The organism is Streptomyces sp. NPDC042336, from assembly GCF_055581985.1.
Window position 1 is genome coordinate 176,078 of record NZ_JBVJEA010000013.1, and the last position, 55,717, is coordinate 231,794.

The 55,717-nt window shown below is 73.2% G+C and carries 53 protein-coding genes, 1 pseudogene and 2 riboswitches (1 of these 56 only partly in view); of the genes and pseudogenes, 23 read left to right on the forward strand and 31 right to left on the reverse strand.

From position 1 onward, the window contains the following. Window positions 1–457: 457 nt before the first annotated feature. The 3 genes from ACZ6IM_RS26745 to ACZ6IM_RS26755 all read right to left on the reverse strand — a co-directional run bounded on the left by ACZ6IM_RS26745 (window position 458) and on the right by ACZ6IM_RS26755 (window position 2,706). Window positions 458–865 (reverse strand): spore wall synthesis complex protein, encoded by a 408-nt coding sequence (locus ACZ6IM_RS26745; protein ID WP_052841604.1) that lies wholly within the window; start codon window positions 863–865, stop codon window positions 458–460. A gap of 277 nt (window positions 866–1,142) precedes the next feature. Then, window positions 1,143–1,970 (reverse strand): methyltransferase, encoded by an 828-nt coding sequence (locus ACZ6IM_RS26750; RefSeq protein ID WP_052841461.1) that lies wholly within the window; start codon window positions 1,968–1,970, stop codon window positions 1,143–1,145. 148 nt (window positions 1,971–2,118) lie between these two features. Next, a complete protein-coding gene (locus ACZ6IM_RS26755) occupies window positions 2,119–2,706 on the reverse strand; it encodes an SAV_6107 family HEPN domain-containing protein (RefSeq protein WP_469559689.1) in 588 nt (195 codons plus the stop codon). A 184-nt stretch (window positions 2,707–2,890) separates the two neighbouring features. Here ACZ6IM_RS26755 and ACZ6IM_RS26760 point away from each other — a divergent pair, with 184 nt between their 5' ends. Together ACZ6IM_RS26760 and ACZ6IM_RS26765 are read left to right on the forward strand one after the other, a co-directional pair. Then, window positions 2,891–3,520, forward strand: coding sequence for a TetR/AcrR family transcriptional regulator (locus ACZ6IM_RS26760; RefSeq protein WP_052841459.1), 630 nt, complete (start codon window positions 2,891–2,893; stop codon window positions 3,518–3,520). 432 nt (window positions 3,521–3,952) lie between these two features. Continuing rightward, window positions 3,953–5,473: a phytoene desaturase family protein gene (locus ACZ6IM_RS26765; RefSeq protein ID WP_469559691.1), complete on the forward strand. Its 1,521-nt coding sequence runs from the start codon at window positions 3,953–3,955 to the stop codon at window positions 5,471–5,473. An 18-nt stretch (window positions 5,474–5,491) separates the two neighbouring features. Here the strand turns inward: ACZ6IM_RS26765 and ACZ6IM_RS26770 are convergent, their stop codons facing one another. The 5 genes from ACZ6IM_RS26770 to ACZ6IM_RS26790 all read right to left on the reverse strand — a co-directional run bounded on the left by ACZ6IM_RS26770 (window position 5,492) and on the right by ACZ6IM_RS26790 (window position 10,091). Then, the gene (locus ACZ6IM_RS26770) at window positions 5,492–6,469 is read right to left on the reverse strand and encodes an SCO2102 family sporulation regulator (RefSeq protein WP_052841457.1); all 978 of its coding nucleotides are present in this window, start codon (window positions 6,467–6,469) and stop codon (window positions 5,492–5,494) included. Window positions 6,470–6,525: 56 nt separating this feature from the next. Next, window positions 6,526–7,449 carry a methylenetetrahydrofolate reductase [NAD(P)H] gene (metF, locus tag ACZ6IM_RS26775; RefSeq protein ID WP_052841456.1) on the reverse strand — a complete coding sequence of 308 codons (924 nt, stop codon included), beginning with the start codon at window positions 7,447–7,449 and terminating at the stop codon, window positions 6,526–6,528. Window positions 7,450–7,603: 154 nt separating this feature from the next. Continuing rightward, window positions 7,604–8,275: a thiamine phosphate synthase gene (thiE, locus tag ACZ6IM_RS26780; protein ID WP_052841455.1), complete on the reverse strand. Its 672-nt coding sequence runs from the start codon at window positions 8,273–8,275 to the stop codon at window positions 7,604–7,606. A 128-nt stretch (window positions 8,276–8,403) separates the two neighbouring features. Continuing rightward, window positions 8,404–8,769 carry an Rv2175c family DNA-binding protein gene (locus ACZ6IM_RS26785; RefSeq protein WP_052841454.1) on the reverse strand — a complete coding sequence of 122 codons (366 nt, stop codon included), beginning with the start codon at window positions 8,767–8,769 and terminating at the stop codon, window positions 8,404–8,406. Between the two features lie 41 nt (window positions 8,770–8,810). Then, entirely contained in the window at window positions 8,811–10,091 is a 1,281-nt protein-coding gene (locus ACZ6IM_RS26790; RefSeq protein WP_469559695.1) for an NAD(P)/FAD-dependent oxidoreductase, read from the reverse strand. Between the two features lie 132 nt (window positions 10,092–10,223). Next, window positions 10,224–10,335: riboswitch (TPP riboswitch) on the forward strand. Between ACZ6IM_RS26790 and thiO the strand changes: the two genes are divergently transcribed. The 6 genes from thiO to ACZ6IM_RS26820 all read left to right on the forward strand — a co-directional run bounded on the left by thiO (window position 10,333) and on the right by ACZ6IM_RS26820 (window position 15,892). After that, window positions 10,333–11,544, forward strand: coding sequence for a glycine oxidase ThiO (gene thiO, locus ACZ6IM_RS26795; RefSeq protein ID WP_469559698.1), 1,212 nt, complete (start codon window positions 10,333–10,335; stop codon window positions 11,542–11,544). Its footprint overlaps the riboswitch before it by 3 nt. Beyond that, window positions 11,541–11,741, forward strand: a complete 201-nt coding sequence (thiS, locus tag ACZ6IM_RS26800; RefSeq protein ID WP_052841451.1) for a sulfur carrier protein ThiS — start codon at window positions 11,541–11,543, stop codon at window positions 11,739–11,741. The genes thiO and thiS overlap by 4 nt, the downstream gene beginning before the upstream one ends. A 2-nt stretch (window positions 11,742–11,743) precedes the next feature. Then, window positions 11,744–12,538: a thiazole synthase gene (locus tag ACZ6IM_RS26805; RefSeq protein WP_052841450.1), complete on the forward strand. Its 795-nt coding sequence runs from the start codon at window positions 11,744–11,746 to the stop codon at window positions 12,536–12,538. Window positions 12,539–12,663: 125 nt separating this feature from the next. Then, entirely contained in the window at window positions 12,664–14,619 is a 1,956-nt protein-coding gene (gene pknB, locus ACZ6IM_RS26810) for a Stk1 family PASTA domain-containing Ser/Thr kinase (RefSeq protein ID WP_469559702.1), read from the forward strand. A gap of 96 nt (window positions 14,620–14,715) precedes the next feature. Continuing rightward, window positions 14,716–14,913 carry a hypothetical protein gene (locus tag ACZ6IM_RS26815; protein WP_469559705.1) on the forward strand — a complete coding sequence of 66 codons (198 nt, stop codon included), beginning with the start codon at window positions 14,716–14,718 and terminating at the stop codon, window positions 14,911–14,913. Window positions 14,914–15,010: 97 nt separating this feature from the next. After that, window positions 15,011–15,892 (forward strand): deoxyribonuclease IV, encoded by an 882-nt coding sequence (locus ACZ6IM_RS26820; protein WP_052841447.1) that lies wholly within the window; start codon window positions 15,011–15,013, stop codon window positions 15,890–15,892. Window positions 15,893–15,913: 21 nt separating this feature from the next. On the opposite strand, the gene ACZ6IM_RS26825 is transcribed toward ACZ6IM_RS26820, so the two are convergent. After that, window positions 15,914–16,561, reverse strand: coding sequence for a sulfite oxidase-like oxidoreductase (locus tag ACZ6IM_RS26825; protein ID WP_052841446.1), 648 nt, complete (start codon window positions 16,559–16,561; stop codon window positions 15,914–15,916). 191 nt (window positions 16,562–16,752) lie between these two features. Here ACZ6IM_RS26825 and bfr point away from each other — a divergent pair, with 191 nt between their 5' ends. Then, window positions 16,753–17,256, forward strand: a complete 504-nt coding sequence (gene bfr, locus ACZ6IM_RS26830; RefSeq protein ID WP_007448529.1) for a bacterioferritin — start codon at window positions 16,753–16,755, stop codon at window positions 17,254–17,256. 13 nt (window positions 17,257–17,269) lie between these two features. Here bfr and ACZ6IM_RS26835 read toward each other — a convergent pair whose 3' ends face one another. Then, complete coding sequence (locus ACZ6IM_RS26835; protein ID WP_030869393.1) at window positions 17,270–17,503, reverse strand: (2Fe-2S)-binding protein; 234 nt, start codon at window positions 17,501–17,503, stop codon at window positions 17,270–17,272. Window positions 17,504–17,668: 165 nt separating this feature from the next. Continuing rightward, window positions 17,669–19,021, reverse strand: a complete 1,353-nt coding sequence (locus ACZ6IM_RS26840) for a class II 3-deoxy-7-phosphoheptulonate synthase (RefSeq protein WP_052841445.1) — start codon at window positions 19,019–19,021, stop codon at window positions 17,669–17,671. 162 nt (window positions 19,022–19,183) lie between these two features. On the opposite strand from ACZ6IM_RS26840, the gene ACZ6IM_RS26845 reads away from it, so the two are divergent. The 3 genes from ACZ6IM_RS26845 to ACZ6IM_RS26855 all read left to right on the forward strand — a co-directional run bounded on the left by ACZ6IM_RS26845 (window position 19,184) and on the right by ACZ6IM_RS26855 (window position 24,132). Next, complete coding sequence (locus ACZ6IM_RS26845; protein WP_469559709.1) at window positions 19,184–22,012, forward strand: N-acetylmuramoyl-L-alanine amidase; 2,829 nt, start codon at window positions 19,184–19,186, stop codon at window positions 22,010–22,012. Between the two features lie 44 nt (window positions 22,013–22,056). Next, on the forward strand, window positions 22,057–22,122 hold the full coding sequence (locus ACZ6IM_RS26850) for a trp operon leader peptide (RefSeq protein WP_469559770.1): 66 nt from the start codon (window positions 22,057–22,059) through the stop codon (window positions 22,120–22,122). A 102-nt stretch (window positions 22,123–22,224) separates the two neighbouring features. Further along, window positions 22,225–24,132 carry an anthranilate synthase family protein gene (locus tag ACZ6IM_RS26855; RefSeq protein ID WP_052841443.1) on the forward strand — a complete coding sequence of 636 codons (1,908 nt, stop codon included), beginning with the start codon at window positions 22,225–22,227 and terminating at the stop codon, window positions 24,130–24,132. Here the strand turns inward: ACZ6IM_RS26855 and ACZ6IM_RS26860 are convergent. The 5 genes and pseudogenes from ACZ6IM_RS26860 to ACZ6IM_RS26880 form a co-directional block, all read right to left on the reverse strand. After that, window positions 24,084–25,079: a 2-hydroxyacid dehydrogenase gene (locus ACZ6IM_RS26860; protein ID WP_052841442.1), complete on the reverse strand. Its 996-nt coding sequence runs from the start codon at window positions 25,077–25,079 to the stop codon at window positions 24,084–24,086. The genes ACZ6IM_RS26855 and ACZ6IM_RS26860 overlap by 49 nt on opposite strands. An 84-nt stretch (window positions 25,080–25,163) precedes the next feature. Beyond that, window positions 25,164–26,224: pseudogene (locus tag ACZ6IM_RS26865) on the reverse strand (6-phosphofructokinase). Window positions 26,225–26,281: 57 nt separating this feature from the next. Next, window positions 26,282–27,004 (reverse strand): response regulator, encoded by a 723-nt coding sequence (locus ACZ6IM_RS26870; protein ID WP_469559714.1) that lies wholly within the window; start codon window positions 27,002–27,004, stop codon window positions 26,282–26,284. Then, window positions 26,997–28,238 (reverse strand): MacS family sensor histidine kinase, encoded by a 1,242-nt coding sequence (macS, locus tag ACZ6IM_RS26875; protein ID WP_052841440.1) that lies wholly within the window; start codon window positions 28,236–28,238, stop codon window positions 26,997–26,999. Before macS ends, ACZ6IM_RS26870 begins: the two co-directional genes overlap by 8 nt. A 35-nt stretch (window positions 28,239–28,273) precedes the next feature. After that, window positions 28,274–29,020, reverse strand: coding sequence for a lysophospholipid acyltransferase family protein (locus ACZ6IM_RS26880; RefSeq protein WP_052841439.1), 747 nt, complete (start codon window positions 29,018–29,020; stop codon window positions 28,274–28,276). A gap of 159 nt (window positions 29,021–29,179) precedes the next feature. Between ACZ6IM_RS26880 and ACZ6IM_RS26885 the strand changes: the two genes are divergently transcribed. Together ACZ6IM_RS26885 and ACZ6IM_RS26890 are read left to right on the forward strand one after the other, a co-directional pair. Continuing rightward, window positions 29,180–29,983, forward strand: coding sequence for an alpha/beta hydrolase (locus ACZ6IM_RS26885; protein ID WP_469559718.1), 804 nt, complete (start codon window positions 29,180–29,182; stop codon window positions 29,981–29,983). Next, window positions 29,976–30,602 carry a hypothetical protein gene (locus tag ACZ6IM_RS26890; RefSeq protein ID WP_469559721.1) on the forward strand — a complete coding sequence of 209 codons (627 nt, stop codon included), beginning with the start codon at window positions 29,976–29,978 and terminating at the stop codon, window positions 30,600–30,602. Before ACZ6IM_RS26885 ends, ACZ6IM_RS26890 begins: the two co-directional genes overlap by 8 nt. Before the next feature lie 25 nt (window positions 30,603–30,627). On the opposite strand, the gene ACZ6IM_RS26895 is transcribed toward ACZ6IM_RS26890, so the two are convergent. The 6 genes from ACZ6IM_RS26895 to ACZ6IM_RS26920 all read right to left on the reverse strand — a co-directional run bounded on the left by ACZ6IM_RS26895 (window position 30,628) and on the right by ACZ6IM_RS26920 (window position 35,746). Then, complete coding sequence (locus ACZ6IM_RS26895; RefSeq protein ID WP_052841603.1) at window positions 30,628–31,377, reverse strand: endonuclease/exonuclease/phosphatase family protein; 750 nt, start codon at window positions 31,375–31,377, stop codon at window positions 30,628–30,630. Window positions 31,378–31,490: 113 nt separating this feature from the next. Next, window positions 31,491–32,444, reverse strand: coding sequence for an ROK family glucokinase (locus ACZ6IM_RS26900; protein ID WP_052841436.1), 954 nt, complete (start codon window positions 32,442–32,444; stop codon window positions 31,491–31,493). Window positions 32,445–32,498: 54 nt separating this feature from the next. Further along, the gene (locus ACZ6IM_RS26905) at window positions 32,499–33,041 is read right to left on the reverse strand and encodes a DUF5304 domain-containing protein (RefSeq protein ID WP_052841435.1); all 543 of its coding nucleotides are present in this window, start codon (window positions 33,039–33,041) and stop codon (window positions 32,499–32,501) included. 72 nt (window positions 33,042–33,113) lie between these two features. Further along, complete coding sequence (locus ACZ6IM_RS26910; protein ID WP_052841434.1) at window positions 33,114–34,286, reverse strand: ArsA family ATPase; 1,173 nt, start codon at window positions 34,284–34,286, stop codon at window positions 33,114–33,116. 90 nt (window positions 34,287–34,376) lie between these two features. Then, window positions 34,377–34,811 carry an SRPBCC family protein gene (locus ACZ6IM_RS26915; RefSeq protein WP_052841433.1) on the reverse strand — a complete coding sequence of 145 codons (435 nt, stop codon included), beginning with the start codon at window positions 34,809–34,811 and terminating at the stop codon, window positions 34,377–34,379. A 137-nt stretch (window positions 34,812–34,948) separates the two neighbouring features. Further along, a complete protein-coding gene (locus ACZ6IM_RS26920; protein WP_469559726.1) occupies window positions 34,949–35,746 on the reverse strand; it encodes a metallophosphoesterase family protein in 798 nt (265 codons plus the stop codon). Window positions 35,747–36,056: 310 nt separating this feature from the next. On the opposite strand from ACZ6IM_RS26920, the gene ACZ6IM_RS26925 reads away from it, so the two are divergent. Next, window positions 36,057–37,853 carry an AMP-dependent synthetase/ligase gene (locus ACZ6IM_RS26925; RefSeq protein ID WP_052841431.1) on the forward strand — a complete coding sequence of 599 codons (1,797 nt, stop codon included), beginning with the start codon at window positions 36,057–36,059 and terminating at the stop codon, window positions 37,851–37,853. Between the two features lie 101 nt (window positions 37,854–37,954). Here ACZ6IM_RS26925 and ACZ6IM_RS26930 read toward each other — a convergent pair whose 3' ends face one another. Continuing rightward, window positions 37,955–39,097 carry a glycosyltransferase family 4 protein gene (locus tag ACZ6IM_RS26930; protein WP_469559729.1) on the reverse strand — a complete coding sequence of 381 codons (1,143 nt, stop codon included), beginning with the start codon at window positions 39,095–39,097 and terminating at the stop codon, window positions 37,955–37,957. 157 nt (window positions 39,098–39,254) lie between these two features. Here ACZ6IM_RS26930 and ACZ6IM_RS26935 point away from each other — a divergent pair, with 157 nt between their 5' ends. Beyond that, the gene (locus ACZ6IM_RS26935) at window positions 39,255–40,520 is read left to right on the forward strand and encodes a glycosyltransferase 87 family protein (RefSeq protein ID WP_052841429.1); all 1,266 of its coding nucleotides are present in this window, start codon (window positions 39,255–39,257) and stop codon (window positions 40,518–40,520) included. A 65-nt stretch (window positions 40,521–40,585) separates the two neighbouring features. Here the strand turns inward: ACZ6IM_RS26935 and ACZ6IM_RS26940 are convergent, their stop codons facing one another. The 5 genes from ACZ6IM_RS26940 to ACZ6IM_RS26960 form a co-directional block, all read right to left on the reverse strand. Further along, window positions 40,586–41,779: a hypothetical protein gene (locus ACZ6IM_RS26940; RefSeq protein ID WP_469559733.1), complete on the reverse strand. Its 1,194-nt coding sequence runs from the start codon at window positions 41,777–41,779 to the stop codon at window positions 40,586–40,588. Window positions 41,780–41,855: 76 nt separating this feature from the next. Continuing rightward, on the reverse strand, window positions 41,856–42,872 hold the full coding sequence (locus ACZ6IM_RS26945) for a C40 family peptidase (protein WP_469559736.1): 1,017 nt from the start codon (window positions 42,870–42,872) through the stop codon (window positions 41,856–41,858). Between the two features lie 235 nt (window positions 42,873–43,107). Then, window positions 43,108–44,151: a C40 family peptidase gene (locus ACZ6IM_RS26950; protein ID WP_469559772.1), complete on the reverse strand. Its 1,044-nt coding sequence runs from the start codon at window positions 44,149–44,151 to the stop codon at window positions 43,108–43,110. A 251-nt stretch (window positions 44,152–44,402) separates the two neighbouring features. Continuing rightward, the gene (locus ACZ6IM_RS26955) at window positions 44,403–45,746 is read right to left on the reverse strand and encodes an NYN domain-containing protein (RefSeq protein ID WP_469559739.1); all 1,344 of its coding nucleotides are present in this window, start codon (window positions 45,744–45,746) and stop codon (window positions 44,403–44,405) included. 62 nt (window positions 45,747–45,808) lie between these two features. Further along, complete coding sequence (locus ACZ6IM_RS26960) at window positions 45,809–46,048, reverse strand: hypothetical protein (protein WP_052841425.1); 240 nt, start codon at window positions 46,046–46,048, stop codon at window positions 45,809–45,811. Between the two features lie 156 nt (window positions 46,049–46,204). Between ACZ6IM_RS26960 and ACZ6IM_RS26965 the strand changes: the two genes are divergently transcribed. From ACZ6IM_RS26965 to ACZ6IM_RS26995, 7 genes are all read left to right on the forward strand, one after another. Beyond that, a complete protein-coding gene (locus tag ACZ6IM_RS26965) occupies window positions 46,205–46,975 on the forward strand; it encodes a rhomboid family intramembrane serine protease (RefSeq protein ID WP_052841424.1) in 771 nt (256 codons plus the stop codon). Next, entirely contained in the window at window positions 46,972–47,253 is a 282-nt protein-coding gene (locus ACZ6IM_RS26970; protein WP_031035777.1) for an Lrp/AsnC family transcriptional regulator, read from the forward strand. Before ACZ6IM_RS26965 ends, ACZ6IM_RS26970 begins: the two co-directional genes overlap by 4 nt. 154 nt (window positions 47,254–47,407) lie before the next feature. Beyond that, entirely contained in the window at window positions 47,408–47,692 is a 285-nt protein-coding gene (locus ACZ6IM_RS26975; RefSeq protein WP_052841423.1) for a hypothetical protein, read from the forward strand. Continuing rightward, window positions 47,643–49,103, forward strand: a complete 1,461-nt coding sequence (locus ACZ6IM_RS26980; RefSeq protein WP_469559744.1) for a sensor histidine kinase — start codon at window positions 47,643–47,645, stop codon at window positions 49,101–49,103. Before ACZ6IM_RS26975 ends, ACZ6IM_RS26980 begins: the two co-directional genes overlap by 50 nt. Before the next feature lie 38 nt (window positions 49,104–49,141). Then, a complete protein-coding gene (locus ACZ6IM_RS26985; protein WP_398912840.1) occupies window positions 49,142–49,807 on the forward strand; it encodes a response regulator transcription factor in 666 nt (221 codons plus the stop codon). Window positions 49,808–49,890: 83 nt separating this feature from the next. Next, on the forward strand, window positions 49,891–51,306 hold the full coding sequence (locus tag ACZ6IM_RS26990) for an SLC13 family permease (RefSeq protein ID WP_469559747.1): 1,416 nt from the start codon (window positions 49,891–49,893) through the stop codon (window positions 51,304–51,306). Window positions 51,307–51,335: 29 nt separating this feature from the next. After that, window positions 51,336–52,565 carry a glycerate kinase gene (locus ACZ6IM_RS26995; RefSeq protein WP_052841420.1) on the forward strand — a complete coding sequence of 410 codons (1,230 nt, stop codon included), beginning with the start codon at window positions 51,336–51,338 and terminating at the stop codon, window positions 52,563–52,565. Here the strand turns inward: ACZ6IM_RS26995 and ACZ6IM_RS27000 are convergent. The 3 genes from ACZ6IM_RS27000 to qcrB form a co-directional block, all read right to left on the reverse strand. After that, window positions 52,493–53,872 carry an aminotransferase class V-fold PLP-dependent enzyme gene (locus tag ACZ6IM_RS27000; RefSeq protein ID WP_052841419.1) on the reverse strand — a complete coding sequence of 460 codons (1,380 nt, stop codon included), beginning with the start codon at window positions 53,870–53,872 and terminating at the stop codon, window positions 52,493–52,495. The two genes, ACZ6IM_RS26995 and ACZ6IM_RS27000, sit on opposite strands and share 73 nt — an antisense overlap. Window positions 53,873–54,048: 176 nt before the next feature. Beyond that, window positions 54,049–54,165, reverse strand: a riboswitch (SAM riboswitch). Window positions 54,166–54,249: 84 nt separating this feature from the next. Next, entirely contained in the window at window positions 54,250–55,314 is a 1,065-nt protein-coding gene (gene trpD / locus ACZ6IM_RS27005) for an anthranilate phosphoribosyltransferase (protein WP_469559750.1), read from the reverse strand. Window positions 55,315–55,448: 134 nt separating this feature from the next. Further along, window positions 55,449–55,717, reverse strand: partial view of a cytochrome bc1 complex cytochrome b subunit gene (gene qcrB / locus ACZ6IM_RS27010; RefSeq protein ID WP_052841417.1) — the 3' end only. 1,369 nt of this gene lie beyond the right edge of the window; the window shows 269 of its 1,638 coding nt (coding positions 1,370–1,638); the start codon falls outside the window, past its right edge — the gene reads right to left on this strand; the stop codon is at window positions 55,449–55,451.

Genomic DNA, 55,717 nt, shown 5'->3' on the forward strand with positions numbered 1-55,717 from the left:
TCCGCCGGGTGACTGAGCCGGACAGCTGAGACAGCGGGTCCGTGGGTCAGTGCGGCAAACCCGTCGGCCGATAGGACGAAGCCCGGTCGGTCGGGCGGCCGAGGCCGCCGAAAGTGGAGCTGAGCCCTTCGGCCGGGTGACTGAGCCGGACAGCGGGTCCGTGGGTCGGTGTGGCAAGCCCGTCGGCCGATGGGGCCAGGCCTGACAGGGGAGCGGCTGAACCCGGCGACCAGTGGGACCTAGCCCGGCAGCAGAGCGGCTGAACTCGTCGGCCGGGCGGCCGAGTCCCGCGGCTGGTCGGGCTTCCCCTTCGGCCGGGGGCTGAGCGGGGGGGGCGTTGGTCCTCGCCTCTGGGCGGCGGCGCGGGCGCGCTCGGGCGTGAGTGAGGGGGTGACCACCCGGACGGTGGTCACCCCCTCACACGCGGATGTCCTGGTGAGCCGCTGCCCCGACGGGGCTACTGGCCGCCCTGCTGCTCATCTCTGCGGCGCTGCCAGCGCTCGTCGATGCGGTCCATCATCGACCGTTTCTGTCGTCCTTGGCGGCGCGCTGCCTGCGGACCGGCACCGGCCGCCGGCTGCTGCTCGCCGGGTTTGGGGGCCTTGCGCCAGCCGGTCACGGCGAGCACCGCGCACCCCAGCATGACGAGGAAGCCCACCACGCTGAGCCACACCTGCTGGGCGACCATACCGGCCATGAGGAGCGCAATACCTACGAGGAAGCCCGCGACCGCCTGGTAGACCCGTCGCCGGGTGTACGTACGCAGCCCGCTTCCCTCGAGCGCTGTCGCGAACTTGGGATCTTCGGCGTACAGCGCTCGCTCCATCTGCTCGAGCATGCGCTGCTCGTGCTCCGAGAGCGGCACGGAGTCCTCCTCATCGTGCAGTCGCCGGGGCGACCCGGGGGGTCCCTTCAGGATAGGCAGGGAATCGCCCCCGTGAAACCCGCCCCTCTGCGCCAATTGACCAACCGGACTCCGTCATGGCCGTACCGGCTCGCTGAAGTTCCCATTCCCCAGCGGCCGACCCGTCATGCCGGGCGGTCTCCCTCGATCATACGGCGACTGCCCCCCGTTCGGGGGGCCTGTGGCGTACTCCATCTGCAGTCGCGCCCCTGATCAGCGCCTTACCCCACCGGTCGGCTCAGGCCCCCTCGGCCTCTCGCGTCTCACCGAGCACATGGAGCTGGGTGGCCACGGAGTGGAACGCGGCGAGTTCGGCCGCCGCGGCCTCCAGTTTCAGCAGGGCGTCCATGGCCCCGGGCTCGGTGTCCACCAGCCCGCCGGGGACGAGGTCGGCGAAGACCCGTACGCCGTGCACGGCGCCGATCCGGAGCCCGGCGGCCTCGACCAGCCCGGTGAGCTGCTCGGCGGTGAACCGGCGCGGCACCGGGTCCCCCGTGCCCCAGCGGCCGTCCGGGTCGCCCAGGGCCTGCCGGGCCTCCGTGAAGTGCCCGGCGAGGGCGCGCGCGAGCACGGCGCCGCCCAGGCCCGCGGCGAGCAGGCTCAGGACGCCGTCGGCGCGCAGGGCCGCCACCGCGTTGCGGACGCCCTCCGCGGGGTCGTCCACGTACTCCAGGACGCCGTGGCACAGCACCACGTCGTAGCCGGCCCGCTCGACCACGTCGAAGAGGCCGCCGGCGTCGCCCTGGACGCCTCGCACGCGGTCGGCGACACCGGCCTCGGCGGCGCGGCGCTCCAGGGCGAACAGGGCGTTGGGGCTCGGGTCCACGACGGTGACGCGGTGGCCGAGGCCGGCCACGGGCACCGCGAAGTTGCCACTGCCGCCGCCGGTGTCCAGGACGTCCAGCGTCTGGCGGCCGGTGGCCTTGACCCGGCGGTCGAGGGCATCCTGGAGGACGTCCCAGACCACGGCGGTGCGCAGGGCGGCCCGGGAACGGGAGGGCTCGGAGCGCGGAGCCGCCGGGTGCGGTCGGGGCTGGGAGGCGGGCGGGCGCATCGGGTCCGACACGGCAGTTGACTCCTCGGCGCGGCACCGCCTCGGGCACGGGCGGAGCGAACGGGCTGCCGCCCCCAGCCCGGTGCGGTCAGGGGGAGGCTTCAGGCGAGTCCCACCCTATTGCCTGCGCCGCGCCCGCCGGGCACCCGTCCGCCCCCGCTCATCCGGCGTCCGGCAGGTCGCGGCCCGGGGGACCCGCGTCGGAGCGGCCGGGCCGCTCGGGGCCCGGCCGCTCGGCGTCGGGCCGGGGCTGGGGCAGGACCGGCTGGAGGACCAGCATCCGCTCCACCAGGCGCAGGAACATCGCCACGTCCCGTATCAGGTCGTCGGCGTCCCGGCGGCCCGCCGCGCCCTGGATGCCCGCCTCGGCGCGGGCGCGGCGCCGCGCGCCGGAGGCGAACAGCGCGCTCCAGTCGGACAGCTCGGGCGCGATCTCGGGCAGCACCTCCCAGGCGCTGCGGATGCGGGCCCTGGCCCGCGGACTGGTCTCCGGGCGGCCGCGCGCGGCCAGCACGGCGGCGGCGGTGCGCAGGGCGGCGAGGTGGGCCGTCGCGTACCGCTCGTTCGGCGTTTCCAGGGCGGTGGCCTCCTCCAGTCCGGCCCGGGCCTGGGCGAGCAGGTCGAGGGCGGCGGGCGGGGCGGTCGTCCGGCGGAGCACGGGGTGCACGTCGCTCGCCGGTCCGGTCAGTGAGGGTGCAGGGCCGGCTGCGCGGCGCCGCCGGGCGGCGGCTGCGGACGAGTGGGCCATGACGATCCTCCTGTCGTCTCCGTGACGGCACGCCCCGGGCAGGAGGTGCCGTATGTGCCCATCGTGAGGTATGGCACTGACAATCCGTTCTGACCTGGACCTTTGTTTCGATCGACAGTTCGGTTCGGGTCCCGGGCGGGCCTGCGGTGACGTCCCCGCGCAGGGTGCTGTGAGAATCGGGACCATGGAAAGCAGCAGCACCGCCCCGCAGAGCGGCAGCCGTCGCGAGGCCACCCGGCAGAAGCTCTACGAGGCGGCGGTCACTCTCATCGCCGAGCAGGGCTTCTCCGCCACCACCGTGGACGAGATCGCCGAGCGGGCCGGGGTCGCGAAGGGCACGGTCTACTACAACTTCGCCAGCAAGTCCGTCCTCTTCGAGGAGCTGCTGCGGCACGGTGTGGGCCTGCTGACCGCCTCGCTGCGCCAGGCCGCGCAGCAGGCGGCCCGGGAGGGCCGCGGCCGGGTCGACGCCCTGGACGCGATGATCCGCGCGGGGCTCGTGTTCATCGACCGCTACCCGGCCTTCACCCAGCTGTACGTGGCCGAGCTGTGGCGCACCAACCGGGCCTGGCAGTCCACGCTGCTGGTGGTCCGCCAGGAGGCCGTGGCGGTGGTGGAGGGCGTGCTGCGCGAGGGCGTGGCGAGCGGTGAGTTCAGCGAGGAGATCGACGTGCCGCTGACCGCCGCGGCGCTGGTCGGCATGGTGCTGGTGGCCGCGCTGGACTGGAAGGCGTTCCAGCCGGAACGCTCCCTGGACGACGTGCACGCCGCGCTGTCGCGGCTGCTCCAGGGGCGCGTCAGCGGCCGGGGCTGAGCGCGGGCCGCGCACGAAGAACGCCGGTCCGTGGTGGCCGCGTCCCCCGCGGGCCGCCGTCGGACCGGCGCCTTCTCCTGCTCCCCCGTACGTCCCCCCGTCGGAACTCCCGTCACCGGTCGTCCCTCCGGGCTCCCCCGTGCCTCGCTCCCGCCGACCACGGTCGGCGGAAGGAGCGGATCGCGGGCCCGGCTCCGTTCCGGCGCCCCGTGCCGCCGGTGCCGGAGCCGTGCCCCTCTCCGTGCCTCCACTCTCTCGTTCCCGCAGGTCGGAGCCCATCCGTGCGCGTACTCATCTGGCGGACTGAGTACGGCTACTCAGCCCTGGGCACCCCGGCTCACGGCGCGGCGCCGCCGGCCGGTCCCTTGGACGTCCGCTTTGGTGCTCAGCCCTCGCACGGCGGTGTCGGTGGCGGCGGATAAAGTCCCTGGCATGGCACGGATTGCGGTGATCGGCGCCGGGATGGGCGCCATGGCGGCGGCCGCCCGGCTGGCCGTCGCGGGCCACCGGGTGGTGGTGTACGAGCGGACGCGGACATACGGCGGAGCCCTGGGCCGCTTCGAGCGTGACGGGTTCTCCTTCGACACCGGCCCCGGTCTGCTCCCGCTGCCCGCGGTCTGGCGCGATCTGTTCGTCAAGACCGGCAAGGAGCCGCTGGAGTCGTGCGTCCGGCTGGTCCAGGTCGACCCGTCGTCCCGGCACGTGTTCGCCGACGGCACGGAGGTCTCGCTGCCGAACGCCTCGCGGGCGGGTGTCGTCGCCGCCCTGGACGCGGCGCTCGGTGCGGGGGCCGGGCAGCGTTGGGGCGACTTCCTGGTGCGGGCCCGGGAGACCTGGGACCGGACCCGCCGCCCCCTCCTGGAGGAGCCGCTGTGGCCGAACTGGCGGGTGCTGGCCGGGCGCGAACCCTATCCGGCGGTCCCGCACAAGCGGCTGCTGCGCACCCGCCGGGCGGGCACGCTCGCCGAGGTCGGTGCCTGGGAGCTGCGCGACGCCCGGCTCACCGCCCTGCTGGAGAGCCACGCGCTCGCCCATGGCCTGGACCCCCGCACCGCCCCGGCGAACGGCGCCGTCCTGCCGTACATGGAGTACGCGTTCGGCGTCTGGTACGTGCGCGGCGGCGGTCTGCGGGAGCTGGCGCGGGCGGTGTACGAGCGGTGTCTGGCCCGCCGCGTCGAGTTCCGCTTCGGCGCCGAGGTCACCGGGATCGTCGAGAAGGACGGCCGGGTGGCGGGCGTGGAGCTGGCCGAAGGGGCCGTGGCGGAGGCCGAGTTGGTGGTCTCCGGCGTGGCGCCGGACGTGCTGGACCGCCTGTGCGGTGGCTCGCCGGTGCGCGGCGAGGACGAGGTGCCCGCACGGCGCGGTGGGGCGAGCCGGCTGACGGTGCTGCTGGCGCTGCGGGGCGGCCGCCCGGAAGGCACGGCGCACCGGACGGTGGTGCACGCGGCGGACCGCGAGGTGGAGTTGGACCGCCTGTTCGGCGCCGCTCCCGGGATGGCCGCGCGGCCGACCGTCACGGTCCTGCGGCCCGACGACCCGGCGCTGGTCCCGGACGCGGACCATGAGGCGGTCACCCTCTCCGCGGCGGTGCCTGCCCTGGGCGGCGCGTCGGACCGGCCCACGACCGAGGAGATCGACCGACGGCCCGAGCAGTTGATCGACGTCGCCGCGCGGGCGGTGCCCGGCCTGCGCGACCGCCTCCTGTGGCACGAGGTGCGCACCCCGGCCGAGGTCGCGGCGGACACCGGTGTGACGGACGGCGCGATTCCGGCGCCGGCGCTGGCGGGCGCCGGCGGACGGCTGCTGCACCCGGCGAACGGCACGCGCAGGGAGGGTCTGTTCACGGTCGGCGGCTGGTCGCACCCCGGCGGCGGTCTGCCGCACGCGGGCATGTCGGGCGCGCTGGTCGCCGGACTCGTGGTGGAGGGACCGGAGTTCCGCGGTTCCCAGTGAGCGGTCCGGGCGGGCCGCTCAGTAGCGGTACTGCTCGTCGTAGCCCTGGTCCTGAGGCCGGCCGTTGCCCTGGTAGGGGTACGGCTGCTGCTCGGGCGGGAGTTCGCCGCCGTAGGGGTCGTCGGTGCTGCGCTGCTGCGGCACCCACACTCCGCCGGCCGGGGTCTCGCCGCCGTGGCCGCCGGGCGCCCCGGTGGCGTACTGGTCCTGCCCGTAGGCCTGCTGGCCGTAGTCCTGCGCACCGGTCGTGTCGTAGCCGCCGGTGTCGTACGCCCCGCCGCCGTAGGTGGGGGTGCCGATGTACGGATCGGAGTAAGCGGCGTACGGCTGCTGGGCGCCGGTGTCGTAGCCGTAGTCCTGCTGCTGGCCGTAGCCGGAGTAGTCGTAGGTGTAGGCCTGGTCGGCGCCCGGCGCGGTGGCCGCCTGCTGCTGGCCGGTGCCGTAACCGGCGTCGGCGTACACGCCGTACGAGCCGGTGTCGTCCGGCATGGGCTGCGGTTCGTAGACGGCGGTGGTCTCCGCGGCCGTGGGATCGGCGGGGCGGGCCGGGGTGAAGACGTCGTCGCGGTCGTAGTCGTCGTGCCCGTACGGCGCGTCCTGACCCGGGGCGGGCGCCTGGGCGCGCTCGGCGTAGCCGTCGTGGTGGTCCCGGCCGCCCTCGGCGGGTCCGAGCCCGGAGACCTCCAACGACGGTTCCCGGCGGCCCCGTTCGGGACGTCCGCGCTTGCCGACGAGGCTCGCCGGGGCGTTGACCGCCCAGCCGGCCTCGAAGCCGCGACGGAACGACAGGGTGACGTAGGTCTGGCCGACCGCGAAGGCGGCGGCGCCGAGACCGATGACGAGCACGTTGGACATCAGCACGCCGGCGACGACGCCGACGAAGCCGCCGAAGGCGAGCAGCCGCCAGCGCAGCCGCGCCTTGTACTGCAGCAGCACCTCGCCGAGCAGCCACAGCGCGACGACGCCGAACGCGATGTAGAGGACCGTCCAGCCCATGTACGCCCCTCTCCCAGTGGCCGTTACGCAGTGTGTCGCAAATACGTGCGGCCGGTCTAGGCCCGCGGTGGGTGGTGCAGGCCCAGGTTCTCGTAGATTTCCAGGGTCGCCGTGGAGTTGTTGAGCGTGATGAAGTGCAGTCCTGGCACACCCTCGGCCAGCAGCCGCGCGCAGAACTCCGTGGCGAACTCGATGCCGATCGAGCGTACAGCCGCGGGATCGTCCTTCGCTGCGAGGATCCGCTCTTTCAGCTCCGGCGGGAACGAGGCGTTGCTGAGCTTCGGCAACCTCTCCAGCATCTTCACACTGGTCACCGGCATGACCTCGGGAATGACCGGGGTCTCGCATCCTGCCGCGACGACCCGGTCGCGCAGCCGGAGATAGGACTCGGGCTGGAAGAACATCTGGGTGATGGCGTAGTCGGCGCCGGCCCGGCACTTGTCGACGAAGTGCGCGACGTCCGCGTCCCAGTCGGCGGAGCGCGGGTGCATCTCCGGGAAGGCCGCGACGCCGACGCAGAAGTCGCCCGACTCCTTGATGAGCCTGACCAGTTCGGCGGCGTACGTCAGGCCCTCGGGGTGCGCGATCCAGTCGGCGCCCGGGTCGCCGGGCGGGTCGCCGCGCACGGCCAGCATGTTGCGGATCCCGGCGTCGGCGTACTGACCGATGATGTTGCGCAGCTCGGCGACGGAGTGGTCGACGGCGGTGAGGTGGGCCACCGGGGTCAGCGTGGTGTCGGCCACGATCTGCTGGGTCTCGCGGACCGTGCCCGCGCGCGTGGAGCCGCCCGCGCCGTAGGTGACGGAGACGAAGTCCGGGGCCACGGCCTCGACCCGCCTCAGCGCGCTCCACAGGTTCTTCTCGCCCTTGGGCGTCTTCGGCGCCGAGAACTCGAACGAGTACGTCGTCTTGCCGGTGGCGAGGATGTCACGCACCGTGCGGGCGCGATCAGTCCTCGTGCTTGCGGTTCCGAGGGCCATATGGGCAGGTTAGCCAGGGTGCGGCGGTCGCCCAACCGGATGCGGGACATTTGTCCACATTGTCGAGTTGTTGTCCATCCCTTGGACACCCGCTCGCCTCCCGCTCACCTCCCGCTCACCGGCTCGCCTCCTGCCCGCCCGCGCCGACGCTCGGCTACGCCTGTGCCGGGGCCTGCCGCAGCCGCTTCGCGAACTCGGCCGCCGCCGCGCCCGGGTCGTCGGCGGCGGTGATCGCGCGGACCACGACCACCCGCCGGGCACCCGCGTCCAGCACCTCGTCCAGGTTGCCCAGGTCGATGCCGCCGATGGCGAACCAGGGGCGGTCGGTGCCCAGCGCCGCCGTGTGGCGGACCAGGTCCAGGCCGGGTGCGTGGCGACCGGGCTTGGTGGGGGTGGGCCAGCACGGACCGGTGCAGAAGTAGTCCACGCCCTCCTGGGCGGCGGCAGCGGCGGCCTCGGACTCGGCGTGCGTGGAGCGGCCGACGAGGACGTCGTCGCCGAGGATCGCCCGGGCGGCGGGCACCGGCAGGTCGCCCTGGCCGAGGTGCAGCACGTCGGCGCGGGCGGCGTGGGCGACGTCCGCGCGGTCGTTGACGGCGAGGAGTCTGCCGTGGCGGGCGCAGGCGTCGGCGAAGACCTCCAGGTGCTCCAGCTCCTCCCCCGCCTCCATCCCCTTGTCCCGCAACTGCACGATGTCGACGCCCGCGGCGAGCACGGCGTCCAGGAAGTCGGGCAGGTCGCCCTGGCTCCGGCGGGCGTCCGTGCACAGGTAGAGCCGGGCGTCGGCGAGCTGCGCGCGGGCGGTGGTCGCGGCGGTGTCGGGCATGCGGGTGTCCCCCCGGGTCGGGTGGCGCGGGCCCGCGACGGGCCGCGCGCCGGTGGCGTACGGGCACGGGCGCCCGGCGTGCGTGGGCCCGCACGCCGGGCGGTGTGGCGGATCGGCGACGGGGCCGGTCAGACGGCGAGCGCCTGGGCGCGCCGCTTCACCTCCGTACCGCGATTCTCACTCAGGGCCTGGGCCGGGGTGCCGGGCAGGCTCGGGTCGGGCGTGAAGAGCCACTCCAGCATCTCCTCGGCCGTGAAGCCGTCGTCCCGCAGCAGCGTCAGGGTCCCGGCCAGGCCCTTGACGACCTTGTCCTCGTCGATGAAGGCCGCGGGGATGTGCAGTGCGCGGTTCTCACCGCGGCGTACGGCGATGAGCTGGCCTTCCCTGATCAGCTGGCGTACCCGGGTCACCTCGACACCGAGCTTCTCGGCAATGTCGGGAACGGTGAGCCAGGCGGGTACGAGAGCATCGGTCTTTGCGTCAATCTCGGTCACGTCTACAGCCTGCCACCTGGCACTGACAGTCGGAAACCGGACTACGCCGTGGCCGCCGTCGCCGCCTTCAGCGGCTTCGCCGGGTCGGCCAGCAGGACCGGGTCCATGGCCGTCCCCGCCTCGATCAGGCGTCTGCCCTGCGCCAGGTCGCGGGGACGGCCCACCGCCAGCAGGGCGACCAGGCGGCCCTCGCGCAGCCAGCAGACCGTCCACGCCGGGCTCGCCGGGTCGCCGCGCCACAGGGTGGTGTCCGCGGACGCGTGGTGACCGGCGTACTGGACGAAGCGGCCGAACTGCTCGGACCAGAAGTACGGCACCGGGTCGTAGGCCGGCGGGACCGAACCGCCCGGGGCGCCGACGATGTCGGCGGCGACCGTGCGCGGGCCCTGGAGGGCGTTGTCCCAGTGGTGCACCAGCAGCCGCTCGCCGTAGCGGGCGGAGGGGAAGGACGCGCAGTCGCCGACCGCGTGGACGTCCGGTGCGGAGGTGCGCAGGTGGTCGTCGGCCAGGACCTCGCCGTGCGCGCCGAGGGCGATGCCGGACCCGGCCAGCCAGCCGGTGGCGGGGCGGGCGCCGATGCCGACGACGACCGCGCCGGCGGGCAGCCGGGTGCCGTCGTCGAGGACGACCCGGCCGGGCTCACCGGGGCCACCGGGCTCGACGCGCTCCACGCGCGCGTGGGTGCGCAGGGCGGCGCCCGCGTCGGCGTACCAGGCGGTCATCGGCGCGGCGACCTCGGCGGGCAGCGCGTCGGCCAGCGGCCGGCCGGCGGCCTCCACCACGGTCACCGCGCAGCCCGCCTCGCGCGCGGCGGTGGCGAACTCGGCGCCGATCCAGCCCGCGCCGACCACCACGATGTCGTGCTGCCGGGCGAGCACGGGCCGCAGCCGTTCGGCGTCGTCCAGGGTGCGCAGCAGGTGGACGCCGGGCACGCCCTCGGCGCCCGGGAGGCGGACCGGTTCGGCGCCGGTCGCGAGGACCAGGACGTCGTACGGCACGGGTCCCTCGGAGGTGTCCAGGACGTGCTCGCCGGGGCGGACGCCCAGGGCCTCGCAGCCCAGCCGCAGGGTGATGCCGAGCGCCTCGAAGTCGACGTCGAAGGCGGAGCCCTCGGCGGTGCCGAGCAGGACGGCCTTGGACAGCGGGGGGCGGTCGTACGGTTGGTGCGGCTCCGCGCCGATCAGGGTCACCGGGCCGGTGAAGCCCTGTTCCCGCAGGGCGACCGCGGTCTGCACGCCCGCCATCCCCGCGCCCACGACCACCGCACGCCGCTCGGCGTCCGCCGCCGGTCCCTGTCCCCGTTCCCGCGTCTGCTCGCTCACCTGATCACCATAGACACCTGACGATCCGCCGGTCAGTGCCCGTGGCGGGTGAGCTGCCCGGCGGCTCCCGGCCCCGTGGCGCGGTGAGGCTCCCTTACAGGTGAGCCGCCCCGCGGGCTAGGGTGGCCGGCGTAAGGCACTCGCGGGAGCCCGGACGCACCGGGCTGAGAGGGAGGCTGGCGGCCTCCGACCGTACGAACCTGATCCGGGTCATGCCGGCGAAGGGAGGGGCTGGACGCCCATGTCGTCTCCACCACACATGCCTCGTACGCCTCATGCGTCTCGTACGCCCGACGTTCTCGTCGTCGGCGGCGGGATCATCGGGCTCGTCACCGCCTGGCGGGCCGCGCAGCGCGGGCTGGCCACGGCCCTCGTGGACCCCGAACCGGGCGGCGGGGCGGCCCAGGTGGCGGCCGGGATGCTGGCCGCCGTCACGGAGCTGCACTACGGCGAGGAGACGCTGCTCGCGCTGAACCTCGCCTCGGCCCGCCGCTACCCGGAGTTCGCGGCCGAGCTGACCGAGCTGACCGGCCACGACCTCGGTTACCGCCGCTGCGGCACGCTCGCCGTCGCACTGGACGCCGACGACCGCGCCCACCTGCGTGAACTGCACGCGCTCCAGCAGCGCTCCGGCCTGGACTCCGAGTGGCTGTCGGGGCGCGAGTGCCGGCGTCTGGAGCCGATGCTCGCGCCGGGCGTGCGCGGGGGACTCCGGGTGGACGGCGACCACCAGATCGACCCCCGCCGTCTCACCCACGCGCTGGTCGCGGCCTGCGAACAGGCGGGCGTGGCCTTCCACCGGGTGTGGGCCGAGCGGCTCACCGTCGGGCGCGGGGACCGGGCCACGGGCGTCGTCACCGCCGACGCCACCGCGCTGGAGGCCGGGCAGGTGGTGCTGGCCGGGGGCAGCCTGAGCGGGCGGCTCACGGGCGTGCCGGAGGCCGTGCTGCCGCCGGTGCGGCCCGTGAAGGGGCAGGTGCTGCGGCTGACCATGCCGCGGACGCCGGGTCCGCTGCTGAACCGGACCGTGCGCGCCGTGGTGCGCGGCAACCACGTCTACCTGGTGCCCCGGGAGAGCGGCGAGCTGGTCGTCGGCGCCACCAGCGAGGAGCTGGGCTGGGACACGACGGTCACCGCGGGCGGCGTCTACGAGCTGCTGCGCGACGCGCACGAGCTGGTGCCCGGCATCACGGAGCTCCCCTTGGCGGAGACCCGCGCGGGTCTGCGCCCCGGCTCCCCGGACAACGCCCCGCTGCTCGGCCCGACCGCCCTGGACGGTCTGCTGCTGGCCACCGGTCACTACCGCAACGGCGTCCTGCTCACCCCCGTCACCGGCGACGTCATGGCGCACGTCCTGACCACCGGGGAGCTGCCGGACGAGGCCCGTCCCTTCACCCCCCGGCGCTTCGCCGCCGCCCCCGCACTCCCGGAACTCTCGGAGCAGCCCGCATGAACATCTCCGTCAACGGCGAGCCGCGCGAGGTGGCTCCCGGCACCGCCCTGGACGCCCTGGTGGGCACGCTCACCCGGGCCCCGTCCGGAGTGGCCGCCGCCCTGAACGAGACCGTCGTCCCGCGCGCGCGGTGGTCCGCCACCGCGCTGTCCGAGGGCGACCGCGTCGAGGTCCTCACCGCCGTCCAAGGAGGCTGACCATGGCCGACGATCCCTTTGTCCTCGGCGACGCGACGTACGCGTCCCGCCTGATCATGGGTACGGGCGGGGCGCCCAGCCTGGAGGTGCTGGAGCGCGCGCTGGTGGCCTCCGGGACGGAGCTGACGACCGTCGCGATGCGGCGGGTGAACGCCTCGGTGCACGGGTCCGTGCTGTCCGTGCTGGAGCGGCTCCGCATCCGGGTGCTGCCGAACACGGCCGGCTGCTTCACCGCCGGGGAAGCGGTGCTCACCGCCCGCCTGGCGCGCGAGGCGCTCGGCACGGACCTGGTCAAGCTGGAGGTCATCGCCGACGAGCGCACGCTGCTGCCGGACCCGGTCGAGCTGCTGGACGCGGCGGAGACGCTGGTCGACGACGGGTTCACCGTACTGCCGTACACCAACGACGATCCGGTGCTCGCGCGGAAGCTGGAGGACGTCGGGTGTGCGGCGATCATGCCGCTGGGCTCGCCGATCGGGTCCGGGCTCGGGATCCGCAACCCGCACAACTTCCAGCTGATCGTGGAGCACGCGCGTGTGCCGGTGATCCTGGACGCGGGGGCCGGTACGGCGTCGGACGTGGCCCTGGCGATGGAGCTGGGGTGCGCGGGTGTGATGCTGGCCTCGGCGGTGACGCGGGCGCAGGAGCCGGTGCTGATGGCTTCCGCGATGCGCTCCGCGGTGGAGGCGGGGCGGCTGGCGCGGCGGGCTGGGCGGATTCCGCGGCGGCATTTCGCCGAGGCGTCGTCTCCCGCGGACGGCTTGGCGGTACTGGATCCGGAGCGGCCGGCTTTTTAGGCCCGGGCGTCGGGGCCGGCAGGGCTGCCCGCAGCCGTGTTCGGTACGTCACAGACGCGCTGCAGTCCCGGTGCGATTGCGTTCGGCGACGCGGGGTGTCCGTGGCGGCTCGTAGACTCACCTGCGTGGACACGACCCTTCAGGACCCTCTCGTCGGGCAGGTGCTCGACGGCCGGTACCGCGTCGAGGCGCGGATCGCGGTCGGCGGGATGGCCACGGTCTACCGGGCCGTGGACACCCGCCTGGACCGCGTGCTCGCGCTGAAGGTGATGCACCCGACGCTCGCGACCGACGCCACCTTCGTCGAGCGGTTCATCCGCGAGGCCAAGTCGGTGGCCCGGCTCGACCACCCGAATGTCGTCCAGGTCTTCGACCAGGGTGCCGAGGGGGCGTACGTCTACCTGGCGATGGAGTACATCGCGGGCTGCACCCTGCGGGACGTGCTGCGCGAGCGCGGGGCGCTCAGGCCGCGGGCCGCGCTGGACATCCTGGAGCCGGTGCTCGCCGCGCTCGGTGCCGCGCACCGGGCGGGGTTCGTGCACCGGGACATGAAGCCGGAGAACGTGCTGATAGGCGACGACGGCCGGGTCAAGGTCGCCGACTTCGGTCTGGTCCGTGCCGTGGACACCGTCACCAGCACCACCGGTGCCGTCCTCGGCACCGTCTCCTATCTGGCGCCCGAGCAGATCGAGCACGGCACCGCCGATCCCAGGGTCGACGTCTACGCGTGCGGTGTCGTGCTGTACGAGATGCTGACCGGCACCAAGCCGCACGACGGGGACTCGCCCGCGGCGGTGCTCTACAAGCACCTCCACGAGGACGTGCCGCCGCCGTCGGCTTCCGTCCCGGAGATGGCGTACGAGCTGGACGAGCTGGTCGCCGCGGCGACCGCGCGCACCCCGGGGATCCGGCCGCACGACGCCGTGGCGCTGCTCGCGCGGGCCCGCGAGGCGCGTGAGGCACTGAGCGCGGCGCAGCTGGACGCGGTGCCGCCGCAGGCGCTCGCCGCGGAGCACGACAACGCCGAGGACCGCACGAGCGTGATCCCGCGCGCGCTGACGATGCCCCGGCCGCTGCCCGTCAACGAGGACGACGAGCCCGCCGGCACGGAGGGCCGCTTCGCCTCGGACGGGATCAACCGCACCAGCCGGCTGGCGGCTCCCCCGCCTGCCTCCTCCCCGTCCCGGGGCCTCCGGCTGCGCCGCGGGCCGCTGACGGTCGTCGTGGCCGTCCTGCTGGTGCTCGGGGTCGGCACGGGCGTCTGGTACATCAACTCCGGCCAGTTCACCAAGGTGCCGCCGCTGCTCTCCAAGACCGAGGCACAGGCCCGGGACCGGCTGGACGACGCCGGTCTCGACGTCGGCAAGGTGCGGCACGCCTACAGCGACACCGTGGAGCGCGGCAAGGTCATCAGCACCGACCCCGGGGTGGGCGACCGCATCCGGAAGAACGACTCCGTGTCCCTCACGGTCTCCGACGGCCCCGACACCGTGAAGCTGCCGGACGTGTCGGGCTACAAGCTGGACAAGGCGCGCACCCTGCTGGAGGACGAGGGGCTGGAGCCGGGCATGGTGACCCGGGCGTTCAGTGACGAGGTGGCCAAGGGCTTCGTGATCTCCACCAAGCCCCGGTCGGGCACCACGGTGCGCGCGGGCTCGGCGGTCGCCCTGGTCGTCAGCAAGGGCAGCCCGATCGACGTCCCGGACGTCACCGGCGACGACCTGGACGAGGCGCGGGCCGAGCTGGAGGGGGCCGGCCTGAAGGTGAAGGTCGCCGACGGGCAGGTCAACTCGGAGTACGACAGCGGCCAGGTGGCCCGGCAGACGCCGGAGCCGGGCGGCCGGGCCGCCGAGGGCGACACGGTGACGCTCACGGTGTCGAAGGGCCCCCGGATGATCGAGGTCCCGGACGTGGTCGGGGACAGCGTGGACGACGCCAAGGGCAAGCTCCAGGACGCGGGCTTCGAGGTGGACGAGGACCGCGGTCTGCTCGGACTGTTCGGCGACACCGTCAAGAAGCAGTCCGTGGACGGCGGGGACACGGCTCCCGAGGGCTCTACCGTCACCATCACGATCCGCTGACACACGACTGGCCCGGGCGACGGGGCACGGGACCGGGCGCCGCGCGCGGCAGCCGCCCGAGTCGGTCGAACAGGCCGAACATCTGGTCAACCGACCGTGCGCAAAGGGCTGTTGCCCTCCCTGCTCCCCCAGGCGGGGACCACTGCTTCCGCGGCCGGTCGGGGCCCGCCGCCCGCGCCGGGGCCGCCGGACCCGGACGACGGCCCGTTCGACGGCGAGGCGGTGGACGACGCCCCCTGCCGGCTGCTGCTCGACGGCCGGCTCGCGATGCCCGGCCCGGTGGCGCGAACCTGACGACGCCCCCATGTGCGCCCACCGGGCTCGGCAGCGCCGGCGCGGTCGTACCCTGACCCGGGGTCCGCCCGCACGCCCTGGCATCCTTGGTGCGGACATGAGCACCGCATCCTTCTCCCCCGTGCCGCGCAACCCCGTCGGCGGCCACGTCCCCGTGGCCGGCGGGCTGCACTCCGTCGGCCTGTCCTACGCCCGTGAGCTGAAGGCGGAGACCGTGCAGGTCTTCGTCGCCAACCCGCGGGGCTGGGCCACCCCGGCCGGCAATCCGAAGCAGGACGAGGCCTTCCGCGAGGCCTGCGCCGCCGGATCGGTCCCCGCGTACGTGCACGCGCCGTACCTGATCAACTTCGGTTCGCACACCGAGGCGACGGTGGAGCGGTCGGTTCAGTCGCTGCGGCACTCGCTGCGGCGCGGGCGGGCCATCGGGGCGCGCGGCGTGGTGGTGCACACCGGGAGCGCGACCGGTGGACGGGAGAGGTCGGTGGCGCTGAAGCAGGTGCGCGAGCACATGCTGCCGCTGCTCGACGAGCTGGCCCACGACGACGACCCGTACCTGCTGCTGGAGTCCACGGCCGGCCAGGGCTCCTCCCTGTGCTCGCGGACCTGGGACTTCGGGCCGTACTTCGAGGCGCTGGACGCCCATCCGAAGCTGGGCGTGTGCCTGGACACGTGCCACATCTTCGCGGCGGGGCACGACCTGACCGGCCCGTCCGGCATGCACCGGACCCTCGACCTGCTGGTGGACACGGTCGGCGAGGGCCGGCTGAAGCTGATCCACGCCAACGACTCCAAGGACGTGGCCGGAGCGCACAAGGACCGGCACGAGAACATCGGCGCCGGCCACATCGGCGAGGACCCGTTCCGCGCGCTGATGACGCACCCGGCGACCGAGGGCGTGCCGCTGGTCATCGAGACGCCGGGCGGCAAGGAGGGGCACGCGGCGGACGTGGCGCGGCTGAAGAGGCTGCGCGACGGCTGACCCGCGAGGGGCCGCGCCGGGTCACAGCTCGGGGCCCTCCCCGGGCTCCTCCTGGTAGGAGTAGCGCTGCTCCCGCCAGGGGTCGCCGATGTTGTGATAGCCGCGCTCCTCCCAGAATCCGCGCCGGTCGGCGGTCATGTACTCGATGCCGCGCACCCACTTCGGGCCCTTCCAGGCGTACAGGTGCGGGACGACCAGCCGCAGCGGGAAGCCGTGCTCGGCGGTGAGCAGCTCGCCGTCCTTGTGGGTGGCGAAGAGGGTGCGCTCGGCGGCGAAGTCGGCCAGCCGGAGGTTGGAGCTGAATCCGTACTCGGCCCACACCATCACGTGCGTGACATCGGGCGCGGGCGGGGCCAGCCGAAGGATCGTGGCGGCCGGGACGCCGCCCCACTCGGCTCCGAGCATGCTGAACTTCGTGACGCAGTGCAGGTCGGCGACGACCGTGGTGTAGGGCAGGGCGGTGAACTCGTCGTGGGTCCAGCCGTGCTTCTCGTCGTCGGTGGTGGCGCCGAAGACCCGGAACTCCCAGCGCTCGGGGCGGAACTTGGGGACCGGTCCGTAGTGCGTGACGGGCCAGCCGCGCTGCAGCCGCTGCCCGGGCGGGAGCTCGAACCGCGGCGCTCCTTGCGAACCGTCTTCTCCCGATCCGTCTTCCACCGGCTGACCCATGCCTCCATCCTGACAGACCCGGACCGATGCCCCTCACCCACCTCACTTACATTCGGGCAAATAGCAACAAGCACGACGAAGCCGACTAAGCCTGTACTTACTTACTAAGTCAACACTTACTGGACGATCTTCGACGCCGGTGCAATCATGCCGCGCAACACGCCTGTTCCCGTTCGAAGGAGCGTCAAGCGATGCAGGGCGACCCGGAAGTCATCGAGTTCCTCAATGAGCAGCTGACCGCCGAGCTGACGGCGATCAACCAGTACTTCCTGCACGCGAAGCTGCAGGACCACAAGGGCTGGACCAAGCTCGCGAAGTACACGCGCGCGGAGTCCTTCGACGAAATGCGCCACGCCGAGGTGCTCACCGACCGCATCCTGCTCCTGGACGGCCTGCCGAACTACCAGCGGCTCTTCCACGTGCGGGTCGGCCAGAGCGTGACCGAGATGTTCCAGGCCGACCGGGAGATCGAGCTGGAGGCGATCGACCGGCTGCGCCGGGGCATCGAGGTGATGCGGGCCAAGCACGACATCACGTCGGCCAACGTCTTCGAGGCGATCCTCGCCGACGAGGAGCACCACATCGACTATCTGGAGACCCAGCTCGACCTGATCGAGAAGCTGGGCGAGTCGCTGTACCTGTCGACGGTGATCGAGCAGACCCAGCCGGACCCGTCGGGACCCGGCTCGCTCTAGCCGGGCAGGGGCCTCAGGCCGCCTCGGGAAGCTCCGCGAGGACCGGGGCGCCCTGGTCGGCCAGCTGCCGACGGGGGCAGGCACCGCGTCCGAGCAGGGCCTGGATGCGCCGGACGCAGCCGCCGCAGTCGGTGCCCGCCTTGCAGGCGGAGGCGATCTGCCGGGGCGTGCACGCGCCGGCCTCCGCGTGAGACTTCACCTGTTCCTCGGTGACACCGAAGCAGCTGCAGACGAACACGCGGTTCACCTCCCGGACGGAGTACAAGGTCGTGCCGTACCGACGACCGGAGGGCCCGACTGATCGGTGAGGCAAACCTAACCTTACCCATCGCGCAAGGCCGGCAAAAGTGGGAGGGGCGCGGATCCCGTGTGACCCGCGCCCCATTTCACCCGCCCGCCCGGGGGCGGTCCGTCACTGGTCCCGGTACATCTCCGCCACCAGGAACGCCAGGTCGAGCGACTGGCTGCGGTTCAGCCGCGGGTCGCAGGCCGTCTCGTAGCGCTGGTGCAGGTCGTCGACGAAGATCTCGTCGCCGCCGCCCACGCACTCGGTGACGTCGTCGCCGGTCAGCTCGACGTGGATGCCGCCCGGGTGGGTGCCGAGCGACTTGTGCACCTCGAAGAAGCCCTTGACCTCGTCGAGCACGTCGTCGAAGCGGCGGGTCTTGTGACCGGAGGCCGCCTCGTAGGTGTTGCCGTGCATCGGGTCCGTGATCCAGGCGACGGTGGCGCCGGACGCGGTGACCTTCTCCACCAGCTCGGGGAGCTTGTCGCGGATCTTGTCCGCGCCCATCCGGACGATGAAGGTCAGCCGCCCGGGCTCACGCTCGGGGTCCAGGCGCTCGATGTACTGCAGCGCCTCCTCGGCCGTCGTCGACGGGCCGAGCTTGATGCCGATCGGGTTGCGGATCTTCGAGGCGAACTCGATGTGCGCGTGGTCCAGCTGCCGGGTGCGCTCACCGATCCACACCATGTGCCCGGAGACGTCGTACAGCTGCCCGGTGCGCGAGTCGACGCGGGTGAGGGCCGACTCGTAGTCGAGCAGCAGCGCCTCGTGCGAGGAGAAGAACTCGACGGTCTGGAACTCGGCCGGGTCCGTCCCGCAGGCCCGCATGAAGTTCAGCGCGTTGTCGATCTCCCGGGCGAGCTGCTCGTAGCGCTGGCCGGAGGGGGAGGACTTCACGAAGTCCTGGTTCCAGGCGTGCACCTGCCTCAGGTCGGCGTAGCCGCCGGTGGTGAAGGCGCGCACCAGGTTCAGCGTGGACGCCGAGGCGTGGTACATGCGCTTGAGCCGCTCGGGGTCCGGGATCCGGGCCTCTTCGGTGAAGTCGAAGCCGTTGACGGAGTCGCCGCGGTAGGTCGGCAGGGTCACGCCGTCGCGGGTCTCGGTCGGCTTGGAGCGCGGCTTGGAGTACTGGCCGGCGATCCGGCCGACCTTCACCACGGGCACGGAGGCGGCGTACGTGAGCACGGCGCCCATCTGGAGGAGGGTCTTCAACTTGTTGCGGATGTGGTCCGCGGACACCGCGTCGAAGGCCTCGGCGCAGTCGCCGCCCTGGAGGAGGAACGCCTCTCCCTTGGCGACGGCCGCCATCCGGGCGCGCAGCTGGTCGCACTCGCCCGCGAAGACGAGCGGCGGATACGACTCGAGGTCCGCGATCACTGCGCGCAGAGCCTCAAGGTCGGGGTACTCGGGCTGCTGCGCCGCGGGCAGGTCTCGCCAGGTGTTGCCAGCGCTCGGGCTGGTCTTAGCGTTCACGGTCACCCCTCAACACTACGGGGTCGCGTCACACGGTTTTCGCGTGGCTCGACAGGTGAGACGGGACCCCGGTGCGGGCCGCCGTAGCCGCATTGGTAGTCTCACGCGCCTTCGAATTCGAATCGCGGGCAACTCGAATTCATATCGAGCACATATCGGGGTGGGGTTTTGAGCGCGGATCATCGCAGAGACCGCAAGAAGAAGAGACTGCTCGTCTACGGCGTCGCCTCGGCGGTGGCCGTCGCCGCCACGGCCGGCGGCCTGGCCCTGGCCTCGCCGGGCCTGCTCGGCGGGGACCAGGCCCAGGCCGCGGTGGCCCCGGGAGCCCGCCTGCAGAGCGAGTTCGAGCAGGCCGCCGAGGAGTTCGACGTCCCGCAGAGCGTCCTGATGGCGGTCTCCTACCGGCAGACGCGCTGGGAGGACCACGACGGGCTGCCGAGCACCACCGGCGCGTACAACGTCATGGGCCTCACGGACGTCGACGCGGACAGTCTCGAGAACGACGGCGCCGCCGAGGAGCGCGAGCACCGGCTCGAGCACATGAACCGCAGCGGCGACCCGGTCGTCGAGAAGCACTTCGACGCCGACAAGGCGCTCAAGAGCCTCGACGAGGAGCCCGTCGACACCGACGACCCGCGGCTGCACACCCTGGACGAGGCGGCCGGCCTCATCGACGCGTCGGCCGAGAAGGTGCAGAGCGACACCGGCGAGAGCATCCGGGCCGGCGCCGCGCTGCTGGCCAAGTACCAGAAGGACGCGACCGGTTCGCTGCCCGAGGACCCCGGCGCCTGGTACCCGGCGGTGGCCCGCGCCAGTCAGGCCCCCGACACCAAGGGCGCGCAGCTCTTCGCGCAGCGCGTGTTCGAGTCGATCAAGACCGGTGAGCAGCGCGTCACCGCCGACGGCCAGTCGCTCAGCCTGCCGGCCGACCCGGCGGTGAAGCCGCAGAAGACGACGGACCTGGAGCTGGCCGCGGCCTCCGCCGCCCCGGCCCCCGAGTGCCCGTCCGGTCTGCACTGCGACTTCCGTCCCGCCGCCTACAAGCAGAACGGCGCCATCGACGACTGGGGCAACTACAACATCGCGAGCCGCCCCACGGCCGGACACGAGATCACCTCGATCGTGATCCACGACACCGAGGGCAGCTACAGCAGCGCCCTGGGCGTCTTCCAGAACTCCCTGTCGTACGCCAGCGCGCACTACCTGATCCGCGCCTCCGACGGTCTGGTCACCCAGCTGGTCGAGACGAAGAACGAGGCGTGGCACGCGGCCAACAAGACCCTCAACATGCACTCGATCGGCATCGAGCACGAGGGTTACGCGATCAAGGACGGCAGCTGGTACACCGAGCCGCAGTACGAGTCCTCGGCCGCGCTGGTGAAGTACCTGGCCGGCAAGTACGACATCCCGCTGGACCGTGAGCACATCCTCGGCCACGACGAGGTCCCGGGCGTCCTGGACGGCAACGTGAAGTCCCAGCACTGGGACCCGGGCCCCTTCTGGGACTGGAACCACTACATGGGCCTGCTGGGCGCCCCCACCGGCGCCGAGGGCCCGGGCGGCCCGTACAAGGCCGGCCAGGTGATCCGCGTCGTTCCGCCGTTCACCACGGCCAACCAGCCGAAGATCACCAACAGCGGCTCCTCGGTCCCCCAGCAGCCGGCGAACTTCACCTACCTGTACTCCTCGCCGTCCACCTCCTCGGCCACGCTCACCGACCCGTACCTGGGCAGCCAGACCTGGACCGAGGGCTGGAACTGGGGCAACAAGGTCCTGGCCGGCGGCGAGTTCGTGGTCGCCGAGGCCCGGCAGGACTGGACGGCCATCTGGTACGGCGGCAAGAAGGCCTGGTTCTCCAACCGGAGCGGCCAGTTCGCCACCCCCGTCGGCACCCCGGACGTCGTCACGCCCAAGGCGGGGTCCAGCTCCGTCCCGGTGTACGGGCGCGCCTACCCCGAGGACAGCGCGTACGCGGGCACCGGAGTGCCGGTCCAGAGCAAGAACAACGAGTCGCTGACCAAGTACGGCGTCCTGGCCGGGCAGAAGTACGCGCTGGCCGGTGGGGCCATGAAGGGCTCGTACTACAACAGCGGCAACATCGACGGCTCGGGCGAGGGCTCGCGCACGGTGGTCGTGGGCAGCACCACGTACTACCCGATCCGCTTCAACCACCGCATCGGCTACGTCCGCACGGCCGACGTCCAGCTGGCCAAGGGCACCGCGCCCGACGCCGGCACCGACCGGTACGACGTCCTCGGCCGGGACGCGTCGGGCGTGCTGTGGCAGTACCAGGGCACCGGCAGCGCGTCCTCGCCGTTCTTCGGCCGCTTCCGCGTCGGCGGCGGCTGGAACACCTACAACGCGGTGACGACGATGACGGCGCTGCGCGCCGACGGCACCGGCGACGTGGTGGCCCGCGACAAGAGCGGCGTGCTCTGGTACTACAAGGGCAGCGGTGACCTGGCGGAGCCCTTCGCGGCCCGCACCCGGGTCGGCGGCGGCTGGTCCGCCTACGACACGGTCATCGGCGCCCGGGACCTCTCGGGTGACGGCAAGCCCGACCTGATCGCCCGCGACAAGAGCGGCGTGCTCTGGCTCTACAAGGGCACCGGCAGCACCTCCGCGCCCTTCGAGACCAAGTCCAGGGTCGGCGGCGGCTGGTCGGTCTACAACACGCTGACCGACACCGGCGACCTCACCGGTGACGGCAAGGCGGACCTGATCGCGCGGGACAAGAGCGGTGTCCTGTGGCTCTACAAGGGCACCGGCAACGCCGCGTCGCCGTTCGAGGGCCGCAGCAGGGTCGGCGGCGGCTGGTCGGCCTACGACGTGCTGAACGGGCCGAGCGACCTGAACCGCGACGGCGTGCCGGACCTGATCGCCCGCGACAAGGACGGCGTGCTGTGGTTCTACCAGGGCACCGGCGGCGCCTCTGCGCCGTTCAAGGCCCGCGCCAGGGTCGGCGGCGGCTGGAACACGTACGGCATGATCATCTAGCGAACCGCCGTCGGCCCGCGCGCGGATGCGCTAGGGTCGGCGGCATGCTCGCGCACTCGATCCAGAACTGCCAGAACTGGTGGTGGACCGCTCATCCGGCGGCCCACTGACTGCGCGTGACGTAAGACTCGCGAAGGCCGCCCGAGGGGCGGCCTTCGGCGTTTGTGCGGCCGGGACCGTTCCTCTCCACGAACCGAGAAGGACACGGACCCATGACACCGCTCGACGGCTTGCTGACCGACCCCCGCCCCTTCGCCCTGCTCCGCCGCCGGGCCCCCGGCCACGACCACGACCTGGTGGAGCTGCTGGTCGGCCCGGTCACGGAGCACGACCGGCTCGCCGGCCTGCCCGAGGAGGGGCTGGCGCTCGTCCCCTTCCGGCAGATCCGCGAGCGCGGTTTCGACGTCCGCGACGACGGCACACCGCTGCTGATGCTCACCCCCGAGGAGCGCCACGACATCCCGCTCGCCGAGGCGCTGGACCGGCTGCCCGCGCACGAGGTGCGGGTCGAGGGCGGCGGCTTCGACGTCGGCGACGAGGAGTACGCGCGGATCGTCGGGCGGGTCCTCGACGAGGAGATCGGGCGGGGAGAGGGCGCCAACTTCGTGATCCGGCGGACCTACGAGGGCCGCGTCCCGGGGTTCGGGCGGGCCGACGCGCTGGCGCTGTTCCGGCGGCTCCTGGAGGGCGAGCGGGGCGCGTACTGGACGTTCGTCGTGCACACCGGGGAGCGGACGCTGGTCGGGGCGAGCCCCGAGGTGCACGTCCGGATGTCCGGAGGCACGGTCGTCATGAACCCGATCAGCGGCACGTACCGCTACCCCGCCGAGGGCCCGACGCCCGAGCACCTGCTGGACTTCCTCGCCGACGGCAAGGAGATCGAGGAGCTGTCGATGGTCGTCGACGAGGAACTGAAGATGATGTGCACCGTCGGCGACATGGGCGGGGTGGTCGTCGGGCCGCGGCTGAAGGAGATGGCGCACCTCGCCCACACCGAGTACGAGCTGCGCGGCAAGTCCTCCCTGGACGCGCGGGAGGTGCTGCGGGAGACGATGTTCGCGGCGACGGTCACCGGCTCGCCGGTGCAGAACGCCTGCCGGGTGATCGAACGGCACGAGAGCGGCGGGCGGGGCTACTACGCGGGCGCGCTGGCCCTGCTCGGGCGCGACCCGGGGGACGGGCCGGGGCGGCCGGCCGGTGCGCAGACCCTGGACTCCCCCATCCTGATCCGTACCGCCGACATCGACGCCGAGGGGCGGCTGCGGGTGCCGGTCGGCGCCACGCTGGTGCGCGGCTCGGACCCGGCGGGCGAGGTCGCGGAGACCCACGCCAAGGCGGCCGGGGTGCTGGCCGCGCTGGGCGTCCGTCCGCCTGGGCCGCGCGCGGAGGCGGAGCGGCCGAGGCTGGCGGACGACCCCCGGGTGCGGGCCGCGCTGGACGGGCGCCGTTCCTCGCTGGCGCCGTTCTGGCTGCGGATGCAGGAGCCGTCGGCCGCGCTCACCGGGCACGCGCTGGTCGTCGACGCGGAGGACACCTTCACGGCGATGCTCGCGCACCTGCTGCGCTCGTCGGGGCTCGCGGTGAGCGTGCGGCGGTACGACGAGCCGGGGCTGCGCGAGGCGGTGCTCGGGCACGAGGGCGGCCCGGTGGTGCTGGGGCCCGGCCCCGGTGATCCCGCCGACCCGGCCGACCCGAAGATGCGCTTCCTGCGGGCGCTGACCGCCGAGGTGCTCCGGGCGAACCGGCACGGCGTCCTCGGCGTCTGCCTCGGACACGAGCTGATCGCGGCGGAGCTGGGGCTCGACACCGCCCGCAAGGAGGTGCCGTACCAGGGTGCGCAGACGGAGATCGACCTGTTCGGGCGGCCGGAGACGGTCGGCTTCTACAACAGCTTCACCGCGCGCTGCGACGACGGGCGTGCCCTGGAGCTGGCCGCCCAGGGCATCGAGGTGAGCCGTGCCGCGAACGGCGAGGTGCACGCCCTGCGCGGGCCGGGCTTCGCGGCCGTCCAGTTCCACCCCGAGTCGGTGCTGACGCTGAACGGCGCGGCGATCGTGCGGGAGCTGACCGGTCAGCTCCGCGGGACCAGTACGTTCTCCGAGCGGCGGCCCTCCCGGTAGTCGAGGACGTTCTTCACCGTGGCGTCGACGATCTGACCGACGGCGTCCTCGGTGTAGTACGCCTGGTGCGAGGTGACCAGGACGTTCGGGAAGGTGACGAGGCGGGCCAGGGTGTCGTCCTCGACGGCCTGCAGGGACCTGTCGAGGAAGAACAGGCCCGCCTCCGCCTCGTACACGTCCAGCCCCACGCCCGCGAAGCGGCCCGCGCGCAGCTCGCCGACGAGGGCCGCGGTGTCGATCAGGCCGCCGCGGCTGGAGTTGATCAGGATGGCGTCGTCGCGCATCGCCTTCAGCGCGGCGGCGTCGATCAGGTGCCGGGTCTCGGCCATCAGCGGGACGTGCAGGGTGATCAGGTCGGACCGGGCGAGCAGCTCGTCCCTGGCGACGTAGCGCATGCCGAGTTCGGCGCAGGCCGGGTTCTCGGCGACGTCCCAGCCGAGCAGGCGCATGCCGAAGCCGTGGGCGATCCGGGCGAAGGCCTCGCCGATCTTCCCGGTGCCGAGCACCCCGGCGGTGCGGCCGTGCAGGTCCCGGCCCATCAGGCCGTCGAGGCGGAAGTCGAAGTCGCGGGTGCGGGTGCAGGCGCGCACGATCCGCCGGTTGACGGCCATGGCGAGGGCCCAGGCGAACTCGGCGACCGAGTACGGCGAGTAGTACGACACCCGGGCCACGGTCATGCCGAGCCGCTCGGCCGTGTCCAGGTCGACGTTGTTGAAGCCGGTGGAGCGCTGGGCCACCATCCGGGTGCCGCCGGCCGCGAGGATCTCCAGGACGGCCGCGCCGAGGTCGGCGTTGACGGACGTGGAGACGATCTCGTGGCCGGCCGCGATGGGGGCGGTGTCCTCGTTGAGGAAGACGTCCAGGCAGCGGACGTCCTCGTGGTCGCGGAAGGCCCGCTCGATCAGGGGCTTCTCGTCGGCCTGGACGCCGAAGGCAAGGATCTCCATGACCGCTCCCGTCCTGGTGGGCTCCGGGCCGAATATACGGCCCTCGGCCCGCCGTCGCCGGTCAGCAGCCGTTCCGGCCGGACGTCAGCCGAAGAACACGCCGACCTCCTCGTACAGCGCCGGGTCGACCGTCTTCAGGCGGGCGGTGGCCTCGGCGATGGGGACGCGGACGATGTTCGTGCCGCGCAGGGCGACCATCTTGCCGAAGTCCCCGTCCCGGACGCATTCGACGGCGTGCGGGCCGGTGGGGGTCCCCCCACGCCGTTCAGGCAGTGGGGGAGGGTGGCGAGCCAGCGGTCGAAGGCGCTGGGCGTGCCGCCGCGCTGGACGTGTCCGAGGACGGTGGTGCGGGCCTCCTTGCCGGTGCGCTTCTCGATCTGCTTGGCCAGCCACTCGCCGACCCCGGACAGCCGGACGTGCCCGTAGGAGTCCAGGGACTCGTCCTTGAGCACCAGGTCGCCGTCGCGCGGCATCGCCCCCTCGGCGACGACCACGATCGGGGCGTAGGACGCCCGGAACCGGGAGGCCGCCCAGGAGCACACCTGCTCGATGTCGAAGCGCTGCTCGGGGATGAGGATCACGTTGGCGCCGCCGGCCAGGCCGGAGTGCAGCGCGATCCAGCCGACGTGCCGGCCCATGACCTCGACGACCAGGACGCGCATGTGGGACTCGTCGGTGGTGTGCAGCCGGTCGATGGCCTCCGTGGCGATGCCGACGGCGGTGTCGAAGCCGAAGGTGTAGTCGGTGGCGGACAGGTCGTTGTCGATGGTCTTGGGGACGCCGACGCAGGGCACGCCGTACTCGTCCGCGAGGCGGGTGGCGACGCCGAGGGTGTCCTCGCCGCCGATGGTGACGAGCGCCTCGACGCCGAGTGCGGCGAGGTTGTCCGTGATGCGCCGGATGCCGTCCCGCTGCTGCAGCGGGTTGGTGCGCGAGGAGCCGAGGATGGTGCCGCCGCGGGGCAGGATGCCGCGGACGGCCGAGATGTCGAGCGGGACGGTGTCGCCCTCCAGGGGGCCGCGCCAGCCGTCCCGGAAACCGGTGAACTCGTAGCCGTACTCCTGGACGCCCTTGCTGACGACGGCCCGGATGACGGCGTTGAGCCCGGGGCAGTCACCGCCGCCGGTCAGTACTCCGACCTTCATCGCGTGATCCCCTTGCCACAATGGGTGGTTGAGGCCACTGCCACTGTCCCGCGCGGGTCACGCGTCGTCCAGACCCCGTTCTATCGCGTACCGCACCAGCTCCACCCGGTTGTGCAGCTGGAGCTTGCCGAGGGTGTTCTGGACGTGGTTCTGCACGGTGCGGTGGGAGATGACGAGGCGTTCGGCGATCTGCTTGTAGCTCAGGCCCTTGGCGACCAGGCGCAGCACCTCGGTCTCCCGGTCGGTGAGCCGGGGCGCGCCGGGGTCGTCGGTGCCCGCGGCGGGGGCGGGCTCGGAGGCGAGGCGGCGGTACTCGCCGAGGACCAGTCCGGCGAGCCCCGGGGTGAAGACCGGGTCACCGGCGGCCGTACGGCGCACCGCGTCCCGCAGCTCCTCGGTGGAGGCCGACTTCAGCAGGTAGCCGGTCGCGCCGGACTTCACCGCCTCCAGCACGTCGGCGTGCTCCCCGCTCGCCGAGAGCACGAGGACGCGCAGCCGCGGGTCGGCGCCGACGACCTCCTTGCAGACCTGGACGCCGGGCTTGCCGGGCAGGTTGAGGTCGAGCACGAGGACGTCGGGGGCGGCGGCCCGGGCGCGGCGCACCGCCTGGTCGCCGTCGCTCGCGGTGGCGACCACGTCGAAGCCGGACTCGGCCAGGTCCCGGGCGACCGCGTCGCGCCACATCGGGTGGTCGTCGACCACCATGACCTTGATCGGGTCCGGTCCGCCGGGCTGCTGTCGTTCCCGGTCCTGCCGCCCAGGGCCCTGTTGCTCACTCATGGTCCGCTGCCTTCCCCCGTGCGGTGGTGCCGACGGTCTTCTTCGGTGCCTTCAGTTCGACCTCCGTGCCCTGTCCGGGCACCGAGATCAGCTCGGCCGTGCCGCCGAGGTCGCGCAGCCGCCCGCGGATCGACAGGGCCACGCCGAGCCGTCCCTCGCCCTCGGCCTCGGCGAGCCGCCCGTCCGGGATGCCGGGCCCCTCGTCGCGGACGGTGACGACCACCTCGTCCGGTTCGTCCTCGACCAGGATCCAGGCGCGCGCCCGCTCGCCGACGTGCCGGCGGACATTGTCCAGCGCGGCGCCCACGGCGGCGACGAGCTCCCGTGCGGCGTCCGGGGCCAGGAGGACCGGAGCGCCCGGCTCGGCGAGGTTCACCAGGGAACCGGCGTACGGGGCGAGCAGGGCGCGCAGGTCGAGGGGACCGTCCGGGTCCGTGCCCTCCGGTTCCTCGACCACCCGGACGACCGCGCCCTCGGCGGCGTCCTCCGACACGCGGGAGACCGGCACCAGGCCCCCGGAGACCAGGGTGCGCAGGGCCACTTCCTGCTCGCCGGCCAGCCGGCCCAGCTCGGCCGCCTCGCCGCCGATGACGGCGCCCCGGCGCTGCACCATCGCCAGCACCTGGAGGACGCTGTCGTGGATGTCCCGGGCGAGCCGCTCGCGTTCCCTGGTCGCCGCCTCGATCTCCAGGGCGCGCGCGAGGGTGCGCTCGGAGGCGCGGGCGACCTCGACGACGTAGCCGATGGCGATGGAGGCGACCCAGACGAGGATGACGTTGTGGACGGTGTCGCGGGCCGGGGTGCCGCGTTCGACCAGGTTGGCGACGGCGACGAGGGTGGAGGCCACGGCGGCCCAGCGCCAGCCGCCCTTGACGGCGAAGGCGAGCACGGAGCCGGCGGTCCATATCGACGGCAGGGTCGGGCCGCCGTCCATGACGCGTTCGTGGGCGTCGGCGAAGGGCGTGAGCAGGATGCCGGCCAGCGCCACGGTGAGGTCGGCGGCGAGGAACCGCTTGGTGCAGCTCGCGGCGTTCGCGAGCTTGGGGAGGGTGGCCAGGGTCCAGACGAGGAGGACCGCGTAGTAGCCGACGGCGAGCCAGGGGCGGGCGAAGCCGGACCAGGCGGTGGCGAAGAAGCCGATCGCGTACAGCATGGTGAGCACGCGGTAGCCGGCGAGCGCGCGCCACAGCGGCTGCTCGACCGACATCCTCATGACTCTCTCGCGTCTGGCCATGTCCCCCGTCCCCTCCCCGGCAGCCGGTGCCCGGGCTATGTCCCGGCCCGGTCCTTCTCGGCCTTCGCCGCCTTCTCGGCCTTGGCCGCCTTCGCCGCCTTCTCGGCCTTCGCCGCGTCCGCGAGCTGCCGCTTCATGGCGGTCGCGTACATGTCGACGTACTCCTGGCCGGAGAGCTTCATGATCTCGTACATGACCTCGTCGGTGACCGCGCGGAGCACGAAGCGGTCGTGCTCCATGCCCTGGTAGCGGGAGAAGTCCAGCGGCTTGCCGATGCGGATGCCGGGCCGCATCAGCTTCGGCATCACCTGGCCGGGCGGCTGGATCTTCTCGGTGTCGATCATGGCGACCGGGATCACGGGCGCGCCGGTGGCGAGGGCCACGCGCGCGAGGCCGCCCGGCTTGCCGCGGTAGAGGCGGCCGTCCGGAGAGCGCGTGCCCTCCGGGTAGATGCCGAACAGCTCACCGCGCTCCAGGACCTCCATGCCGCTCTTGACGGCGGCCTCCCCCGCGCCGCGCGCACCGGAGCGGTCCACCGGGAGCTGGCCGACCCCCTTGAAGAAGGCGGCGGTCAGCCGGCCCTTGACCCCGGGGGTGTTGAAGTACTCGGCCTTGGCGATGAAGGTCACCTTGCGGTCGAGGACGGCGGGCAGGAAGAACGAGTCGGAGAACGACAGGTGGTTGCTCGCCAGAATGGCGGGACCCTCGGCCGGGATGTGCTCCAGGCCCTCCACCCAGGGCCGGAAGGTGAGCTTCAGCGACCCCCCGATGGTGACCTTCATCGCGCCGTACAACAACCGTGTGCCTCCCGTGTCCGTGGGTCAGACCTTAACCCGCGGCGCCGTCAATGGCCCCGACGGCCCTGGTCGGTGTCCGTGCGGTCGCGTACGGTGAAAGACCCGCGAGTACCCCGAGTACCCCTGACGACAGGAGACCGAGACGTGTCGGTCCTGCCCGGAGCCGAGCCGTACCGCCACGAGGGCGGTGAGGCCGGCGTCCTCCTCTGTCACGGTTTCACCGGTTCCCCGCAGTCGCTGCGCCCCTGGGCCCGCTACCTCGCCGCGCGCGGCCTGACCGTGGCGCTGCCGCTGCTGCCCGGGCACGGCACCCGCTGGCAGGACATGCAGGTCACCGGCTGGCAGGACTGGTACGCGGAGGTGGACCGTGAGCTGCGGGTCCTGCGCGAGCGCTGCGCACGGGTCTTCGTGGCCGGGCTGTCCATGGGCGGCGCGCTGGCGCTGCGGCTCGCCGCCAAGCACGGGGAGGCGGTCTCCGGCGTCGTCGTCGTCAACCCGGCGAACCGGATGCACGGCGTCGCCCAGCACGCCCTCCCGCTCCTGCGCCACCTGGTGCCCGCGACCAAGGGCATCGCCAGCGACATCGCCAAGCCGCTCAGCACGGAGCTGGGGTACGACCGGGTGCCGCTGCACGCGGCGCACTCGCTGCGCGCCTTCTTCCGGCTCGCCGACGGCGACCTGCCGCAGGTGACCCAGCCGCTGCTGTTGCTGCGCAGTCCGCAGGACCATGTGGTGCCGCCGGCCGACTCGGCGCGGATCCTGGGCCGGGTGTCGTCGACGGACGTGACGGAGATCCTGCTGGAACAGAGCTACCACGTGGCGACGTTGGACCACGATGCGGACCGGATCTTCGCTGAGAGCGTCGCGTTCATCGGCCGGCTCGCGCCCGGTTCCGTCGGGGAACCGGAGTCCGGTCTCGGCAAGGAAGGGACGACCGCAGGTGGCTGAGCACGACTCCGACCGCGAGGACCGCGAGGACCGCGAGGAGCGGGACCTGGAGCGGGAGCGCCGCGAGGGACGGGAGCGCGCGGCGGACGGCGGGCCCGAGGCGCAGGACGTGTCCTTCGACGAGGACGCGGCCTGGGCCGCGATCGTCGCCGGGTACGGGGAGGAGCCCCCGGACCCGCCGGGTTCGAAGCCGTTCAAGTCGGTCGAGGACCTGGCCCTGCTGGAGCCGGAGGTGAACGACGAGAAGCCCTCGGCGGACCGGCCCGCCTCGGACCGGCCGCTGGGCGGCTCCGTCGCCTTCGCGCCCGGCGTCGGCCCCCGGGACCACACGCCCGCCGAGCCGTCCGACGACGACTTCGACGCGGACGACGAGGGCCACTTCGTGCCGCCCGAGCCGCCACCGCTGCCCGACGCCGACCCCACCGCGAAGTTCGCCTGGCTGGGCGTGCTCGGCGGCCCGGTGCTGCTCCTACTGGCGGTGGTGCTCGGCTGGGACATGACCTGGTGGCTGACGACCCTGAGTATCGGCGGCTTCCTCGGCGGCTTCGCCACCCTGGTCATGCGGATGCGCACGGGCGACGAGGACGACGACGACCCGGGGCGGGGCGCGGTGGTGTAGCCGGGCGGCCGGCCGGGCCCCGGGGTCAGGCGGTCGCGGGTACGCGGAGGGCGGTCAGGACCGGCAGGTGGTCCGTGGCCGCCCTCAGGTCGTCCTCGGCCACCCCGGGCAGCCCCGAGGGCACCCCGCAGCCCAGCACCTCGACGCCCTCGGTGACGAAGACGGCGTCGATACGGCGGTCCGGGGCGGTGGCCGGGAAGGTGTACTCGCCGCCCCATGGCGCCGCGGTCCAGCAGTCGCGCAGCCCGTCCCCGAGCCGCCGGAAGGTGCGGCCGCCGGGGCGCTCGTTCAGGTCGCCGCCCGCCACCGCGTGTTTCACGCCGAGGGCGGCCAGGTGGTCGAGGAGCAGCCCGGCCTGTTCGTGGCGCTCGTCCGCGTCCAGGGACAGGTGGGTGCTGAGCACGCCGAGACGGGCCCCGCCGATCCGGACCACGGCGGTGGCCAGGCCCCGGCGGTGCCGGCCGGGGGTGAGCGGGAGCAGCACGTCCTCGGTGCGCTCCACGGTGGCCCGCAGGGAGCAGAGCAGCGCGGGTCCGGCGGCGGGACCGCCGCCGGAGAGGAGGACCAGGTCGGACGCGGCGGCGAGCCGGGTGATCTTCTTGCGCCAGCGGAAGAGGCGGGGGGCCTCCTGGAGGAGGACGAGGTCGGGCTCGCAGGCCCTGACGACGCGGGCGAGGGCGTCGGTGTCGTCGCGCAGCGAGCGGATGTTGTAGCTCAGGACGCGGATGACTGCGGAACCGTCGGGTTCTGTCTGGGAGTTGGGGAGCTGCTCCATGTTGATCAATGTACGCCTACGAGCTCGGGGCGCGGGGTTCGTGGGCGACTGCCGGTGGTACGTGGCTTGTCGCGCAGTTCCCCGCGCCCCTTGGGCGCTCGCAGTGACCGCCTTTACATGATCGGGTCGGGTTCCCTTGCCAGGTCGGCTGCGCCCACCAGACCGGCCTTGTTGCCGAGCTGGGCGGCGATCACGTCGGCGACCGGGCGCCAGTTGCCACCGACCAGCCAGCGCTTGTAGGACTTGCGGATCGGGTCGAGGACCAGGTCGCCCTCGTCCGAGAGACCGCCGCCGACGATGAAGGCGGACGGGTCGAAGAGCGAGGCCAGGTCGGCGAGGCCGGCACCGGCCCAGCGGGCCAGCTCCCGGTAGGAGTCGACGGCGACCGGGCAGCCCTGGCGGGCGGCGACCGAGATGTGCTTGCCCTCGATGCCGTCGGGGGTGCCGTCGCCGAGCGCCAGCAGCACCTCGGCGCGCTCGGGGGTGGCGTTGGCGCGCTGTTTGGCGTACCTGACCAGCGCCCGGCCCGAGGCGTACTGCTCCCAGCAGCCCTGCGAGCCGCAGCCGCACAGCAAACCGTCGGGCACCATGCGGATGTGGCCGAACTCGGCGGCCACGCCGAAGTGACCGCGGCGCAGCTTGTTGCCGATGATGATGCCGCCGCCGAGGCCGGTGCCGAGGGTGATGCAGATGACGTTGCGGTGGCCCTTGCCGCCGCCGAACTTGTACTCGCCCCAGGCCGCGGCGTTGGCGTCGTTCTCCACGACGACCGGGAGGCCGACGCGGGCCTCGACCTTCTCCTTGAGCGGCTCCTGGCGCCAGTCGATGTTGGGCGCGAAGTAGACCATGGAGCGCTGGCGGTTGACGTATCCGGCGGCACCGATGCCGACGCCGACGATCTCGTGTCCCACGCGCGCGCCGTCCACCGCGGAGGCGATGGCGTCCACGATGGCCTCAGGTGTGGTGGGGGTCGGCACCTTGTGGGTCGAGAGGATGTTGCCTTCCTCGTCGACCACGCCGGCCGCGATCTTCGTGCCGCCGATGTCGACGCCGATGGTGAGTCCCATGAATCCCTCAGTTCGGTCGAGCCCCGCTAAGGGCAACCGTACCCGAGGCGGGGCTCAGTCCAGGTCGATGCGCTGTCCTGGTCCGGTGCCCCCGTCGCCCTCGTCTCGGCCGTCGGCGCCGCGTTCGTCCAGGTCGCGGGGGTCGCGGGGGTCCTCGGGCGCGGTGTCGCCGGTGGTCCAGCGGCGCTCCTGGTTCTGGACGGCGGAGCGGTAGGCGGCGAGGAGTTCACCGCCGGCGGCGGCGAGGTGGTCGAACACGTCCGGGTTGCGCTCGATGACCGGTTCGACGGCGGCCTTCGCCTGCTGCACGACCTGCCGGACCACCTGCTGGGCGGCGGGTCCGGCGACCTGGCCGAGCAGCGGTGACTGGAGACCGGACAGCTTGTCCGCGACGGTGTCGACGAGCCGGCGCAGCTCCTCGGCGGCCGAGCCGGGCGGCGGCCCGTACTCGGCACGGCGGCGGGCCTTCTCGGCCTCCAGGTCCTCGGCACAGGCCGTGGCCCAGGCGTCGGCGTCGGCGTCGGTCGCTCGCGTCTCGTCGACCGCGTCGGCCTCGTCGGGGCGGGGGGCCTCGGACGGGGGGAGCTCTTCGCTCATGACGGACTCCTGACTACGGTTCGTCCTTACGACGTTACCCGAACGGGCCCGTGCTCAGGGGGTCCCGCCGGGTCAGCGTCCCCGCGGCCACAGCTGCGGGTCGGGCGCGAACCGGACGGCGAGCGTGCCGTCCCGCAGCGCGGCCCCGTCGACGGTGCAGCGGCGCAGCACGGAGGGCAGCGGAACGATACGGCGGAAGGGTCCGGCGGCGACGACCAGTTCGTCACCGCGGCGGATCAGGTCGAGCTCCTCGCGCACGGCTCCGGGCAGCGGGATGTGCCAGACCAGCACGCCGTCCGCGGCCAGCCGGTCGGTGACGGGCCACTCGACCGGGGAGGCGTCCGGGTTGACGCCCGGCACGTCGAGGGCGGCCAGGTCGTCCGGGCCGCGCGGGTCGCGGCCGAGATGGGCGACGGCGCGGACGTCGTGGGCCCCGCGCCACTCCTCCAGGGTCTTGCGCTGCTGGGCGAGGGGGCCGCTGAGCCAGCTGTCCGCGGGGGTGTCCTCCGGCAGGACGCGGTTGGCGACCAGGCAGTCGGTGCGCAGGCCGCGCAGGGCGAGGCCGAGGGCGGTGGCGCGGACGGCGTCGGCTCCGGCCGGGCCGGGTTCGGCGACCAGCCGTACGACGGTGTTCCGGTCGGCCAGTACGGCCTCGGCGGCGGCGAGTTCGAGATCCCAGCGGGAGGCTGCCTCGTACAGCGCCTCGGTCGGCATGGGGACGCCCGCGAGCCGGCCGAGGACGGGGCGCAGGGCGCGGGCGGCCTGCCGCTCGGGCGGGAGCAGGCGGCCCAGACAGCGGCGCAGTTCCTCGGGCGCGGCGAGCAGGGCGAGGGCGCGGGGCGCGGGCGGGAGGTCGACGACGAGGAGGTCGTGCGCCTCGGCGAGGGCGGCCTCGCGCAGGGCGCGCAGCAGGGCGAGGTCCTCGGCGCCGGGCAGCGGGGTGAGGTCCTCGGGGTCGAGGCGGGCGGCGCCGAGCAGGTCGAGCGCGGAGGCGGCGCGGTCCTGGAGGGCGGCGAGGCCGTCGCGGAAGCCCTGGGCGGCGTCGGGGCGCCAGACGGTGAGGCCGGGTTCGACGGGGGTCGGCGCCGGGCCGGTGCGCAGGCCGAGCGCGGCGCCGAGGGTGTCGTCGCGGTCGGTGCCCAGGAGGAGGGTGCGGGTGCCCTGCCGGGCGGCGGCGAGCGCGGTGGCGGCGGCGACGGTGGTACGGCCGGTGCCGCCGGGGCCCGTGATCAGGAGGGTGCGCATGGGGGTGAACGGTACCTGGGGGCTCCGCCGGTCGGGCCCGTCACGGCGTCGCGGGCGCCGCGGCGCCCACCGCGGGCCACCGGTCAGGGGTTACTTCGACTCCACCCGCTTCTTCAGGCCCGCCAGGGCGCGGTCCGTGATGACCTTCTCCGCCTTGCGCTTGATCATGCCGAGCATCGGGATCTTGACGTCCACCGTGAGGCGGTAGGTGACCTCCGTGCCCGTGCCGGCCGGCCTGAGCAGGTAGGTGCCGTCCAGGGAGCGCAGCATCTGGGACTTGACGAGCGTCCAGGAGACCTCGTGCTCGCCGGTCCAGGTGTAGGCCAGCGTCTGGTCGTCCTTGATCGCCCCGGCGTCCATGACGAGCCGGACCTGTTCGGCGCGCCCCTGCGCGTCGGTCGCGAGGACCTGGGCCTCCTTCACCTCGCCGGTCCAGTCCGGGTAGCGGGCGAAGTCGGCGATCACCGCCATGACGTCGGCCGGTGCCGCCTCGATGGTGATGCTCGAGCTGGTGTGTTCCGCCATCGCCGTGGCTCCTCCGGATGCGGGCCGCTACTGAGGTCGTCGCGCGCCGATGGCGCGCACGTGTGTGCCGCGTGAAGGCTATCGCCTACGGGGAGGGCGCATGTCACCACCCACCTGCGCGGCTCGGCCGCACACGGTCACCACTCCAGCGCCCAGGGCCGTCCCGTCGACGCGAAGTGGCCGACGTTCACGCATTCGGTGGCACCGACGCGCATCCGCCGTGCCAGCGGCTGGTGGACGTGCCCGAACAGGGCGTAGCGCGGGCGGGTGCGGCGGATGGCGTCCAGCAGCGCGCGGCTGCCCCGCTCGAAGCGCCGGGCCACCGTGTCGTAGACCAGTTCCGGCACCTGGGGCGGGATGTGGGTGCACAGCACGTCCACCTCGCCGACCGCTTCGAGCTTCGCGGCGTACTCCTCGTCGCTGATCTCGTACGGCGTCCGCATCGGGGTGCGCAGCCCGCCGCCGACGAAGCCGAAGACACGGCCGCCGATCTCCACCCGCTCCCCGTCGAGCACGGTGGTGCCGGGGCCGGCGTACTCGGGCCACAGCGGGGGCACGTCGACGTTGCCGTAGGTGGCGTACGTCGGGGTGGGGAAGGCGGCGAACAGTTCGGCGTACTGCTTGCGCACCGCCCGCTCGATCAGCTCCCGCCGGTCCCCGTCGACCCCGGCCCACAACCGCGCCCCGAACTCCCGTGCCTCGGCGAAGCGGCGGGCGGTGCGCAGCTCGACGATGCGGTCGGCGTTCGCGACGCCGAACAGGTCGGGGAAGATGCCGCGCGAGTGGTCGGCGTAGTCGAGGAAGAGGACCAGGTCCCCGAGACAGATCAGGGCGTCGGCGCCCTCGCCGGCCCTGGCCAGGTCGCGGGCGTTGCCATGGACGTCGCTGACCACGTGGACGCGCGTGCTCGTGTTACGGGGCGGTGTGGGTGCCATGGCGATCAAGCGTAAGCAGCGCGTGCCTGATGTGAACAGTGGCGGTCGGACCTGCGGTTACTGGCTGGTCCGTTGATCCGTCGACTACTGTGCGCACAGCAAACCCCATCCGTGTGACGCAGCGAACATCTCGCGGGGACCCCCTGTCGGAGAACGCATACCGGCGGGTAACGTCCGGGCAGTCCAGTCGTGCTCTGGATTTCAACATGTGAATCCCGCATGAGTCCTCCGGAGCCACAGCCCGAGCCTTGGACCGCACCGTCGCATCACACAACGTCGTGGCGCCGGCGCCCTATGAGGAGCAGCAGTCTTGCGCGAGTTCAGCCTTCCGGCCTTGTACGAGGTCCCCGCGGACGGAAACCTGACCGACATCGTCCGCAGAAACGCCGCGCAGCATCCCGACGTCGCCGTCATCGCCCGCAAGGTGTCGGGCGCCTGGCAGGACGTGACCGCACGCGCCTTCCTCGCCGAGGTGCACGCCGCGGCCAAGGGCCTCATCGCCTCCGGTGTCCAGCCCGGCGACCGGGTCGGGCTGATGTCCCGCACGCGTTACGAGTGGACCCTGCTGGACTTCGCGATCTGGAGCGCGGGCGCGATCACCGTGCCGGTGTACGAGACCAGCTCGCCGGAGCAGGTGCAGTGGATCCTCGGCGACTCCGGTGCCACGGCGTGCGTCGTGGAGTCGGCCGGGCACTCGGCCGCCGTCGAGTCGGTGCGCGAGCAGCTGCCCGCCCTGAAGAACGTCTGGCAGATCGACGCCGGCGCCGTGGAGGAGCTGGGGCGGCTGGGCCAGGACGTCACGGACCGGACCGTCGAGGAGCGCGGCTCGATCGCGAAGGCGGACGACCCGGCGACCATCGTGTACACCTCCGGCACGACGGGCCGCCCCAAGGGCTGTGTCCTGACCCATCGCAGCTTCTTCGCGGAGTGCGGGAACGTCGTCGAGCGGCTGCGCCCGCTCTTCCGCACCGGTGAGTGCTCGGTCCTGCTCTTCCTCCCGCTCGCCCACGTCTTCGGACGGCTGGTGCAGGTCGCGCCGATGATCGCGCCGATCAAGCTGGGCAACGTCCCCGACATCAAGAACCTCACCGACGAACTGGCCGCCTTCCGGCCCACGCTGATCCTCGGCGTGCCGCGCGTCTTCGAGAAGGTGTACAACTCGGCGCGCGCCAAGGCGCAGGCCGACGGCAAGGGCAAGATCTTCGACAAGGCCGCGGACACGGCGATCGCGTACAGCAAGGCCCTGGACACGCCGTCCGGCCCGTCCGTCGGCCTGAAGCTCAAGCACAAGGTCTTCGACAAGCTCGTCTACAGCAAGCTCCGCACGGTCCTCGGCGGCCGGGGCGAGTACGCCATCTCCGGCGGCGCCCCGCTCGGCGAGCGGCTCGGGCACTTCTTCCGCGGCATCGGCTTCACGGTCCTGGAGGGCTACGGCCTGACCGAGTCCTGCGCGGCCACCGCCTTCAACCCCTGGGACCGCCAGAAGATCGGCACGGTGGGCCAGCCGCTGCCCGGCTCCGTGGTGCGCATCGCGGACGACGGCGAGGTGCTGCTGCACGGCGAGCACCTGTTCAAGGAGTACTGGAACAACCCGGGCGCGACCGCTGAGGCGCTGGCCGACGGCTGGTTCCACACCGGCGACATCGGCACCCTCGACGAGGACGGCTATCTGCGGATCACCGGCCGCAAGAAGGAGATCATCGTCACCGCCGGCGGCAAGAACGTCGCCCCGGCCGTCATAGAGGACCGCATCCGCGCGCACGCGCTGGTCGCCGAGTGCATGGTGGTCGGCGACGGGCGGCCCTTCGTGGGCGCGCTGGTCACGATCGACGAGGAGTTCCTGGGCCGCTGGTGCGAGGAGCACGGGAAGCCGGCCGGGTCGACGGCGGTGTCGCTGCGGCAGGACCCGGATCTGCTCGCGGCGATCCAGGACGCGATCGACGACGGGAACGCGGCGGTGTCGAAGGCGGAGTCGGTGCGGAAGTTCCGGGTGCTGGGGGCTCAGTTCACCGAGGACTCGGGGCACTTGACGCCTTCGCTGAAGCTCAAGCGGAATGTCGTCGCCAAGGACTACGCGGACGAGATCGAGGCGATCTACGCCAAGTAGCGGGGCCGGGGCGCCTGGTGGAGGTGCCCCTTGCTCACCGCGGGCGGGTGCCGGTTCGTCGTGGCTGGTCGCGCGGTTCCCCGCGCCCTTGGGGCGTTGTCCTACAGCAGCGTTCTCAAGTGCTCGGCCAGCAGGTCCCAGCACCATTTCTCCTCCACCCAGGTCCTGCCCCGCTCGCCCATCCTGCGGCGCAGTTGCGGGTCGGCGAGGAGGGTGGTGATGCGGTCGGCGGACTCGTCCGGGTCTTCGCCCCGGACCACCCAGCCCGTCTCGCCGTCGAGTACGGCGTCGGGGGCGCCGCCCGAGTCGCCCGCGACGACGGGCAGGCCGGTCGCGGAGGCCTCCAGGTAGACGATGCCCAGGCCCTCGACGTCGAGGCCGCCCCGGCGGGTGCGGCAGGGCATGGCGAAGACGTCCCCGGCGCCGTAGTGCGCGGGCAGTTCGGACCAGGGCACGGCGCCGGTGAAGTGGACGGAGGCGGCGACGCCCGTCTCGACGGCGAGCCGGCGCAGGTCCTTCTCGTAGGGGCCGCCGCCGACGATCAGCAGGACGGCGTCCGGCTCGGCGGCGAGGATGCGGGGCATCGCGCGGATCAGGGTGTCCTGGCCCTTGCGCGGGACCAGGCGGGACACGCAGACGACCACGGGGCGCTCGGTCAGGCCGAGGCGGGCGCGCACCTCGTCGCCGCCGCTGGCCGGGTGGAAGGTCTTCTCGTCGACGCCGGGCGGCAGTTGCACCATCCGCGCGGCCGCCTCGGGCGTGAGCGCGCCCGCGATGCGGGAGCGCGTGTACTCGCCGAGGTAGGTGATCGTGTCCGTCGACTCCCCGATCCGGCGCAGCAGTTGCCGGGCGCCGGGCAGCTGGGCCCAGCCCGCCTCGTGGCCGTGGGTGGTGGCGACGAGACGCTCGGCGCCCGCTCTGCGCAGCGCCGGGGCCATCAGGCCGAGGGGTGCGGCCGCCCCGAACCACACGGAGGTGCAGCCGTGCTCGCGCAGCAGGCCCACCGCCCGCCGGGTGGCGCCCGGTGTCGGCAGCAGCATCGTGGTGCGGTCCCGTACGACGGTGAAGGGCTGCTCGGCGTCGAAGGCCGCGGTGGCCTCGGCACCCTCGCGGCCGCGCTTCCAGGTGGAGGCGTAGACGACCAGCCGCTCGGGGTCCAGCCGTAGCGCCATGTTGTGCAGGAAGGCCTGGATGCCGCCCGGGCGGGGCGGGAAGTCGTTCGTCACGATCAAGGTCTTGCGCACGCCGCCGACCCTACCGAACCGGTCGCGGGGTGCCGGGCGCGGCTGCGTCCTGTGGCACGCCCACAGGGGTCCGGGTCATCATGGCCGCACCGGCGGACAAGCCGGTACGGGGCGGGGACGGGCAGGTACGAGGCGGGCACGGACGGGCAGGGAGCACGTGGAGACGAGGGACGCGGGGCGGTCACCGGTGTGGTTGCCGACGGTCTGGGGCGCCACGCGGCTGGTGCTGCTGCTGTTCGTGCTGAAGGTGCTGGTCTTCCCCGGACCGGACGTCACCAGCGACGTGTCCGTCATCTACCGGGACTGGTCCGACGTCCTGCGCACCGGAACGTTTCCGCTGGAGGACGTCACCTGGCAGTACCCGCCGGCGGCGGCCTTCGCGGTCCTCTCCCCCACCCTGCTGCCCTTCCTGGAGTACGCGACGGCCTTCTTCGTCCTCGCGTGTGTCACGGACGCCGCCGTCCTGGCGCTGCTGTGGCACGCGGGGCGGGGCGCCGGGCGGTCGCCGCGCGGGGCCTGGGTGTGGGTGGTGGGCGTGCCGCTGCTCGGGCCGACTGTGTACGCGCGCTACGACGTGATGGTCACGGCGGTCGCGGTGGCCGCGCTGCTCGCCGCCGGGCGGCATCCGCGGGTGGCGGGGGCGCTGGCGGCGCTCGGGGCGCTGCTGAAGGTGTGGCCGGCGCTGGTGCTCGTCGGGATGCGGGGGCGGGGGCCGTGGATCGCCGCCGCCGTGAGCGGGGCGGGGCTGGCCGCGCTGTTCGCCGTGTCGATGCCCGGGGCGTTCGCGTTCCTGACGTTCCAGCGCGAGCGGGGCGTCGAGGTGGAGTCGCTGGGCTCGCTGGTCTTCCACGTCGCCCGGCACTTCGGCTGGGAGGGCGGGGTGTTGCTGAACTACGGCTCGATGGAGTTCCTGGGGCCGCACGTGGACACGGCGGGCACGGTCTCCCTGGGGCTGAGCGCGGTGGCGTTCGGCTGGCTGCTGCTGTGGCGGCTGAGGGCCTCGCGGTCTGCGGCCCCCCGGTTCGCGGCGCACACGGCGGCGGACGCGGCCTTCGTGGCGGTGCTGATGTTCACGGTGACCAGTCGGGTGATCAGCCCGCAGTACCTGGTGTGGCTGGTGGGCCTCGGTGCGGTCTGCCGGTGCTTCCGGGCGAGCCGGATGCGGGTGCCGGTCGCGCTGGTGCTGGCGGCGACCCCGCTGACGGTGCTGGAGTTCCCGGTCCTGTTCGCGGACGTGGTGGCGAGCACCCCCCTCGGCATCACACTCCTGTTCGTCCGCAACGGCCTGCTGGTGGCCGCCGCCCTCCTCGCCGCCCGCGCCCTGTGGCGGAGCACGGTACGCCCCGCGGCCCCGCCCCCGGCCGCGGAACCCGCCCGCCTCAGCCGAGCCACCCCCACGGACACACCTGCCGGCACGCCGTGACCCCGGTACCCTCCCCCGGCAGCCCACCCCCACACCCCCGCCGCACGTCCCGGTAGGCCCCCGGCTCAGCCGAGACCCGTCCGCAGATACTCCCGCCAACGTGCCGTGAAGTCGTCCGGGGTCGTGCCGAGCACCTCGTGCAGGGCGTCCTCGACCGCGCCGGCGCGCTCGTCGTGGGCTCCCACGGCACGGTAGAACGCGTCCAGCCGGTCCTCGCCCCACTGCTCGGCGATCATCCGGCAGGCCAGCCAGCCGCCCTCGTAGGCCCGGGCCAGTTCCTCCGCCTCTGCGGTGAAGCCGAAGTCCTCGTCCGTCGGCAGCCGCGCGGGCACCCGGCCCTCGGCGACCGCGTCGGCCAGTTCGGGGGCGGCCTGGGCGGCGGTGCGTCCGCTGCCGCGGTAGCCGACCCAGTCGGCGTAGCCCTCGGAGAGCCACAGCGGGGTGGCCGAGGTGGTGTCGGCGCGGGTGGCCACATGGGTCGTCTCGTGGGTGAGCACGACCTGCTTGCCGAGGCTGCCGAGCAGCCCGTAAGCGTCGGGGTTGACGATGATCCGGTCCGCGGGGGCGTGCTCCCGGCCGCCGGTCTCCCCGGTGGTGACCGCGGCGATGCCCCGGTAGGACGAGGCCGGGGACCCGAGCAGGCCCGCCATGCCCTCCACCGACCGGGGGACGACCACGACCACCCGGCGGGACCAGTCGCCGTCCCAGGCGTCCGAGACGGCGGGCACCGCCCGGTCGGCCAGGCCGGCGTAGCCGCGCAGGGAGGCGGTGGACTGCCCGACGCCGAGGACGAGGCTGTGCGTGCCGCGCACGACCTGGACCGCGCCCTGGTCCCAGGGCTGCTGGCCGGACTCCTTGGCGGGGCGGTCGGACTCGACGGCCCACGCCCCGCCCGTGCCGTCCCGGCCGAGCCGCACGGTGCGGCCCGCGGTGACGGCGCCCCGGTCGTAGCCCTCGACCCGGTAGCGCAGCTCGACGTCGGCGGTGGCGGTGTCGCCGGTGCGCTCGACCTCCCGTACCCGGTAGGACCACGCGGCCAGCGGGATCGCGCTCAGGCGGTCGAAGCCGGTACCGGTGCCGGTCCGCGCGTATGCGGCCGCGTCATGGGCCAGGACGGCCGCCGCGCGCCGGTCCAGGATCCGCTGGACGTCGGCCTGTGCGGGGTCGGCCGCGGTCCGGCCGCCGCAGGCCACCAGCGCGACCAGCAGCAGGCACAGCGCCACCACCGAGGAACCCGACACCCGCCTTCGACCAGCCACCTTCCCGATCGTACGGGCGGGGGAGGGCGGAAGGCACGGGGCGGGATGAGCGCCGGGGCCGGGATGGGCCGTGGCGTCACACCCTGGTGACCGAGGAGACCGGCATCATGCCGACCGGGTCGTAGCGCACCGGCGCGCCGGGGTAGGGCGCGTGGATCACCTGGCCGTTGCCCGCGTACATGCCGATGTGGCTGGCGTCGTCGCGGTAGGCGACCAGGTCGCCGGGGCGCGCCTCGGACAGGGAGACCCGCCGCCCGGCGCCGGACTGCGCCTGGGAGGTGCGCGGGATGCCGACGCCGGCCTGTGCGTAGGCCCACTGGGTCAGCCCCGAGCAGTCGAAGCCGGAGGGGCCGTTGGCGCCCCAGACGTAGGGCTTGCCGAGGGCGGAGCGGGCGGCGGCGAAGGCGGCCGCGGCCCGGCCGGAGGCGGGGGCGGCGGCACCGGCGAGGGCGGTCAGGTCCTCGCGCCCCGAGCGGGACCCGCGCCGGTAGGCGTCGCGTTCGTCGTCCGGCAGGGCGGCGAGCAGCGCGCGGGCCTTGGCGAGCTTGCGCTCCACGGTCTTCTTGTGGGCGGCGACGGCCTTGCGGCCCTTCTCCAGTTCGGCGAGCTTGCGGGCCGCCTCGGCCCGGTCCTGGCCGAGGTCGCGCATCGCCTGCTGGAGTTGCCTCAGCTCACCCGCCTGACGAGTGGTGATCCGGTCGAGCACGGACGCCCGGTCGAGGTAGTCGTCCGGTTCGGCGGAGAGCAGCAGCGCCAGCGACGGGTCGATGCCGCCGGAGCGGTACTGGGCGCCGGCCAGCGAACCGAGCGCGTCCCGCATGGTGTTGACGCGCTGCTGCTGCCGGGCGATGGAATCCTGCGCGGTCGAGACCTCCTCGCGCAGCGCGTCGGTGCGCGCGTCGGCCTTGTTGTAGGCCTCGGTCGCCTGCTCCGCCTCGGTGTGGAGCCGGTCCACCTCCGCCCGCCGGTCGTCGTGCGGAGCGGCCGCGGCCGGTACGGCGCCCAGGAGTGCGGCGGCCACGGAGAGCAGTCCGACGGCGGCGGTGGAGCCACGGTCGAACCCGGATGGTGCAAGGCGGCGATGGGACCCCACGGGAAGCCGCACTCCTTCCGCTGGCGGACGGGGAAACGCGGCAGACAGTAACCCCACGGCGGGGCACCGGCCAACGACCTACGGGGCCGCGCAACACGGCGCCCCGCCGCTGACGCAGGTCACCGGCGGGGCGAGGGTCACAGGGCCCGGACGTGATTCGCCCGAACGGGCGGCACGGTGGGGGTGACTTCGGGTGGCGCGGGGCGTCCGGGCCGGGCCCGTCCGCGGAGCACGGTCAGACCCGTACGCCGAACATGAACGGGCCGCCGATGGTGCTCATCGACTCGTAGCGGACGTTCGTGCCGGTGCGCGGCGCGTGCAGGACCTGGCCGTTGCCCGCGTAGAGGCCGACGTGGTGCAGGTCGCTGAAGAAGAAGACGAGGTCGCCGACCTGGAGGTCGTTCATCGAGGAGATGCGCGTGCCGTAGTTGGCCTGCGCCTGCGAGGTGCGCGGGATCCCGACGCCGGCCTGCGCGTACGCCCAGGAGGTCAGGCCCGAGCAGTCGAAGGAGGACGGGCCGGTGGCGCCGTAGACGTACGGCGTCCCTATCTTGCCCTGGGCGGCGGCGAAGGCGGCGCCCGCGCGGCCGGAGGCCGGGGTGGACTTGCCGCCGGTGAGCACCTGGCGCTCGCTGGCGCGGTTGGAGCGCTGCTCCTCGTCCTGGAGGGCGGCCTTCTCCTGCGCGGTGAGCGTGTTGAGCAGCTTCTGCGCGGAGGAGAGCTTGCCCTGGACCTGCTTCTTCTTCTTGCCCAGTTCGGTGCGGGTGGCGGAGAGGTCCTTGAGCTTCTCGGAGGCCTCGGAGCGCTGCTGGGCGAGGTCGCGCTGCTTGACCTGGATCTTCTTCAGCGCCTCGACCTGCTGACCGCTCAGCTGGTCGAGGGTGGAGGCCTTGTCCAGGTAGTTGTCCGGGTCGGCGGACAGGAAGAGCTGGAGGGAGGGGTCGATGCCGCCGGAGCGGTACTGGGCGCTGGCCATCGAACCGAGGCCGTCGCGCAGCTCGTTGAGCTCCTCCTGGCCGCGGGCGACGTTGTCCTGGAGGGTGGAGATCTCCTTCTGGAGCTTCTCCTGCTTCTCCTTGGCGCCGTTGTACTTCTCGGTGGCCTGCTCGGCCTCCTCGTAGAGCTTGTCGACCTTGGCCTTGACCTCGTCCTTGCTCGGCTTCTCGCTCGGGGCGGCGTTGGCGGCCTGGGAACTGAGAGCGACAGCGGCGGCGGCAGCGGTGGTGAGCACGGTCACGCGCGTGCGGCTCGGCTGCTTGGGACGACGGTGGGACGCCACGGAGACGAGCTCCTTCTTGAGAGGGATCACCCGTTCGAGGGTTCGAAGGGTGACCCTAGTGACCCACTCGTGATCAGTTCAAATCCTCCGCCGAAAAATCACGGTTACGCACCGCGTTTTTCGCCGCAACTCACCTGCAGTGACACCCTTCTGACGCTACGTTGCGTGACGGTTCCGTCAATTCGGGCATAGGGCGCCTACGTTACGGTTGGTACGGAAGTGAAGAGAAGTGGCCGGAAGCCGACGGCCGGCTAGGAAAGCCGCTTGAGGAGCACCGCGGACGCCACCGGGCGTGCGCCGGCGCGCGCCACGCCGTCGGCGACCTCGCGGTCGGTGGAGACGACGATGACCGGCCGGCCCGGCGGCTCGGCCCGCACCAGCTGGCGGATCAGCTCGTCGGCGGTGACGCCGGGCTTGGAGAACAGCACCCGCACCCCGCGCGGCGGCGCGAGCAGCACGGGCGCCACCAGTTCGGCGCCGTCGAAGACGCAGGTCATCTCGGCGCCGGTCTGCGCGGCGAGCTGGGAGAGCTGGCCGAGCAGCCGCAGCCGCTGCTTCTCCAGCGGCATCTGCGGATAGCCGGTCTTGGTGACGTTGTAGCCGTCGACGACCAGATGCGCCTGGGGCAGCGCCAGCAACTGGTCGAGGATCGCCGGATCGTTCTCGGACAGGGCCCGGTTGGCGATGTCCTTCGGCGTCATCCGGCCGGGCTCGACCGCGTCCACGGTCTCGGCGGGCCGCACGGACACCGGGGGCAGCGCCAGCTCGCGCCGCAGCCCCTGGGTGGCGTCCAGGAGGGTGTCCAGGAGCAGCCGTACGCGCATGTCCTCGACGCTGCGCCCCTCGCGGGCGGCCCTGCGGGTGGCCTCCAGGGCCGCCTCGGCCTCCCCCAGGCGGGCCTTGAGCCGCCGGGCCTCGCTCTCGGCGGCGGACATCTGGATCTGCCCCTCGGCCCGTACGGCGTCCAGCTCCGCCTGGACCTTGCGCAGTGCCGCCTCGCCGCGCTTGACGTCACTGAGGGCGGAGCGCAGCTTGCGGTGCAGCGACTCGGTCTCCCGCTTCGCCGCGTCCAGCTCGGCGCGCAGCCGCTCGGTCTCGGTCCTGGTGTGCTCCCGGGCCCGGGCCAGCTCCTCGTGCAGCCGCTCCAGCTCCGCCCGGTTCTCCTCGTCGGCACGCTCGGCGTCCGCGCGCTGCGCCTCCTCGCCGGCGGCGGTGACCAGCTTCACCCAGCCGTGCGGGCGCAGTACGTAGGCCGCGGCGGCCACGTCCAGCGGGTCGGCGGCCGGGAGCGCGGACCCGGCGTCCAGTGCGTCGGCCAGCTCGGGCTGGGCGTCGCGGAACTTCTCACCGATGCGCTGGCGGAAGAGCGGGTCGGTCTCCACGGCGGCGGCCATGGCGTTGCCGGCGAACTTGGCCCTGCGGTTCGGGGCGAACCTGGCGTACTGCCTCAGCTGTGCGGGCAGCTCGCCGAGGGTGAGCGAGCCGAAGCCGTCGGACACGATCTGCACGACCCGGCGGCGCACGCCGTCGGGCAGCGGGCGGTCGAGCACCTCAGCGGCGCCGTCGCCCGGCCCCCCGCCGTGTGTCTCCACCATCCGTCACCCCAATGTCTCAGGGCGATCCCGGGCCGGAATCGCCTTGTGCGGGGCCGCTCCGCTCAGGAGGCGGCACCCGGCCTGTCCACGAGTTCCACCTGGTCCACGGCGTTGCACCAGCGGCACCGCACCGACTCGATGGTCTCACTGAGCACCTCGCGCTCCTCCACCGTCGGCTCACCGGCCAGGTCGAGGTGCACGTACTCGACGACCTTCGAGGCCCGGGTCACGTCGAAACGGGTCAGGTTGCCGCAGAGGGTGCAGCGCCACCGCGTCGTGTCGGTCGGCAGGGGAACCGTCATCGTGGCTGTTCACTCTCTTCCAGTGTCGGTGACGCGCCGGACTCCCCCGGTGCGTGTGGCACGTAACCCTACGGCCTGGCGGGTACCCGACGCCCGCGTGTCCGCGGCGGCGAGGCGCTATGAGCCCTCGCGCCCGTTACGTCATGCTCTGTGTCCATGATCCGCAACTGGAGCAAGGCGGTCCGCGCAACGGTCAGCGCGGTCGGAACGTCCGTCGGGGCCCGCTCGTCGCGGCGCCGGGCGGCGCCGGTGACGTACACGCTGATCACGCTGTGCTGTCTGCTGTTCCTGATCAGCCCGGCGGCGGGCCTCAACCCTGCGTACGGCAGCGGGGAGGAACTGCTGGCGGCGCAGCGCGCCTACTTCCGGCGCTGGGGCGTGATCCCCGCAGAGCTGTTCGAGGACTCCCCCGGGTCGGCGCTCACCCCGGCCACGGCGCTGTTCGTCCACGGCAGCTGGGTGCACCTGCTGGGCAACATGCTCTTCCTCTACGTCTTCGGCGCGATGACCGAGGAACGGATGGGCCGGCTCCAGTTCGCCCTGTTCTACCTCGGCTGCGGCTACCTGGCCCTGCTGGGCTACGCGGGCGCCAACGCCCACTCCCAGGAGTCCCTGGTCGGCGCCTCGGGGGCGATCTCCGCGATCCTCGGCGCGTTCCTGTTCCTCTTCCCGCGGGCCCGCGTGACCAGCCTCCTGCCCTTCCTCTTCTTCCTGCCGCTGCGCTTCCCGGCCTGGGTCGTCCTGCCGTTCTGGGCGGCCCTTCAGTGGATGGCGGCGGGGCGGGCCGGGGACGGGCCGGGGGTGGCGTACCTCGCGCACCTGGTGGGTTTCGGGCTGGGCTTCGCCTTCGCCTGGGTGCGGTTCGGACGTACGACTAGAGTTGATGGCGTTCCAGTGGCGGCGCCCGAGGGAGAGAACCAGCCGTGATCAGCGCGATCGTGCTCATCAAGACCAGCGTGGACCGCATTCCCGAGATCGCGGAGCAGATCGCCGCGCTGGAGAGCGTCAGCGAGGTCTTCTCCGTCACCGGCACCTACGACCTGATCGCCATGGTGCGGGTGAGCCGGCACGAGGACCTGGCCGAGGTCATCCCGGGCCGGATCAGCAAGATCCCGGGTGTGGAGGGCACCGACACCCACGTGGCCTTCCGCACCTACTCCCAGCACGACCTGGAGGCGGCCTTCGCCATCGGCCTGGACAACTGACCGCCCCGAGCGGGAAGCGCCCCAAAGGGGCGCGGGGAACTGCGCGACCAGCCACGGCGCGGCCGCAGGCGACGGACGGTCCGAGGAACCGGATGAAGAGTTCTTCATCCGGTACTCATCCGGCCCGCCGGAATCCTCGCCCAGAATCCCGGACATGGTCTTCTCCCGCCGCATGGCGGCCCTCGCGGCCGTCGTCCTGATCCCTCTCGGCATCGCCGCGACCAGTTTCGCCCTGACCGACAGCCCGCAGGAGCCCAAGGTCCCGGCCAAGGTGGAGCTGGAGAGCGGCTCCCCCAGCCCGGAGCCGGCCTCCTCCTCGCCCGAGCCGACACCCAGCGACCAGGTGGTGACGCGGCCGCCGGTCACCGACGGCCCCCCGGATGACGACGATGACGACGACCGGGGCCAGGACGCCGACGACGGACCCGGCGAAGGGTGAGCGCGAGCGCCGCCGGGTCTCGGCCCGGGTCCGCATCCTGCTGTGGCTGCTGCTCGTGATGGCGGTCGCGCTGGCCTCGGTGGCGGCGACCACCCGCTCGATCCTGCTGCGCGACACCGACCAGCGGATCAACGGCCTGCTCGCGCAGGAGGCAGGCGAGTTCGCCAACTTCGAGGAGCAGGGCTTCGACCCGGAGACGGGCCGCCCGTTCACCGACCCGGGCCGGCTGCTGCGGGTCTTCCTGGAGCGGCAGTACGCCGACCTGGACGAGGAACTGGTCGGGCTGGTGGGCGAGGTGGGCAGCAGACCCACGCAGATCATCCAGCAGCGCGAGATCCCGGTCGGCCGCCCGCTCCACGAGGACGCCGACGCCCGGCGCCGCATCCACGCCTCCCCCGACTCCACCGGCACCCTGCACCGGCCCGAGGGCGAGATCCGCTGGGCCAAGGTCACCGTGGCCCGCTACGGCGGCGAACCGGCGGCCGCCTTCGTGGTCGCCTTCCACCCGGGACGCGAACAGGCGCGCGCGGATGAGGTGTTCCGCGTCCTGCTCGCCATCTCCGGCGTCGCCCTGCTGATGACGACCGGCATCGCCTGGGTGGTCGCGGGACGCATCCTGAAGCCGGTGCGGCTGGTGCGAACGACCGCCGCCCAGCTCACCGAGCAGGACCTGACCCGGCGCATCCCGGTGCACGGCCACGACGACGTGGCGGCCCTCGCCGAGACGTTCAACGCCATGCTGGACCGCCTGGAGCGCGCCTTCGCCACCCAGCGCCGGTTCGTCGACGACGCGGGCCACGAGCTGCGCACCCCGATCACCATCGTGCGCGGCCACCTGGAGCTGATGGGCGACGATCCGGCGGAGCGCGAGGAGACCGTCCGGCTGGTCACCGACGAACTGGACCGGATGAGCCGCATCGTGGAGGACCTGCTGCTGCTCGCCAAGGCCGAACGCCCCGACTTCGTCACCCCGGAGCCGGTGCAGCTGGCCGAGCTCACCGCCGACGTCTACGTCAAGGCCCGCACCCTGGGCGACCGGGAGTGGGTGCTGGACTCGGTCGCCGACCGCGAGGCCCACCTCGACCCGCAGCGGATCACCCAGGCCATGGTGCAGCTCGCGCAGAACGCCGTGCAGCACACCACGGCCGGCCAGCGGGTCAGCATAGGCTCCCGCGCCGACGGTCCGCGCATCGAGCTGTACGTCGCCGACTCCGGTCCCGGCGTCCAGCCGCAGGACGCCGAGGTGATCTTCGAGCGGTTCCGGCGCGGCACGGCCCGGCGCGGGATGCGCGGCTCGGGCGCCGGGCTCGGGCTGTCGATCGTCCGGGCGATCGCCGAGGGCCACGGCGGCCGGGTCGACCTGCGCACCACCGAGGGCGGCGGCGCCACCTTCGTACTCACCCTGGACTGAAACCGGAAGCCGGACCGAAACCCGCTGAAGAGGCTCCCATGAACCGCATCCTCATCGTCGAGGACGAGGAGCGCATCGCCTCCTTCGTCGAGAAGGGCCTGCGCGCCAACGGCTTCACCACCACCGCGGTCGCCGACGGCGACGCCGCCTACGAGTACGCCCTCACCGGCGGCTTCGACCTGGTCGTCCTGGACATCGGGCTGCCCGGCCGGGACGGCTTCACGGTGCTGCGCGAGCTGCGTGAGGCCCGGGTGACGACCCCGGTGATCGTGCTCACCGCCCGGGACTCGGTACGGGACACGGTGGCCGGCCTGGAGGGCGGCGCCGACGACTGGATGACCAAGCCGTTCCGCTTCGAGGAACTGCTCGCCCGGGTGCGGCTGCGCCTGCGTACGGCGGCCAGGGCACCGGAGGTGACGGTGCTGAGGTCGGGGTCGCTCAGCCTCGACCTGCGCACCCGCCGGGCCCGCGCCCAGGGCCGCACGGTGGACCTGACGGCCCGTGAGTTCGTGCTCCTTGAGCTGTTCCTGCGCCATCCGGGGCAGGTGCTGTCCCGCGAGCAGATCCTGTCGCACGTGTGGGGCTACGACTTCGACCCGGGTTCCAACATCGTGGACGTGTACGTGCGGGCCCTGCGCAAGAAGCTCGGCGCCCAGCAGGTGGAGACCGTGCGCGGGATGGGGTACCGGCTGCCGACCTGGTGAGGCCCGCCTTCCGCGCGGCCCGGTGAAGTTTCCTTCATGTGACCCTCATTGAGGGCTCACCGCCCCCGTGGACGCTCGAGGGCGTGACGCTGAACCTCCGCCTCGCGGCGGCCCTGTGCGCGGCGCTGTCCCTGTGCGCGCTGCTGGCGGTCCCCGCCAACTTCCCCGCCCTGGGCGGCGACGCGCGCCTCACCCTCGCCGTGTTCGCGCTGGCCACCTGCGCCTGGATCGGTACGCCGGTCGACGACACGTACATCGCGCTGGGCGCCGGACTGGCGCTGACCGCGACCGGCGTCATCAGCAGCGACACCCTCTTCGGCACCCTCGGCGACGCCACCGTGTGGCTGCTGATCTGCGCCTTCGTGCTGGCGGCCGCGGTCGCCCGGACGGGGCTCGCGGGGCGGGCGGCGGCCTTCCTGGTGGGCGGGGCGCGCACCGTACGGCAGTTGGTGCACCTGACGACGGCCGCGCTGGTCGTCACCGCCTTCGCGGTGCCGGCCACCTCGGGCCGGGCGGCGCTCGCGCTGCCGGTGTTCCTCGCCCTCGCCAAGGCACTCGCCGACCGGAAGCGACTGGTCGTGATGCTGGCGCTGCTGTTCCCGACCGTGATCCTTCTGTCCGCGGTGGCGACCCTGATCGGTGCGGGTGCGCATCTGATCACGGTGTCGGTCCTGTGGGAGGCGACCGGGGACCGGATCGGCTTCACCCAGTGGCTGCTGCTCGGCCTGCCACTGGCGGTCGCCTCCTCCCACCTCGCCGCCGAGACGGTCCTGCTGACCACCACACGGCGCACGGACCGCGCGGGCCCGGTCCGCATCACCGCGGAGGAGATACAGCGGCACAGCGAGAGCCCCGTCACCGGTCCGTGGACGCAGGCGGAGAAGCGCTGCGCGCTGCTGCTGGCCACGGTGGTCGCCCTGTGGTGCAGCGAGCCCCTGCACCAGGTGTCCCCCGCCGTCGTGGCGCTGATCGGCGCGGTGGTCGCCTCCTCCCCCGCGCTGGGCACCGTACGGCTGAAGGACGCGCTGAAGACCGTCCCGTGGTCGCTGCTGCTGTTCATGGCGGCGACGATGGCGATGGGCGTCGCGCTGGCCGACTCCGGGGCGGCGAAGTGGCTGGTGTCGGGCCTGCCCGCGGACGTCGCCCCGGGCGTCTTCCTCGGCGTGGTGGTCGCCGTGAGCACGGCGGCCCATCTGGTCCTCCAGTCCCGTTCCGCCCGCTCCTCCGTCCTGGTCCCGCTGGTGATCGCGGCGGCTGTGGGCGCGGGGGTCAACCCGGTCGCCGCCGCGCTGGCGTCGACGGCGGCAGCCGGGTTCTGTCACACCCTCCCGGCCTCCGCCAAGCCGGTCACGCTCTTCTCCGACGTCCCCGGCGTCCCCACCTACACCCCGCGCGACCTGCTGCGGCTGTCCGCCGTCCTGGCGCCGCTGACCGCCCTGCTCGTGCTGTTCTTCGCCGCCGCGGTCTGGCCGCTGCTCGGCGTGCCCGTGACCCGCTGAAGGAGCCCTCCATGTCCTCTCCGTCCCCTGTGCTGAACCGCGTCGTCGTGGCACCCAGCGGCTTCAAGGAGTCCCTGTCCGCCCAGGCCGCCGCCGACGCCATCGCGGCGGGCGTCCGCCGGGTGCTGCCGTACGCCGAGATCGACCGGATCCCCCTGGTCGACGGCGGCGAGGGCACCGCCGTCGCGCTGGCGTCGGCGACCGGCGGGCGGCTGGTCGCGCTGGCCGCCACCGGTCCGGTGGGCGACCGGGTCGGCACCCACTTCGCGCTGCTCGGCGCCCGGGACACTGCGGTGGTGGAGATGGCGGCCGTGGCGGGCCTGTCCCTGGTGCCCCGCGCCCTGCGCGACCCCGGTGTCACCACCACGTACGGCGTCGGCGAGCTGATCCGCGCCGCGCTCGACACCGGGGTGCGGCGCGTCCTGGTCGGCTGCGGCGACTCGGGCACGTCCGACGGGGGCGCGGGCGCGCTCCAGGCGCTCGGGGCCCGGCTGCTGGACGCGGACGGCTTCGAACTCGCGCCCGGCGGAAGGGAGCTGAACCGACTCGTCCGCATCGACCCGTCCGGTCTGGACGCCCGACTGGAGGACACCGAGCTGCTCGTCGCCTGCAACCCGTACAACGTGCTGTGCGGACAGCGGGGCGTGGCCCGGGTGTTCGGACCGCAGAAGGGGGCGACGCCCGCGCAGGTCGAGGAGTTGTCGGCCGGGCTGGAGAACTGGGCGCGCGTCCTCACCCGCGACCTCGGTGCCGTCGGCACCGACCTGCGTACGGGTCCGGGTACCGGCGCCTCCGGCGGTCTCGGCGCGGGTCTCGCCGCCGTCGGCGCCCGGCTGCTGCCCCGCTTCGACGTGCTCCTCGACCATCTCGACCTGGACGCCCGCCTGGCCCGCGCCGACCTGGTGCTCACCGCCGAGGGCGCCCTGGACCACCAGACGCCGCGCGGCAAGGTCCCGGCCGAGGTGGCCCGCCGCGCCAAGCTCTCCGGGCGGCCCGTACTCGCCCTGGCCGGCACGCTCGGCGAGGGCGCGCACGAGGTGCCGGGGGTGGACGCCTGCCACGGGATCATGCCGGCGCCGATGGCCCTGGCGGACGCGCTGCTGCGCGCCTCCGAGCTCCTCACGGACGCCACGGAGCGGGCGCTGCGGATGGTCGTGCTGGGGTCGCGGCTGCCGGGCCGGGCGGCTCAGGCGCCGGTACCGGCGGCGGGGGTGGCGGAGGTGGGGTCGGGCACGCAGCGCCCGTCCTCGGTGCGGTAGTTCCAGCGGGCGCCGTCGCTCACCAGCTCCCTGACGGCGCCCACGAACCGCTCGACGTGCTCGTCCGGGGTGCCCGCGCCGAAGCTGACGCGGATGGCGTTGAGGGACTTCTCGCCGGGCGCCGCCTCGGGCGCCCCGCACTCGCCCTGCGTCTGCGGGTCGCTGCCGAGCAGGGTGCGCACCAGCGGGTGGGCGCAGAACAGGCCGTCGCGCACGCCGATGCCGTACTCGGCGGAGAGCGCGGCGGCGAAGTGCGAGCTGTTCCAGCCCTCGACGACGAAGGAGAGGACGCCGACGCGCGGCGCGTCGTCGCCGAAGAGGGACAGCACCCGCACCTCGGGCACCCCGGCGAGGCCCTCCCGCACCTTCCGGATCAGGTACTCCTCGCGGGCGACCAGTGTGTCGAACCCGGCCTCGGTGAGCGCCTTGCAGGCGGAGGCGATGGCGTAGGCGCCGATGACGTTGGGCGACCCGGCCTCGTGCCGCGCGGCGCTGTCGTGCCACTGCACGTCCACACCGCCGTCCGCGCGCCGGGAGACGCTGCGGCTGGCGCCGCCGCCCGCGAGGTACGGCTCGGCCTCGCGCAGCCAGTCGGCGCGGCCGGCGAGGACGCCGGACCCGAAGGGGGCGTACAGCTTGTGCCCGGAGAAGGCGACCCAGTCCACGTCGAGGCCGCGCACGTCGACGGGGTGGTGGGGGGCGAGCTGGGCGGCGTCCAGGACGATCCGGGCGCCGTGCGCGTGGGCGGCGGCGGCCAGTTCCCGCACCGGCCACAGCTCACCGGTGACGTTGGAGGCGCCGGTGACGCAGACCAGGGCGGGCCCGTACGGCTCACGGGCGGCGAGGGCCCGCTCCAGGGTCGCGACGGCCTGCGCGGGGGTGCGCGGGGCGTCCAGGTAGGTCACGTCGGCGTCCCGCCAGGGCAGCAGCGAGGCGTGGTGCTCGGTCTCGAAGACGAAGACCCGGCAGCCGGCGGGCAGCGCGGCGGCGAGCAGGTTCAGGGAGTCGGTGGTGGACCGGGTGAAGACCACCTGGTCCTCGTCCCGGCAGCCGAGGAACTCGGCGACGGTCCTGCGGGCGTTCTCGAACAGGTCGGTCGACAGCTGCGAGAGGTACCCGGCGCCCCGGTGGACGCTGCCGTAGTACGGGGCGTAGGCGGCCACGTCGTCCCAGACCCGCTGGAGCGCGGGCGCGCTGGCCGCGTAGTCGAGCGCGGCGTAGGTGACCTCGCCGCCGGTGACGAGCGGGACGGTGACGTCGCGGCCGAGGACGGGCAGCGGGGTGGCGACAGCGGTGGGTGCGGACATGGCGGACTCCCGTGAGGACCAGCGCGCGGAAGGGCGCTGTGAAGAGGCGAAGTGAAGAAGAGATGTGCGGAGGCGGGGCTCTGCGGCCGAGGGCCTGTCCTTCGGACCGGCCCTATCGCATTCGCTGGTTCACGGGAGACTCCCTCGGACGACCCAGGACCCCTGGTTTCGCGAGGGGTCCGCGCTTGCCGTGGACCCTGCTGTCCACGACCTGGTCTTCACCCGGGGCACCCCGCCACGGACGGAGGGTTGCCGGACAGTCGGCCGGGGCCTCATGACTGTCACTCATGACCTGTCGAAAAACCTAGGGGAAATGATCGGCGCCCCGCAACCCGAGTCCGGATCGCGGGACGCACGTCACATCGGGGGGCGACACGCTACGCGTGGCTCGCGGCCACCCAGCGGTCCAGGACGCCCTTGGCGGCCCCCGAGTCGATCGCCTCGGCCGCCCGGTCCATCCCGTCCCGCAGCCGCTCCGCCAGGGGTCCGTCGCCGGGGTTCAGGGCCACCAGGGCGGCCGCCGAGTTCAGCAGGACCGCGTCCCGCACCGGACCCGTCTCTCCGGCCAGCAGGCGGCGGGCGACGTCGGCGTTGTAGGAGGCGTCGGCGCCGCGCAGCGCCTCGACCGGCACCAGCTCGATGCCGACCTCGCGCGGGTCGAAGGTCTCCTCGGTCACCCGGCCGTCGCGCACGGTCCAGACCCGGGACGTGGCGGTGGTGGTCAGTTCGTCGAGGCCGTCGTCGCCGCGGAAGACCAGGGACGAGTGACCGCGCTCGGCGAAGACACCGGCGATGATCGGCGCCATCCGGGCGTCGGCGACCCCGATCGCCTGGGCCCTGACCTGGGCGGGATTGGTCAGCGGACCCAGGAAGTTGAACACCGTGCGGATGCCGAGCTGGCCGCGGGCCGCCGCCACGTGGCGCAGCGCCGGGTGGAACTTCACGGCGAAGCAGAAGGTGATGCCGGCTTCCTCGGCGACCTCAGCCACCCGCTTCGGCGTCAGCTCCAGATTGACGCCGAGTTTCTCCAGGACGTCGGAGGCCCCGGACGCCGAGGAGGCGGCCCGGTTGCCGTGCTTGACGACCTTCGCACCCGTGCCGGCCACCACGATCGCCGACATGGTGGAGATGTTGACCGTCTTGGCGCCGTCGCCGCCGGTGCCGACGATGTCGACGGTCTCCCCCGGCACCTCGATCACGTTGGCGTGGTCGTACATGGTGCGGACGAGCCCGGAGATCTCCTCGACCGTCTCGCCCTTGAACCGCAGGCCCACGGCGAACGCGGCGATCTGCGCGTCGGTCGCCTCGCCGCGCATGATCACGTCCAGCGCCCAGGCGGTGTCGTCCGCGCTCAGGTCGCGGCCGTCCAGCAGTCCGTTCAGCAGGGCCGGCCAGGAGCGGGCCGCCGTGGTGTCTCCTCCAGCGGGGGTCACAGCGCTCATCAGCCGCTCCTGAATCGTATGGGTCGTCGAACAGAGGATGTGGCTCCCACCCTATCCAGCCCCGGGCACGGCGAAGGGCCCCGTCCGCAGAACGGAACGGGGCCCTTCGACCGTGGTGTGGCGACGCTGGAGGGTCAGTGGTGGCCGTGGCCGCTCGTGATCTCCTTGTACTCCTCGACGGTCGGCTTCGGAATCTGCGACTCCTCGCCGTAGTAGGCCTCGCTGAGCTTGGCGCGGAGCTTCTGCGTGCCGGTCGGCTTGCGCTCGACGCCGTTCTCGTCGACCGTCGGGCCGATCTCCGCCGGCTTGTACTGCTCGTGCGCCGTGAGCGTGTGCAGCTGCTCCTGGCTGAGCGGCTCGTGCACCTCGATGAACTCACCGTGCGGCAGGCGCTTGATGATGC

Bases quoted from the DNA above. Each gene is read 5' to 3' on its own strand.
- ACZ6IM_RS26820 (WP_052841447.1), top strand. From the start codon at position 15,011: ATGAGCACCGCATCCTTCTCCCCCGTGCCGCGCAACCCCGTCGGCGGC.
- ACZ6IM_RS26965 (WP_052841424.1), top strand. From the start codon at position 46,205: ATGATCCGCAACTGGAGCAAGGCGGTCCGCGCAACGGTCAGCGCGGTC.
- ACZ6IM_RS26855 (WP_052841443.1), top strand. From the start codon at position 22,225: ATGACACCGCTCGACGGCTTGCTGACCGACCCCCGCCCCTTCGCCCTG.
- ACZ6IM_RS26860 (WP_052841442.1), bottom strand. From the start codon at position 25,079: ATGGAGATCCTTGCCTTCGGCGTCCAGGCCGACGAGAAGCCCCTGATC.
- bfr (WP_007448529.1), top strand. From the start codon at position 16,753: ATGCAGGGCGACCCGGAAGTCATCGAGTTCCTCAATGAGCAGCTGACC.
- ACZ6IM_RS26985 (WP_398912840.1), top strand. From the start codon at position 49,142: ATGAACCGCATCCTCATCGTCGAGGACGAGGAGCGCATCGCCTCCTTC.
- thiE (WP_052841455.1), bottom strand. From the start codon at position 8,275: ATGCCCGACACCGCCGCGACCACCGCCCGCGCGCAGCTCGCCGACGCC.
- thiS (WP_052841451.1), top strand. From the start codon at position 11,541: ATGAACATCTCCGTCAACGGCGAGCCGCGCGAGGTGGCTCCCGGCACC.
- trpD (WP_469559750.1), bottom strand. From the start codon at position 55,314: ATGAGCGCTGTGACCCCCGCTGGAGGAGACACCACGGCGGCCCGCTCC.
- metF (WP_052841456.1), bottom strand. From the start codon at position 7,449: ATGGCCCTCGGAACCGCAAGCACGAGGACTGATCGCGCCCGCACGGTG.
- ACZ6IM_RS26880 (WP_052841439.1), bottom strand. From the start codon at position 29,020: ATGAAGGTCACCATCGGGGGGTCGCTGAAGCTCACCTTCCGGCCCTGG.
- ACZ6IM_RS27000 (WP_052841419.1), bottom strand. From the start codon at position 53,872: ATGTCCGCACCCACCGCTGTCGCCACCCCGCTGCCCGTCCTCGGCCGC.
- thiO (WP_469559698.1), top strand. From the start codon at position 10,333: ATGTCGTCTCCACCACACATGCCTCGTACGCCTCATGCGTCTCGTACG.
- ACZ6IM_RS26900 (WP_052841436.1), bottom strand. From the start codon at position 32,444: ATGGGACTCACCATCGGCGTCGACATCGGCGGCACGAAGATCGCGGCC.
- macS (WP_052841440.1), bottom strand. From the start codon at position 28,238: ATGGCCAGACGCGAGAGAGTCATGAGGATGTCGGTCGAGCAGCCGCTG.
- ACZ6IM_RS26960 (WP_052841425.1), bottom strand. From the start codon at position 46,048: ATGACGGTTCCCCTGCCGACCGACACGACGCGGTGGCGCTGCACCCTC.
- ACZ6IM_RS26920 (WP_469559726.1), bottom strand. From the start codon at position 35,746: ATGGCACCCACACCGCCCCGTAACACGAGCACGCGCGTCCACGTGGTC.
- ACZ6IM_RS26905 (WP_052841435.1), bottom strand. From the start codon at position 33,041: ATGAGCGAAGAGCTCCCCCCGTCCGAGGCCCCCCGCCCCGACGAGGCC.
- ACZ6IM_RS26805 (WP_052841450.1), top strand. From the start codon at position 11,744: ATGGCCGACGATCCCTTTGTCCTCGGCGACGCGACGTACGCGTCCCGC.
- ACZ6IM_RS26760 (WP_052841459.1), top strand. From the start codon at position 2,891: ATGGAAAGCAGCAGCACCGCCCCGCAGAGCGGCAGCCGTCGCGAGGCC.
- ACZ6IM_RS26975 (WP_052841423.1), top strand. From the start codon at position 47,408: ATGGTCTTCTCCCGCCGCATGGCGGCCCTCGCGGCCGTCGTCCTGATC.
- ACZ6IM_RS26895 (WP_052841603.1), bottom strand. From the start codon at position 31,377: ATGGAGCAGCTCCCCAACTCCCAGACAGAACCCGACGGTTCCGCAGTC.
- ACZ6IM_RS26955 (WP_469559739.1), bottom strand. From the start codon at position 45,746: ATGGTGGAGACACACGGCGGGGGGCCGGGCGACGGCGCCGCTGAGGTG.
- ACZ6IM_RS26755 (WP_469559689.1), bottom strand. From the start codon at position 2,706: ATGGCCCACTCGTCCGCAGCCGCCGCCCGGCGGCGCCGCGCAGCCGGC.
- ACZ6IM_RS26770 (WP_052841457.1), bottom strand. From the start codon at position 6,469: ATGGGCTGGACGGTCCTCTACATCGCGTTCGGCGTCGTCGCGCTGTGG.
- ACZ6IM_RS26870 (WP_469559714.1), bottom strand. From the start codon at position 27,004: ATGAGTGAGCAACAGGGCCCTGGGCGGCAGGACCGGGAACGACAGCAG.
- ACZ6IM_RS26910 (WP_052841434.1), bottom strand. From the start codon at position 34,286: ATGCGCACCCTCCTGATCACGGGCCCCGGCGGCACCGGCCGTACCACC.
- ACZ6IM_RS26980 (WP_469559744.1), top strand. From the start codon at position 47,643: ATGACGACGACCGGGGCCAGGACGCCGACGACGGACCCGGCGAAGGGT.
- ACZ6IM_RS26915 (WP_052841433.1), bottom strand. From the start codon at position 34,811: ATGGCGGAACACACCAGCTCGAGCATCACCATCGAGGCGGCACCGGCC.
- ACZ6IM_RS26825 (WP_052841446.1), bottom strand. From the start codon at position 16,561: ATGGGTCAGCCGGTGGAAGACGGATCGGGAGAAGACGGTTCGCAAGGA.
- ACZ6IM_RS26765 (WP_469559691.1), top strand. From the start codon at position 3,953: ATGGCACGGATTGCGGTGATCGGCGCCGGGATGGGCGCCATGGCGGCG.